The organism is Micrococcus sp. iso_26, assembly GCF_056172975.1.
In genome coordinates, this window is sequence record NZ_CM149652.1 from 2,260,627 (window position 1) to 2,315,441 (window position 54,815).

56 protein-coding genes (2 of these 56 only partly in view) are annotated in these 54,815 nt (G+C 72.6%); 25 read left to right on the forward strand and 31 right to left on the reverse strand.

Annotation, left to right across the window (positions count from 1 at the left end):
- Window positions 1–764: the 3' portion of a cation diffusion facilitator family transporter gene (locus tag AC0VX0_RS10500; protein ID WP_036313825.1), read on the forward strand. 145 nt of this gene lie to the left of the window's left edge; 764 of the gene's 909 nt are visible here — the last part of the coding sequence; its start codon lies off the left edge, out of view; it ends in the stop codon at window positions 762–764.
- Between the two features lie 205 nt (window positions 765–969).
- Here the strand turns inward: AC0VX0_RS10500 and AC0VX0_RS10505 are convergent, their stop codons facing one another.
- From AC0VX0_RS10505 to AC0VX0_RS10530, 6 genes are all read right to left on the reverse strand, one after another.
- Window positions 970–1,587 (reverse strand): recombinase family protein, encoded by a 618-nt coding sequence (locus AC0VX0_RS10505; RefSeq protein WP_036313821.1) that lies wholly within the window; start codon window positions 1,585–1,587, stop codon window positions 970–972.
- 124 nt (window positions 1,588–1,711) lie between these two features.
- On the reverse strand, window positions 1,712–2,878 hold the full coding sequence (locus tag AC0VX0_RS10510) for a TniQ family protein (protein ID WP_083325297.1): 1,167 nt from the start codon (window positions 2,876–2,878) through the stop codon (window positions 1,712–1,714).
- Window positions 2,875–3,219, reverse strand: a complete 345-nt coding sequence (locus AC0VX0_RS10515) for a hypothetical protein (protein WP_458118454.1) — start codon at window positions 3,217–3,219, stop codon at window positions 2,875–2,877. Before AC0VX0_RS10515 ends, AC0VX0_RS10510 begins: the two co-directional genes overlap by 4 nt.
- Before the next feature lie 22 nt (window positions 3,220–3,241).
- Entirely contained in the window at window positions 3,242–4,585 is a 1,344-nt protein-coding gene (locus AC0VX0_RS10520) for an IS256-like element ISMlu11 family transposase (RefSeq protein WP_012750929.1), read from the reverse strand.
- A complete protein-coding gene (locus tag AC0VX0_RS10525; RefSeq protein WP_475451635.1) occupies window positions 4,509–5,234 on the reverse strand; it encodes a TniB family NTP-binding protein in 726 nt (241 codons plus the stop codon). Before AC0VX0_RS10525 ends, AC0VX0_RS10520 begins: the two co-directional genes overlap by 77 nt.
- On the reverse strand, window positions 5,228–6,895 hold the full coding sequence (locus tag AC0VX0_RS10530; RefSeq protein WP_102708790.1) for a Mu transposase C-terminal domain-containing protein: 1,668 nt from the start codon (window positions 6,893–6,895) through the stop codon (window positions 5,228–5,230). The genes AC0VX0_RS10525 and AC0VX0_RS10530 overlap by 7 nt, the downstream gene beginning before the upstream one ends.
- Window positions 6,896–7,143: 248 nt before the next feature.
- On the opposite strand from AC0VX0_RS10530, the gene cmtR reads away from it, so the two are divergent.
- Together cmtR and AC0VX0_RS10540 are read left to right on the forward strand one after the other, a co-directional pair.
- Entirely contained in the window at window positions 7,144–7,503 is a 360-nt protein-coding gene (gene cmtR / locus AC0VX0_RS10535) for a Cd(II)/Pb(II)-sensing metalloregulatory transcriptional regulator CmtR (protein ID WP_475451638.1), read from the forward strand.
- A complete protein-coding gene (locus AC0VX0_RS10540) occupies window positions 7,500–8,102 on the forward strand; it encodes a cadmium resistance transporter (RefSeq protein WP_036318100.1) in 603 nt (200 codons plus the stop codon). Before cmtR ends, AC0VX0_RS10540 begins: the two co-directional genes overlap by 4 nt.
- A gap of 371 nt (window positions 8,103–8,473) precedes the next feature.
- Here AC0VX0_RS10540 and AC0VX0_RS10545 read toward each other — a convergent pair whose 3' ends face one another.
- A complete protein-coding gene (locus AC0VX0_RS10545; RefSeq protein WP_355505377.1) occupies window positions 8,474–9,355 on the reverse strand; it encodes a manganese catalase in 882 nt (293 codons plus the stop codon).
- Window positions 9,356–9,840: 485 nt separating this feature from the next.
- Between AC0VX0_RS10545 and AC0VX0_RS10550 the strand changes: the two genes are divergently transcribed.
- The 3 genes from AC0VX0_RS10550 (at window position 9,841) to AC0VX0_RS10560 (ending at window position 11,535) form a co-directional block, all read left to right on the forward strand.
- Window positions 9,841–10,245 carry a GNAT family N-acetyltransferase gene (locus AC0VX0_RS10550; RefSeq protein ID WP_102708789.1) on the forward strand — a complete coding sequence of 135 codons (405 nt, stop codon included), beginning with the start codon at window positions 9,841–9,843 and terminating at the stop codon, window positions 10,243–10,245.
- Window positions 10,246–10,368: 123 nt separating this feature from the next.
- Window positions 10,369–10,980, forward strand: coding sequence for a class I SAM-dependent methyltransferase (locus AC0VX0_RS10555; protein WP_102708788.1), 612 nt, complete (start codon window positions 10,369–10,371; stop codon window positions 10,978–10,980).
- Between the two features lie 132 nt (window positions 10,981–11,112).
- The gene (locus AC0VX0_RS10560) at window positions 11,113–11,535 is read left to right on the forward strand and encodes an HIT family protein (RefSeq protein WP_070708679.1); all 423 of its coding nucleotides are present in this window, start codon (window positions 11,113–11,115) and stop codon (window positions 11,533–11,535) included.
- A gap of 52 nt (window positions 11,536–11,587) precedes the next feature.
- Here AC0VX0_RS10560 and AC0VX0_RS10565 read toward each other — a convergent pair.
- Window positions 11,588–12,738, reverse strand: a protein-coding gene (locus AC0VX0_RS10565; RefSeq protein WP_098471310.1) for an IS3 family transposase whose coding sequence is annotated in 2 segments (ribosomal slippage) — window positions 11,588–12,468 and window positions 12,468–12,738 — 1,152 coding nt in all. Because the reading frame shifts where the segments join, the coding sequence is not laid out codon by codon here.
- Window positions 12,739–13,212: 474 nt separating this feature from the next.
- On the opposite strand from AC0VX0_RS10565, the gene AC0VX0_RS10570 reads away from it, so the two are divergent.
- On the forward strand, window positions 13,213–14,283 hold the full coding sequence (locus AC0VX0_RS10570) for a GNAT family N-acetyltransferase (RefSeq protein WP_070709019.1): 1,071 nt from the start codon (window positions 13,213–13,215) through the stop codon (window positions 14,281–14,283).
- 23 nt (window positions 14,284–14,306) lie between these two features.
- Here the strand turns inward: AC0VX0_RS10570 and AC0VX0_RS10575 are convergent, their stop codons facing one another.
- Window positions 14,307–15,182 carry an ArgP/LysG family DNA-binding transcriptional regulator gene (locus tag AC0VX0_RS10575; RefSeq protein WP_070709018.1) on the reverse strand — a complete coding sequence of 292 codons (876 nt, stop codon included), beginning with the start codon at window positions 15,180–15,182 and terminating at the stop codon, window positions 14,307–14,309.
- Between the two features lie 71 nt (window positions 15,183–15,253).
- Between AC0VX0_RS10575 and lysE the strand changes: the two genes are divergently transcribed.
- Window positions 15,254–15,868 carry an L-lysine exporter gene (gene lysE, locus AC0VX0_RS10580; RefSeq protein ID WP_070709017.1) on the forward strand — a complete coding sequence of 205 codons (615 nt, stop codon included), beginning with the start codon at window positions 15,254–15,256 and terminating at the stop codon, window positions 15,866–15,868.
- A 37-nt stretch (window positions 15,869–15,905) separates the two neighbouring features.
- Here the strand turns inward: lysE and AC0VX0_RS10585 are convergent, their stop codons facing one another.
- The 6 genes from AC0VX0_RS10585 to AC0VX0_RS10610 form a co-directional block, all read right to left on the reverse strand.
- Window positions 15,906–16,418, reverse strand: a complete 513-nt coding sequence (locus AC0VX0_RS10585) for a helix-turn-helix domain-containing protein (RefSeq protein ID WP_144919322.1) — start codon at window positions 16,416–16,418, stop codon at window positions 15,906–15,908.
- A 75-nt stretch (window positions 16,419–16,493) separates the two neighbouring features.
- Complete coding sequence (locus AC0VX0_RS10590) at window positions 16,494–16,979, reverse strand: luciferase domain-containing protein (protein ID WP_223247478.1); 486 nt, start codon at window positions 16,977–16,979, stop codon at window positions 16,494–16,496.
- 52 nt (window positions 16,980–17,031) lie between these two features.
- On the reverse strand, window positions 17,032–18,063 hold the full coding sequence (locus AC0VX0_RS10595; RefSeq protein WP_127435211.1) for a methionine synthase: 1,032 nt from the start codon (window positions 18,061–18,063) through the stop codon (window positions 17,032–17,034).
- Window positions 18,060–19,106, reverse strand: coding sequence for a putative oxygenase MesX (locus tag AC0VX0_RS10600; RefSeq protein WP_127435210.1), 1,047 nt, complete (start codon window positions 19,104–19,106; stop codon window positions 18,060–18,062). The genes AC0VX0_RS10595 and AC0VX0_RS10600 overlap by 4 nt, the downstream gene beginning before the upstream one ends.
- Window positions 19,103–20,413, reverse strand: coding sequence for a cystathionine gamma-synthase (locus AC0VX0_RS10605; protein WP_475451648.1), 1,311 nt, complete (start codon window positions 20,411–20,413; stop codon window positions 19,103–19,105). Before AC0VX0_RS10605 ends, AC0VX0_RS10600 begins: the two co-directional genes overlap by 4 nt.
- A gap of 1 nt (window position 20,414) precedes the next feature.
- A complete protein-coding gene (locus AC0VX0_RS10610; protein ID WP_010080035.1) occupies window positions 20,415–21,764 on the reverse strand; it encodes an O-acetylhomoserine aminocarboxypropyltransferase/cysteine synthase family protein in 1,350 nt (449 codons plus the stop codon).
- 295 nt (window positions 21,765–22,059) lie between these two features.
- On the opposite strand from AC0VX0_RS10610, the gene AC0VX0_RS10615 reads away from it, so the two are divergent.
- The 6 genes from AC0VX0_RS10615 to AC0VX0_RS10640 all read left to right on the forward strand — a co-directional run bounded on the left by AC0VX0_RS10615 (window position 22,060) and on the right by AC0VX0_RS10640 (window position 26,533).
- Complete coding sequence (locus AC0VX0_RS10615; RefSeq protein WP_095695059.1) at window positions 22,060–22,788, forward strand: class I SAM-dependent methyltransferase; 729 nt, start codon at window positions 22,060–22,062, stop codon at window positions 22,786–22,788.
- Entirely contained in the window at window positions 22,785–24,110 is a 1,326-nt protein-coding gene (locus AC0VX0_RS10620) for an MFS transporter (protein ID WP_475451651.1), read from the forward strand. The genes AC0VX0_RS10615 and AC0VX0_RS10620 overlap by 4 nt, the downstream gene beginning before the upstream one ends.
- Window positions 24,111–24,155: 45 nt before the next feature.
- Window positions 24,156–24,569 (forward strand): VOC family protein, encoded by a 414-nt coding sequence (locus AC0VX0_RS10625; RefSeq protein ID WP_036335066.1) that lies wholly within the window; start codon window positions 24,156–24,158, stop codon window positions 24,567–24,569.
- Window positions 24,570–24,648: 79 nt separating this feature from the next.
- Window positions 24,649–25,161, forward strand: coding sequence for a GNAT family N-acetyltransferase (locus AC0VX0_RS10630; protein ID WP_002857382.1), 513 nt, complete (start codon window positions 24,649–24,651; stop codon window positions 25,159–25,161).
- 342 nt (window positions 25,162–25,503) lie between these two features.
- Window positions 25,504–26,109, forward strand: a complete 606-nt coding sequence (locus AC0VX0_RS10635; protein WP_232502413.1) for a hypothetical protein — start codon at window positions 25,504–25,506, stop codon at window positions 26,107–26,109.
- Window positions 26,110–26,119: 10 nt separating this feature from the next.
- Window positions 26,120–26,533 carry a DUF805 domain-containing protein gene (locus AC0VX0_RS10640; protein WP_475451654.1) on the forward strand — a complete coding sequence of 138 codons (414 nt, stop codon included), beginning with the start codon at window positions 26,120–26,122 and terminating at the stop codon, window positions 26,531–26,533.
- A 24-nt stretch (window positions 26,534–26,557) separates the two neighbouring features.
- On the opposite strand, the gene AC0VX0_RS10645 is transcribed toward AC0VX0_RS10640, so the two are convergent.
- Entirely contained in the window at window positions 26,558–27,994 is a 1,437-nt protein-coding gene (locus AC0VX0_RS10645; protein WP_002857376.1) for a PQQ-binding-like beta-propeller repeat protein, read from the reverse strand.
- A gap of 219 nt (window positions 27,995–28,213) precedes the next feature.
- Between AC0VX0_RS10645 and AC0VX0_RS10650 the strand changes: the two genes are divergently transcribed.
- Together AC0VX0_RS10650 and AC0VX0_RS10655 are read left to right on the forward strand one after the other, a co-directional pair.
- Entirely contained in the window at window positions 28,214–29,581 is a 1,368-nt protein-coding gene (locus AC0VX0_RS10650) for an acyl-CoA dehydrogenase family protein (protein ID WP_002857374.1), read from the forward strand.
- A 1-nt stretch (window position 29,582) separates the two neighbouring features.
- Window positions 29,583–30,878, forward strand: coding sequence for an acyl-CoA dehydrogenase family protein (locus tag AC0VX0_RS10655; RefSeq protein WP_002857372.1), 1,296 nt, complete (start codon window positions 29,583–29,585; stop codon window positions 30,876–30,878).
- Between the two features lie 33 nt (window positions 30,879–30,911).
- On the opposite strand, the gene AC0VX0_RS10660 is transcribed toward AC0VX0_RS10655, so the two are convergent.
- Together AC0VX0_RS10660 and AC0VX0_RS10665 are read right to left on the reverse strand one after the other, a co-directional pair.
- Entirely contained in the window at window positions 30,912–32,183 is a 1,272-nt protein-coding gene (locus AC0VX0_RS10660; RefSeq protein WP_475451657.1) for an aminotransferase class I/II-fold pyridoxal phosphate-dependent enzyme, read from the reverse strand.
- Between the two features lie 156 nt (window positions 32,184–32,339).
- On the reverse strand, window positions 32,340–35,771 hold the full coding sequence (locus tag AC0VX0_RS10665) for a DEAD/DEAH box helicase (protein WP_036340482.1): 3,432 nt from the start codon (window positions 35,769–35,771) through the stop codon (window positions 32,340–32,342).
- A 135-nt stretch (window positions 35,772–35,906) separates the two neighbouring features.
- Between AC0VX0_RS10665 and AC0VX0_RS10670 the strand changes: the two genes are divergently transcribed.
- Window positions 35,907–37,592 (forward strand): SDR family oxidoreductase, encoded by a 1,686-nt coding sequence (locus AC0VX0_RS10670; RefSeq protein ID WP_061866792.1) that lies wholly within the window; start codon window positions 35,907–35,909, stop codon window positions 37,590–37,592.
- On the opposite strand, the gene crtX is transcribed toward AC0VX0_RS10670, so the two are convergent.
- The 9 genes from crtX to AC0VX0_RS10715 all read right to left on the reverse strand — a co-directional run bounded on the left by crtX (window position 37,577) and on the right by AC0VX0_RS10715 (window position 44,892).
- A complete protein-coding gene (gene crtX, locus AC0VX0_RS10675) occupies window positions 37,577–38,368 on the reverse strand; it encodes a C50 carotenoid glucosyltransferase CrtX (protein WP_061866791.1) in 792 nt (263 codons plus the stop codon). The two genes, AC0VX0_RS10670 and crtX, sit on opposite strands and share 16 nt — an antisense overlap.
- Window positions 38,365–38,973 (reverse strand): DUF2238 domain-containing protein, encoded by a 609-nt coding sequence (locus AC0VX0_RS10680; protein WP_144825831.1) that lies wholly within the window; start codon window positions 38,971–38,973, stop codon window positions 38,365–38,367. The genes crtX and AC0VX0_RS10680 overlap by 4 nt, the downstream gene beginning before the upstream one ends.
- Window positions 38,918–39,274 (reverse strand): C50 carotenoid gamma-cyclase subunit beta CrtYh, encoded by a 357-nt coding sequence (gene crtYh, locus AC0VX0_RS10685; RefSeq protein ID WP_144825832.1) that lies wholly within the window; start codon window positions 39,272–39,274, stop codon window positions 38,918–38,920. The genes AC0VX0_RS10680 and crtYh overlap by 56 nt, the downstream gene beginning before the upstream one ends.
- A complete protein-coding gene (gene crtYg, locus AC0VX0_RS10690; protein ID WP_101966186.1) occupies window positions 39,271–39,660 on the reverse strand; it encodes a C50 carotenoid gamma-cyclase subunit alpha CrtYg in 390 nt (129 codons plus the stop codon). Before crtYg ends, crtYh begins: the two co-directional genes overlap by 4 nt.
- Window positions 39,630–40,514, reverse strand: coding sequence for a prenyltransferase (locus tag AC0VX0_RS10695; RefSeq protein WP_101966187.1), 885 nt, complete (start codon window positions 40,512–40,514; stop codon window positions 39,630–39,632). Before AC0VX0_RS10695 ends, crtYg begins: the two co-directional genes overlap by 31 nt.
- The gene (crtI, locus tag AC0VX0_RS10700) at window positions 40,511–42,211 is read right to left on the reverse strand and encodes a phytoene desaturase family protein (protein WP_101966188.1); all 1,701 of its coding nucleotides are present in this window, start codon (window positions 42,209–42,211) and stop codon (window positions 40,511–40,513) included. Before crtI ends, AC0VX0_RS10695 begins: the two co-directional genes overlap by 4 nt.
- Window positions 42,208–43,104 (reverse strand): phytoene/squalene synthase family protein, encoded by an 897-nt coding sequence (locus tag AC0VX0_RS10705; RefSeq protein WP_063189943.1) that lies wholly within the window; start codon window positions 43,102–43,104, stop codon window positions 42,208–42,210. Before AC0VX0_RS10705 ends, crtI begins: the two co-directional genes overlap by 4 nt.
- Window position 43,105: 1 nt before the next feature.
- A complete protein-coding gene (locus AC0VX0_RS10710; protein ID WP_010079993.1) occupies window positions 43,106–44,182 on the reverse strand; it encodes a polyprenyl synthetase family protein in 1,077 nt (358 codons plus the stop codon).
- Window positions 44,183–44,343: 161 nt separating this feature from the next.
- Entirely contained in the window at window positions 44,344–44,892 is a 549-nt protein-coding gene (locus tag AC0VX0_RS10715; protein WP_020626537.1) for a hypothetical protein, read from the reverse strand.
- A gap of 146 nt (window positions 44,893–45,038) precedes the next feature.
- On the opposite strand from AC0VX0_RS10715, the gene idi reads away from it, so the two are divergent.
- Window positions 45,039–45,668 (forward strand): isopentenyl-diphosphate Delta-isomerase, encoded by a 630-nt coding sequence (gene idi, locus AC0VX0_RS10720; protein ID WP_036340461.1) that lies wholly within the window; start codon window positions 45,039–45,041, stop codon window positions 45,666–45,668.
- 30 nt (window positions 45,669–45,698) lie between these two features.
- Here idi and trxA read toward each other — a convergent pair whose 3' ends face one another.
- On the reverse strand, window positions 45,699–46,139 hold the full coding sequence (gene trxA, locus AC0VX0_RS10725; protein WP_052001250.1) for a thioredoxin: 441 nt from the start codon (window positions 46,137–46,139) through the stop codon (window positions 45,699–45,701).
- Between the two features lie 213 nt (window positions 46,140–46,352).
- Here trxA and aroQ point away from each other — a divergent pair, with 213 nt between their 5' ends.
- The gene (gene aroQ, locus AC0VX0_RS10730) at window positions 46,353–46,805 is read left to right on the forward strand and encodes a type II 3-dehydroquinate dehydratase (RefSeq protein ID WP_100058711.1); all 453 of its coding nucleotides are present in this window, start codon (window positions 46,353–46,355) and stop codon (window positions 46,803–46,805) included.
- 96 nt (window positions 46,806–46,901) lie between these two features.
- The gene (locus tag AC0VX0_RS10735) at window positions 46,902–47,384 is read left to right on the forward strand and encodes a pyridoxamine 5'-phosphate oxidase family protein (RefSeq protein WP_377636491.1); all 483 of its coding nucleotides are present in this window, start codon (window positions 46,902–46,904) and stop codon (window positions 47,382–47,384) included.
- A 75-nt stretch (window positions 47,385–47,459) separates the two neighbouring features.
- Here the strand turns inward: AC0VX0_RS10735 and rlmN are convergent, their stop codons facing one another.
- Window positions 47,460–48,632 carry a dual-specificity RNA methyltransferase RlmN gene (rlmN, locus tag AC0VX0_RS10740; protein WP_459536866.1) on the reverse strand — a complete coding sequence of 391 codons (1,173 nt, stop codon included), beginning with the start codon at window positions 48,630–48,632 and terminating at the stop codon, window positions 47,460–47,462.
- A gap of 217 nt (window positions 48,633–48,849) precedes the next feature.
- Window positions 48,850–49,722 carry an oxygenase MpaB family protein gene (locus AC0VX0_RS10745; RefSeq protein WP_355504772.1) on the reverse strand — a complete coding sequence of 291 codons (873 nt, stop codon included), beginning with the start codon at window positions 49,720–49,722 and terminating at the stop codon, window positions 48,850–48,852.
- 345 nt (window positions 49,723–50,067) lie between these two features.
- On the opposite strand from AC0VX0_RS10745, the gene AC0VX0_RS10750 reads away from it, so the two are divergent.
- The gene (locus AC0VX0_RS10750; protein WP_081091283.1) at window positions 50,068–50,340 is read left to right on the forward strand and encodes a three-helix bundle dimerization domain-containing protein; all 273 of its coding nucleotides are present in this window, start codon (window positions 50,068–50,070) and stop codon (window positions 50,338–50,340) included.
- Between the two features lie 339 nt (window positions 50,341–50,679).
- Here AC0VX0_RS10750 and AC0VX0_RS10755 read toward each other — a convergent pair whose 3' ends face one another.
- Window positions 50,680–51,924: an isochorismate synthase gene (locus AC0VX0_RS10755; protein ID WP_129867022.1), complete on the reverse strand. Its 1,245-nt coding sequence runs from the start codon at window positions 51,922–51,924 to the stop codon at window positions 50,680–50,682.
- A 198-nt stretch (window positions 51,925–52,122) separates the two neighbouring features.
- On the opposite strand from AC0VX0_RS10755, the gene AC0VX0_RS10760 reads away from it, so the two are divergent.
- The 4 genes in view from AC0VX0_RS10760 to AC0VX0_RS10775 are tightly spaced (at most 41 nt apart) and all read left to right on the forward strand, a layout consistent with a single transcriptional unit that may run on beyond the window.
- Window positions 52,123–52,917 carry an arsenate-mycothiol transferase ArsC gene (locus AC0VX0_RS10760; protein WP_036316741.1) on the forward strand — a complete coding sequence of 265 codons (795 nt, stop codon included), beginning with the start codon at window positions 52,123–52,125 and terminating at the stop codon, window positions 52,915–52,917.
- A 10-nt stretch (window positions 52,918–52,927) separates the two neighbouring features.
- Complete coding sequence (locus AC0VX0_RS10765; RefSeq protein WP_002856860.1) at window positions 52,928–53,308, forward strand: metal-sensitive transcriptional regulator; 381 nt, start codon at window positions 52,928–52,930, stop codon at window positions 53,306–53,308.
- Between the two features lie 41 nt (window positions 53,309–53,349).
- Window positions 53,350–53,568, forward strand: coding sequence for a heavy-metal-associated domain-containing protein (locus tag AC0VX0_RS10770; RefSeq protein ID WP_069941384.1), 219 nt, complete (start codon window positions 53,350–53,352; stop codon window positions 53,566–53,568).
- Between the two features lie 3 nt (window positions 53,569–53,571).
- Window positions 53,572–54,815, forward strand: the 5' portion of a protein-coding gene (locus AC0VX0_RS10775) for a heavy metal translocating P-type ATPase (RefSeq protein ID WP_069941383.1). Its footprint extends 1,234 nt past the window's final position; only the first 1,244 of its 2,478 coding nucleotides appear in the window; its start codon is at window positions 53,572–53,574; the stop codon falls past the right edge of the window.

The window sequence follows — 54,815 nt, forward strand, 5'->3', positions numbered from 1 at the left end:
TCACCGACGCTGGCGGGTTGCTGATGGCCCTGCTGGCCTCCACCCTGATGGCCCGGCCGCCCACGGCCCGGCGCACCTGGGGGTTCCTGCGCGCCGAGGTGTTGGCCGCCCTGGCCCAGGCCGCCATCCTGCTGGCCGTGGGTCTCTACGCCTTCATCGAGGGCCTGCAGCGACTGTTCGCCCCGCCCGAGGTAGCCTCCGGCCCTCTGCTGCTGTTCGGGATCCTCGGCTTGGCCGGTAACCTCGCCTCGCTGGCCGTCCTCGGCTCCGGCCGCGGGGCCAACCTGAACATGCGCGCCGCGTTCCTGGAGGTCCTCAACGATGCGCTGGGCTCGGTGGCCGTGATCGCCAGCGCCCTGGTCATCGCCACCACCGGCTGGGCGCAGGCCGACGCCGTGGCCGGGATGCTCATCGCCGTGTTGATTGTGCCCCGCACCCTGAAGATCCTGGCCGAGGCCGCGCACATCCTGCTCGAATCCACCCCCCGGGACCTGGACCTCGCCGAGGTTCGGGACCACCTTGAAGCGGTGCCGCACGTGGTGTCCGTGCACGACCTGCACGCCTCCCAGATCGCCACCGGGGTCCCCGTGCTCAGCGCCCACGTCGTCGTCGAGGACCACTGCTTCCACGACGGGCACGCCCCCCAGATCCTGGACCAGCTCCAACACTGCGTCGCCGAGCACTTCGACGTGGCGATCGACCACTCCACCTTCCAACTCGAACCCGCCGCCCACGCCCACCACGAACACCCCACCCACCACTGACCCAGTGGGGCTGGTTGAGCAATAGACGCGTCCGCAGGAGGAACCCCCCACCGGACACACCCGCAGCCGACATGGATGAACAGTGGCACGCCACTAGGGACATCCCGCATGACCCGTCCGGTGGTCCGTCCCGCGACGGCACGTCATACGACACGCCCCCGGGTGGGTCACCATCGGCGGCACACAGCTCCGCAGCCCGCGGTGGTCATCGGCGTTGGGCCAGCACCTTCTGTCCGGCTTCGCGCAGTTCCCCGGTGGGTGAGACGTGGCGGTAGAGGGTCTGGCGGGTGATGCCCAGTTCCTTACACAGGGCACCGACGTTGGTGTCCTTGTTCCCCATCGAGGCCATCGCCAGGCGGATCTTGGCCGGGGTCATCTTGTAGGGCCGGCCGCCCTTGCGGCCTCGGGCCCGGGCCGAGGCCAGGCCGGCCTTGGTGCGTTCGGAGATCAGCTCGCGTTCGAACTCGGCCAGGGCGGCGAAGATCCCGAACACCAGCTTGCCGGAGGCGGTCGTGGTGTCAATCGCCGCCCCCTGGCCGGTGAGCACCTTCAGGCCCACGCCCCGCTCGGTGAGCTCGTGCACGATGTTGACCAGGTGGCGCAGGTCCCGGCCGAGTCGGTCCAGCTTCCACACCAGCAGGGTATCCCCGGCCCGCAGCGCTTTCAGGCACGCGGCCAGATGGGGACGGTCATCGCTCTTGCCGGAGGCCTTGTCCTCGTACAGAGCCTCCGGTTCCACGCCGGCTTCGAGCAGGGCGTCGCGTTGCAGGTCGGTGGCCTGGGAGCCGTCAGCCTTAGACACCCGCATGTACCCCACGAGCACCGCCCACCACCCCTGTCATTTATTCGATCGTTTATGTGACACGAGGCCCGCAGAGCGAGATGTTGAGAAATATTGTCACGTAACCGGTCATTTATTCTACGTCTCGCAGACGGTCACGGCGCAGCTATGGTGACAGGTAGTCCGAAGGGATGCCGAGCTCGGTGAAATTGCTCCGGACGCCTTGGATCACTTCGTCGTTGTCGCGGCGGTACATCGTGCAGAAGTTGAAGAGTTGGCGGGCGGTCTCGGGGGTGGTCCGGGCTTCCTCGACGACGGCCTGAAAGTTCTTTTTGATCTCCTGCCAACGGATGGCGGTGGGGTCCGTGGTTTGTTCGGTGCTGCCGGGGTCGCGGGAAATGTCCGGTTGGGGCAGGAACACCTCGGCTTCGCGTCCGGGGCAGGTCATGGCCCGGGTTTCGAACAGGTGTATCGCGGTGGCGGCGGCTTCCAGGGACTGGAGTTGGCGCTGATCGGAGAGTTCCTCGTAGGGGCGCCACGGGCCCTGTCCGGCGCGGACCGGGTGGCCGGTGCGGTCCCACACCTGTCGTGTCAGCCGGCCGGGTGCGCCGCATTCGATGATGGTCGCGCCGAGCTCGTCGAGCAGCGTCCTGAGTAGTCGGAACCAGAGGCCTGCGTGCACCCGGTGTCGGGGAAGGGCGACGGATCCTGTGGTCAGGGCCTGCCAGGTCCGCTGGCCCATGCTCCGGATCGCCGCCCCGACCGGTCGCGGCTCGGGCCTACCCGGCGAGACGTGCCAGAAGTCGTGGTAGCCCACCGGGCCGTTGTGGCGTTCGAGTCGGCAGTGGTGGACGGGGCAGGAGAGCATTAGGGGCACCAGCCACGCCAGTTGGTAGGGGCAGGGAGGGGTGGATTCCATGGTGCAGCGCGGACAGGCCCGGTGTTGCCAGCCGGCATCCGTGGGCAACCAGGCCCGCCAGTCCTCCACGGTACGGTCGCGTCTCCTTCCCCGGGGCAGCAGTACCGCCAGCTGGCGGGTATAGGTGGTGTAGGCCTCCGCCGCTGGCTCGAGTTGGTCCAGCAGCCAGGGGGTCTGCCCGCCGAGAGTCATGGCCCGTATGGTGTCGGTTCCGGTTCTGGTGCGGCCGGCTAGCTGGTTGATGAATTCCTCCGGGGCGGCCACGTCCAGGTCCCCGGGGCGGGAGATGCAGAACCCGGTATCGAGAACGAGGTCCTCGACCTCGGCCCCGTAGCGGTGGGCTATCCGGCGCAGCCAGGAGGTGAGTGCCTCACCGGTGACCGGGGCCGGGTGCACCGGCCACCGAGTGCTCACAGCAGCTCGCGTTCGAAGACCCGGCGGCGTTCGGTCGGCCCGGTGTAGTTAGCCATCGTCAGGGTCCGGTGGTCGATGGCCTCGAGGCCGGACTCGACGGCGGCCACCGCGGCCGCGGTCAGCAGGTGGGCCAGCTCCCCGATGGTGCCCTCGCTGCGGGCCAGCAGGTAGCGGGCCATGTCCTCGGTGTCGATCACCGATGGTTTCCGGAGGGGGAAGGAGGCGGCGAAGCTGGCCAGCAGGGATCTCGCCTGGTCGTCGGCCTCCCAGAGCGGGAGCACGAAGGGTTCGAAGCGGTTCTCCAACTGGTCATCGGAGCGCACCGCCAGGGGGCGTGTCAACTTGTCTGTGTAAGCGGGGTGGTCACAGGTAGGGGTTGATCCGGTCGGGGTAGGCCGCGGCGAGCTGGGCGAGGGCCTGCTTCCAGTTCGTGACGGCCTGGCCTTCGACGAGCCGGCCCTGGGCTTTGCGCTGGCCGGCGGGTTTGCCCCGGTCCCGAGCGCGTTCGGCGGCGCGTTTGTCTTCGATGTTGCAGATCGCCAGCCAGAGCAGCTTCACCGCCGCCTCGGTCGAGGGGAAGTGGCCGCGGTTCTTGGTCACCTTCCGTAGCTGGAAGTTCAGCGACTCGATGCTGTTGGTCGTGTAGATGACCTTGCGGAGCATGGGTGGGAACTGCAGGAACGGGATGAACCGCTCCCAGGAGTTCGCCCAGGTCGCGGCTGCAGACGGGTACTTCGTGCCGAGCTCGGAGGCCTCGAACTCGGCCAGCGCCTTCCTCGCGGTCTCTTCGTTGGGGGCGGTGTAGATCGGCTTCAGCGCGGCGGCGACCTTCTTGCGGTCCTGGTAGGCCACGAACCGCATCGCGGCCCGGATCAGGTGAACCACGCAGGTCTGGACCATCGAGTCCGGCCACGTCGCCTCGATCGCCTCCGGCAGGCCCTTGAGCCCGTCGCAGCACACGATCAGCACGTCCTGCACGCCCCGGTTGGCGAGATCGGCGCAGACGTGGGCCCAGAACGCCGAGCCCTCGGTGTCCTGGACCCAGATCCCCAGCACGTGCTTGATGCCCTCGAGGTCCACGCCGACGGCGATGTAGGCGGCACGGTTGAGGACCTGGCTGTTCTCTCGGATCTTGATCCGGATTGCGTCGAGATAGATCACCGGATAGAACTCCTCCAGCGGCCGCGACTGCCACGCCAGGACCTCTTCGCTCACGGCGTCGGTGATGTTGGAGATCGTCTCGTGCGACAGGTCCGTGCCGATCGTGGAGGCCAGGTGGTGCTGGATGTCCCGGATCGTCATTCCGCCGGCATAGAGGCTGATGATCATGTCATCCAGGCCCCCGAGGCGCCGCTGGCCCTTGGGCACCAGGCGCGGGGTGAACGACCCGCCCCGGTCTCGCGGGACGTCCAGCTCGATCGGCCCGACCTCGGACTCCACGGTCTTCGGGGTGGTCCCGTTGCGGGAGTTGGCGTGCTTCGGCGCCTCGCTCGAGCCCTTCTCGTAGCCCAGATGGCTGGTCAGCTCGGCCTGCAGGCCCCGCTCGAGCGCGGCCTTGACCAGCGCGGGCACGAACCCGCCGTCACCGGTGAGCTCGACGCCGCCCGCGTCGATCTGCGCGAACAGGGCATCAAGCTGCCCTGAGGCTTTCAGCTGCTCGACCAGGTCCTGGCCCGAGGGCTCGCCTGGGTTCTTCTCGTCGATCATGGTCATGATTCTTACCGTTCCTCTCGGTACGGCTTACACAGACCATCTGACACGCCCCCGCCAGGTAGGCCTCGCGGGTGCCGACCCCGACCAGCGGGATGCGCAGTTCGTTGCCCAGAAACCGCAGTAGGTTCAGGAACTCCCGACGGGTGTCCCCGCGACCGGCCAGCACGTTGTGCAGCTCATCAACGACCAGCATCCGCGCCCCGACCTCGCGCAGCAGGGACAAGGCGAGGCGTTCGAGCTCCACCAGACGAGGCCGGGGCCGCAGGGGTGCGCCCAGGACGGACAGGATCGCGGTGTAGAACCGCAAGGGTGATGGTTCCGAGGGCATCTGCACGCACACCACCGGGACCTGCTCCCGGTCCGGTTCGGAGCTGGGCGGGTGCTGCCGGCGGAAGCGCTCGATGATCATCGACTTGCCGTTGTTTGTCGGGCCCACCAGTAGCAGGTTGGGCATGCGCTGCTTCGCCGGCCAGCCGAGCATGGTCTCCAGACGCTCGACGGCCTCGACCGCCTTCGGGTAGCCGATCCAGCGGTCCGCGCGGATCCGCTGGACCCGCTCGGCCGCCGGCAATCGCGCCACCGGCTGCGCGGCCGGGTGCAAGTGGGACAGCTCCAGCGGCTCGTACTCGTTGGCATTCACCATTGCTCGATCTCCCCGAACCGGGCCACCACATCCAAGTCCGTTGGTACGACCGGTGGTTCCGGCACCGGGGGCGTCGGCCTCGTAGTGGTCGTCCCGGTCTGGGTGCGGCGTTGCCTCTCGCGGCGGGTGCGCTTGGTGGTCTTCTGGGCGGTCTCGGAGATGGTGCGCATCTGCTCGATCATCCGGAACAGGCCCGACTCGTCGACTTCGGTGGCCCCACGCTCGCGCAGCCGGGCCAGAGCCTGCCGGTGCTCCCACACGCTGACCGCCGGGTTCGACAACGCCCGATACGGGACCTCGATGTACGCGGTGCCCTCGGGGTCCAGCACCCAGATGCGGCTGATATCGCGCGGATCCCGCCGGATGAGGAACCGCTCCAGGGCCTCGCGGCGTGCGATCCACGGCTTGAGCGCATTGGCGAAATAGTGGACATGGTCCAGAACAAACCCGGTGCGCGTGAGCTTGCGGCGGAACACGGGCAGAAAGTCCACTAAGAACGCCGTTGGGTTGGCCGTCGTCATCGGGGTACTGGTCGCTGCGACCGACTCGACCCACCGTCCGGCCGGGGTCTGGCCCAGCGTGGAGTGCACCGTGTCGTGGTAGGTCGCCACAGCCAACACCAGCCACCGCTCCAACTCGGCAATCGTCAGTGCGGCCATCTTCTCGGCGTCGTACGCTCCACGCTCGACTGGGTTCGAAAACGTGGTCCCCGGCAGCTCGTGGATCTGTCGCATGGCCGTGCCGATGACCCGCTCGACGATCCCGCCGTAATGCGGCCGGCCCAGCGGGCGGTAGTCGAGGCTGATACCGTGCTGGTCGCACCCGCGGGTGAGCGCTTCGCTCTTGAACTCCCGAGCATTGTCCACATACAGGGCCTTCGGCTTGCCACTCATCGGCCAGGCCGCGTCGATTCCGAGCCGCTCCAGCCAGGGCCGCTTGTCACCGGCCGCATGGGCCAGGCACAACCCCACCGACACCGCCGAGGGCGGCTCCAAGGTCACCACCATTCCAACCAGACACCGACTGCACACGTCGATGGCCACCGTCAGATACGGCCGTCCGATCGGCTGACGGTCACGGTCATCGACCACGATCAGATCCATGACCGTGTGATCGATCTGCACCTGGTCCAGGATCGACTCGACTACCGGAACCTCGTCCCCGGCCGATTGCAACGGCCGGACGCTCTCGGCCCCCTCGCGCCGCCGGCCCACCTCGACCGGATTCATCCGAGCGATCCGCGCGGCCACCGTGTTCCGTGCCGGAGCCGGCAGCCCCTGCACGGCGCAGGCCCGCGTGATCTCCCGATGCAGGGAGGCAATGCTGCGCTTCTGCCGGGTCAAGTACCGCTGGCACACCAGCTCACGGATGATCTGCTCCACTGGCTCCGTCAGCCGGCCCCCACCCTTGCCACCATCCGATCGCCGGGGGACAAGATCAGTGACCAGGCCCGAGCCCCGCCGGTACCGCTCCAGCAGCACGTACACCCGGCGCCGGGAGATCCCCAGCTCCATCGCGGCTTCGTCGACGGCAGCCAGTCCCACTGGATCGTGCTCGGCCAGGCGACCGATCACCCCGGCCCGCAACCGGGCCTGCTCCCACTCACGCTCGGGCACCGCAAGCACGCCCGGTCCAGCCATCTCATCCTGGTCGCCGTCCACGCCCGCCTCCTCATAGAGAACAGGACTACTGAGCAGATGCGACGCTAGTGCACAGGACTACTGAACGACCAGGGCTCGGGAGTCGACGACACCACCCCCGAGAGGACGGGCCCGAGAGCGCAGTCGACTTCTGAAAATGACACGAGGACTGAGCTCGCTCGACGTACGGTGAAGGATCCCCTTACGGGCATGCGATCTGGGCTGACGCCTGTGACCGAGTGTTCAGTTCGCGCTGTATAGTTCAATCCATGATGACTATTGCTTCGCGTCTCGACGTGATGAACCGCCTGGGTCGTGCACTGGCCGACCCCACTCGATCCCGGATCATCTTGACCCTGCTCAACCATCCCGCTTACCCGGCGGAACTGGCCCGAGATCTGGACCTGACACGCCCGAACGTGTCCAACCACCTGGCATGCCTGCGCGATTGCGGGATCGTCGTCTCCGAGCCCGAGGGTCGTCGGACACGATATGAGATCGCCGATTCGCACCTGGCGCAGGCGCTGACGGCACTGGTCGATGCCACCCTGGCAGTGGACGAAGACGCCCCGTGCATCGATCCCGCCTGCTCGCTTCCCGGATGCGACGCAGCTGGGGAGGGCGCATGAGCCTCACCTCGGTCTTGCAGGCGATGGGCCTGTTCGCAGCGACCAACATCGACGACATCATCGTGCTCTCCCTCTTCTTCGCGCGAGGGGCAGGCCAGCGCGGCACTACCGCCCGCATTCTGGCCGGCCAGTACCTCGGATTCGCCGGCATCCTCGGTGCCGCGGTCCTGGTGACCATCGGCGCCGGAGCATTCCTGCCCTCGGCAGCCATCCCGTACTTCGGCCTCATCCCTCTGGGCCTCGGCCTCTGGGCCGCATGGCAGGCCTGGCGCGGAGACGATGACGACGATGACGACGAGGCCAAGGTTGCCGGCAAGAAGGTCGGCGTGTGGACAGTCGCAGGCGTCACCCTTGCCAACGGCGGCGACAACATCGGCGTCTACACCCCTGTCTTCCTCAGCGTGGAACCTCTCGCAGTAGTCGCCTACTGCATCGTCTTCCTCGCGCTCGTCGCGGTCCTGGTGGCCCTGGCAAAGTTCGTCGCCACCCGCCCCCCGATCGCCGAAGTGCTCGAACGCTGGGAGAACATCCTCTTCCCCATCGTTCTCATCGGCCTCGGCATCGTGATCCTCGTCAGCGGCGGAGCCTTCGGACTCTGACGTAGCGGCAGCGATCCAAACGGCCCCGACCGGGCGCACCCCTCTCGGTTCAGACCGCGACACCTACCTGCAGCCAGTCCTGCGTGATCGCGGCAACAAGACCGCCACGGAGCGCTGCAAAAACCCCGCCACCAAGCGAACGAAGCCACAGGGCAGGGCGTGTAAAGGGGTATACCCGCGTGGACGTGGGTCAAGAACACTCCGTGCGACCACGCAGCCCTGTCCGAAGCGCCCGCATCCCCTCAAGAATGGCGAGGCACATTCTCGCCACAATCCGTGCCAGGGAGATGCGGCCTCTTACATGGACAGACGACACGGGCCCGCCTGCCGGAGCAGACGGGCCCGTGCACTGCCTCATCGGGAAGGTCGGGTCACTCGCGGTGCAGCTTGTCCTGCACCGTGCCCGCCAGCTTCTCGAGGCGGTTGGGCACCTCCGTGGTCCCGTAGAAACGGGAGTCCGGGTGGGTGGGCGGGGGCATGGGGACCCCCGCCGGCGGCTCGGACGAGTAGGAGAACTCGCCCTTGCCGTCCGGGGTGGGGCCTGCAGCCCACGAACCCTGCGCAGTGGCCTGACCGTCAGAGAATTCGTAGTGCGTGTACGAGTGCTCCGTGGCCTCCTTCTTCTGCGAGAAGTTGCTCGGCACCGGCATCTCCTCCAGGCCGTCCTCCTGCAGCTCCTTCACAGCCGCCGCCCACTGGTTCTGGTGCATCGTGTCCCGGGCCAGAAGGAAGGACAGCAGCTCCCGGATGCCCGGGTCATCGGTCATGTGGTAGAGCCGGGCCACCTGGGTGCGGCCCTGCATCTCGGCGTTGAGGTTGGCGGTCATGTCCGCCAACAGGTTGCCGCTGGCGGTGACGTAGGCCGCCGTCCACGGATTCCCCATGCTGTCCACGGGGCGAGCACCGGCACCGGCCACGATGGCCTGCTGCAGGTCGGTACCCCCGATGACGGCGGCCACGGCCGGGTCATCCTGGATGGCGTCGGTGGTGATCCCCACCGGGGCCTTCTCCAGCAGCTGGGCCACCATGGTGGCGAGCATCTCGACGTGACCGAACTCCTCGGCCGCCGTGCTGAAGAGCAGGTCCCGGTACTTGCCCGGAATGTGGGCGTTCCAGGCCTGGAAGCTGTACTGCATGGCCACGGTGATCTCACCGTACTGCCCGCCGATCACCTCCTGCAGCTTGCGGGCGTAGACCGCGTCGGGCTTCTCAGGACTGGAGACGTGCTGAAGCTTCTGCTTGTGGATATACAAGAGAGGACTCCCCTCGATCATGTCGGATGCGTGGAAGCCCGAGGGGCTCCACGCCGGACATCATCGACGCTACGCGGGTCTGACCGACCCGCGTTAGTGCTGGCCCACGCCAGAACTGCATCGCTCACCACCTGGGTCATGGACGCCAGCACCACTCGGGGGGTGAGCGCTTTCGCCATCCTCCGCCTGCGGATGCGGCGGGTAGGTGACTCCCAGCGGCACGCAGTACAACCGGTCGTTTGTGGCTGCGCTTCCACGAGCACGAGAGCAGCCCCTCACACTCCGAGCGTCTCGCCCTCTCTCCACTGCGCCTCTGCACTGCTATCTTCCGAGCCATGTTCACTCTCTGACGGCATCGCGCTGAACACCCCACCATCACGAGAGGAACAACTGTGCCCACTGACCTTCTGACTCTTCACTTGCCGCAGCTCTATCCTGCTGGCCAGCTCCCTGGAGGACTCGACTTTCGAGGATTGGACGCTGGGATGGCCGACGATCTGGCCCAGTGCTATCTCATGAGCTACCCACCCGACGTCGCTGCCTCCGATCTAGACGAGGCGTGCGAGGAGATGAACGCGACCTTCCGCGGTGACTACGGAAAGCTGCGCGCCGATGCGAGCACTACAGCGTGGGTGGGTGGCCGTCTCGCCGGAGCCATCATGGTGGTCACCCACTCGATCTGGGACGAACACCTCACTGGTCCGTTCATCATCGACCTCTTCATTGATCCCCACGCACGCGGGAAGGGGATCGGGCGGGCTCTGGTCCAACACGCCATCGCAACCTGCTGCGACGCCGGTGACCACACTCTGAGTCTGCGCTTCGGACAGGGCACCTCCGATGCGGCCATGAGGATTTACCAGCGGCTCGGATTCCGCCCCGTGGGATAGGCAGATTCGGTCGTTTGCGGCGGGCCCGATCCTCGCCGCAACTCTCGCCATGGGGAAGCCGCGACACACCATCGCTCGTCGCATCCTCTTCCCCCTACGTGCCCAGATCGAGATACTCAGGCCATGCCAGCCACTCCCACAAGTTCCAGCGATTGGGCCTCCTACAACGCCGCGCGGGCAGGCACCTCGGCCGTACGCCCTCTCACCGACCGGGCGCTCACAGCACTGCGGGCCACCCACCAGAACCTCGCAGGTCTGCGCGCTGTCGAGCTGGGAAGCGGCGCCGGCATTGAGACCCGGCGCCTTCTCCAGGAGGGTTTGAGCGTCCACACCATCGACGTCGACTCGAGCGTCGAAAAGCACATGAATGAACTCACCTCGCTCGGCATCCTCGAACACCGGACGGGCCTCATCGAGGAGTGGGATCCCCTCCCGCACGCCGACCTGATCCTGGCCAATGCCTCTCTGCCATTCATCCCTCGCGCACGCTTCACCTCGGTGTGGGACCGGATCAAGCACGCCCTGCTGCCAGACGGGATCCTGGCGGTCGATCTCTTCGGCTCCGATGACACCTGGGCCTCGGACCTGGGCACCTACCTCACCGGGAAAGAGGTGGACGAACTCCTCGACACTTTGGAGGTGATCGAACTGAACGAACGCAACGAAGAAGGGCGTGCGTTCGACGGCATCAAGCATTGGCACACCTTCACCGTTATCGCCCGCCGCCCAGCCTGACCCCTCCGCGCCCGACACCTGGCGAGCGAAACCGCACAAATGGTCGTTTGGGGCGGGCGAGGTCCACGCCAGTTGGCTCGCCAGCTCACGCATCTCTCCTCCCGGCGGTGCAGGCCCTCCTATAGTCGGACGATGGGAATCTCCTGCCCCTTCTGCGAAGTCGCCGAGCGGCGCACCCCCGCCCATGTGGTCACCGAAGGTGCGCTTTCGCTCGTCTTCCTCGACCTCCATCCGGTCGCAGACGGTCACTGCCTCATCATCCCTCGGCGCCATGTCCCCACACTCTCCGACCTCCTGCCCGAGGAGGGCGCCGAGATGTTCGCCCTCGCTACGCGAGTGGCCGGCGTCATCCGTAGGACCCTGGCTCCCGCGGTGAACCTGCACCTATCAGACGGCGTTGAAGCCGAACAGGACGTGCCCCATATTCACCTGCACGTGATCCCTCGTCACCGCGACGATCAGGTGTCAATCCACCTGCCCCCGTCTTCGACCTCGACAAGCCCGGAAGCAACCGTGACGGCGCTACGGATTGGGATGCACCTCCAGAGCAGCTAGGCAGATGCGGCACAACCGGTCGTTTGTGGCGAGGGGTCCTGAGCCGCCCCCTTCATTCGGTCCGGACGTTCTGTGAGTCGTCGGTTTCCATTTGATGGGTGCACTGCCGAGCGTACTCGGCTGGGGTTAGGTAGCCGAGCGAGGAGTGCCGGCGGTGGTGGTTGTACTCGTCCTTCCAGTCGCCGATGATGACCTGTGCGTGCAGCAGCGAGTAGAAGCTGTTGATGTTGAGGCACTCGTCGCGGATCCGGCTGTTGAACGACTCGACGTACCCGTTGCGCCACGGCGAGCCCGGAGGGATGTAGGACAGGCCGGTGCGGGTGCCGGCCCAGTCGGCCATCGCCTCGCTGATGAACTCCGGCCCGTTGTCCGACCTGAGCACCGCCGGGGCGCCCCGGGCGGCGACGAGGTCCTCGAGGTGGGCGGTGAGTCGGTCGGCGGTAATCGAGCGCTCCACGAGCCCGCCGATGCACTCCCGGGTGTGTTCGTCGACGATCGAGCAGATCTTGATCGGCCGTCCGTGCTCGTCGGCGTCGAACTGGAAGTCCACCGCCCACACCACGTTCGGCGCGTCCGCCGTCGGCGCGTCGACGGTCGAGGACCCGACGCGCTTGCGTCGACGCCGCTGCGGGACCCGGAGCCCTTCGTCACGCCACAGGCGTTGGATCTTCTTGTGGTTCACCACCCACCCCTCGGCGCGGGCGTCGTGATACGCCCGCCGATACCCGTAGCGGGGATGGTCCTTCGCCCAGGCGCGCAGCCACTCCCTGAGCGCCCGATCCGGGTCCGCGACCGTGTCGCCCTTGAGCGGTCGCCGGTACGCGGAGCGGCTCAGCCCGACCAGACGGCACGCCATCCGTTCGCTCACCCGCAACTTGCGCTTGAGGTGATCGACGGCGGCGCGGCGCCTGTCCGGGCTTAGAAGTTTCCCTCAGCCAGCTCCTTGAGCGCGGCCTTCTCCAGCTCCGCTTCCGCGAGCAGACGCTTCAGGGTCGCGTTCTGCTTCTCCAGCTCCTTCAGGCGCTTTGCGTCGTCGGCCTTGAGGCCGCCGTACTGGTTCCGCCACCGGTAGTACGTCTGCTCGGACACCCCGAGCTCCCGGCACACCGCCGCGACGTCCTGACCATCGGCGAGCATCCTGTCGGCCTGCCCGAGCTTACGGACGACCTGCTCGGGGGTGTGACGCTTCCTGCTGTTCGTCATGATCTGACCAGTCTCCCTGCCCGCGACCGCGGGCAACAGGACGACTCTCATAACGACTGGACCTACGAAACGGGGTCAGCCCAGTCCCGCCATGCGCCGTGTGCGCCACCTCCGGCCCTGCCCGCCCGCCGCACGGCTCGCCACAACCAACCCGCTAGAGCGGCAGCCGCCCGTACGTTTCGGGCGATCCCTGGGGCCCGCGGGGGCGCCCACCTGGACACCCAGTTTTCACGCCGACCGGATCCCGCCCGATATGCGAAGAGTTCCCCGCGCGTCAGGTGGCATCTGCGCTGCATCTCGACGACAAAGGCCCTTGCCCCCCGATCCGCGTCGTGACACAGTTCACCCCATGATGCAGCAGCAGTGACCCCGTGGGTCCGACGACCCACCACCGGCCCTCCCCGCGCGCCCGTCTCGAGCACGGCTCGACGGGTGCCTCTGCGCCCACCCCTTTCTGCAGAAAGCAGTCACCGCATGCCTGACATCATCGAATTCCCCCTGCCCGCCTCGCCGGACGACCCCCGCTGGCGGGCCTACTGCCAGCTCGGCGACGAGTACAACCACGAGCTGATCGGCACGACCGAGTGGGATGAGACCCCCACGGATGCGCTCATCCAGGCCGCCGCCGAGACCGACCACACGCAGCGCCGCTACCTGGCGTACGTCGACGGCGATGCGGTCGGCTACGCCCGCGTCCTGATCAACCACGTCGACGACCCTGACGCGGCCGCCCTCAACGTCTACGTCCACCCGCGGCACCGCGGACGCGGCCACGGCCGCGCACTGGCCGAGCGGCTCGTCCAGGACACCGCCGGCCTCACCCGTTTCGAGACCTGGCCGCTGACGCCGCGGCCGGTGGCCGGGCAACGGACGCTCACCCCGCCCAACGGCGCCGGCGCGGTGCCCGCCGAACATCCGGGTGTGCGTCTCGCCCAGTCCTACGGCTTCGCGCTCGCCCAGATCGAGCGGGTGAGCCGGTATGACTTCGCCGATCCGGGGATCGACCCCGCCGCCGCCCTGGCCGAGGCCGAACGCGTCTCGTCGGACTACGAGCTCCACGCCTGGGAGGGCGCGGCCGACGCGTCCCTGCAGGACGACCTCGCCGTCCTCAAGGCCCGCATGGCCACGGACGTCCCGTCCGGGGAACGCACCGTGGTGGAGCAGGTCTGGGATGCGGCCCGCGTGCGTCGCATGGACGAGCAGATCCTGACGACCGGGCGGCTCTTCCGCGCGGTGGCGCGGCACCGCGCCACCGGTCGGGTCGTCGCCCTGAGCGAGCTGGTGGCGCCCCGTTCGCGCCCGGACGGGCTGATCGACCAGTGGGACACCATCGTGCTGCCCGAGCACCGCGGCCACCGCCTCGGCATGCGTGTGAAGGCGGCGAACCTCATCGCCGTGCGCGACGAGCTGCCCGAGGCCCGCGCGATCATCACGTGGAACGCCGAGGAGAACCGGCACATGCTCGACGTCAACGAGGCGTTGGGCTTCCGGCCTGTGTTGGCCGAGGCATCCATGGAGGCGCCGGCACCGCTGCGACGTCGCTGACGGTCCGCGACCTCGGTGCCGCCTCACCCCCGCTCGAGCGTCCGCTGGGCCGCCTCCCGCACCGCCCGCGTGAGCCGCACCAGGCGCGTCACGGGCAGCGTGGCTGCCTGCCAATACAGGGGCACGAGGACGTCGTCGAGCCCGGGCACGCGGGCCAGCCGGCCGGCGCGCACGTCCTCGACGGCCTGGGCGTCCACGAGCATGCCCCACCCCAGGCCGGCCCGGACGGACCGGTGGAACCCGTCGAACGACGGCGCCAGGTGCGTGGGCGGGGCGACGTCCAGCCCGGCGCCGCTCAGCGCGAGGCGCTGCAGGTCGTCCTTCGCGTTGTAGCGCATCATGGGCATCGCGCCGAGGTCGACGACGTCGCCCGCCGCGTGCCGCGCGAGCAGGGCGGGCGAGGCGAGCGGGACGTAGCGCATGCTCCCCAGCGGCTCCGCCGCGCACCCCTGCACAGGCTGCGGCTCCGTGGTGACGGCGGCCAGCACCTCGCCCCGGCGCAGCAGCCGGGCGCTGTGGTCCTGGTCCTCGACGTGCAGGTCGAGGACCGTGTCGTCCCAGTCGGCGGCCTCCGCCAGGACGGGCCCGAACCACGTGCCCAGCACGTCGGCGGGCACGGCCAGGGAGGTGACGCTGCGCCCGGCCGCCGTGCGGCCCAGCCCGGCCCACGCCTCCTGTTCGAGCACCCGCATGTGCCGGGCCACGCGCACCAGGCCGACGCCGGCCTCGGTCGGCTCGCAAGGTGTGCCGCGCCGGAGCAGCACCTGGCCCACCTCCCGCTCCAGGGCGCGGATGCGCTGGCTGACCGCCGAGGCGCTGACGCCGAGCTCGTACGCGGCCGCCTCGAACGAGCCCTCGTCCGCGATCGCACGCAGCGCCTGCAGCTGATCAAGGTTCATGAAGCAGAGCTTAGGCACCTGCAGTTCTCTTCGTTTGGCTCAGGCCCGGCCGGGCCCTAGCGTCCTCACCCATGTGGACCCTCGCCGGCACCGGCCTGCTCACCGGACTCGCCCTCATCGTCGCCATCGGCGCCCAGAACGCCTTCGTGCTCCGCCAGGGCGTGCGCCGGGAGCATGTGGGCGCCGTCGTGCTGGTGTGCATGGCCTCGGACGCCGTGCTGATCCTGGCCGGGACCGCCGGGGTGGGTGCGCTCGTGCAGGCCGTGCCGTGGCTGCTCGAGGTGCTGCGCTGGGGCGGCGCCCTGTACCTGCTCTGGTTCGCGGTCTCCTCCCTGCGTGTCGCGCTGCGCCCGCAGGGGCTCGTGGCCGAGCAGGCGCCGCGGACCGCGGGATCGGTCATCGCCACCACGCTCGCGCTGACCTGGCTCAACCCGCACGTCTACCTGGACACCGTGGTGCTGCTGGGCAGCCTCGCCAACCAGCACGGTCCCGACGCGCGGTGGGTCTTCGCCGCCGGCGCCGTCGCCGCCTCGGTGCTGTGGTTCACCGGGCTGGGCTACGGTGCGCGCCTGTTGGCCCGGGTGCTCGCCGACCCGAAGGCGTGGCGCGTGGTGGACGTGGTGATCGCGGTGGTCATGGCGGTGCTCGCGGTCCGGCTCATCGCCGGTTCCGGCGTGTGGGGGTGAGCAGGCAGACGCCCGAGCGCGCCTCCGGCACGAGCCACTACCCGCGCTCACCCCGGAGGCCGGCGCGAGCCTGACGCAACGCCTCGCGGTAGGACTCCGCATTCTGGTCGTAGAGCCCCGCAGACGAGGCCTCCCCGACGAGGTCGCTCAGCGAGGCGCGCCGCTCCCCGCGTTTCCGCTGCTGATAGGACACGACGTCTTGGAGCCGGATGCGTCGGTGCCGACCACCGGTCGTCCTCTCGTACGGCAACGCGCCCTCCTCGAGCAGCCTCACCAGCGTGGGACGACTGATGCCGAGGAAGTTCGCCGCCTCCTGTGTCGTGAGCAGCTGGTCGACGGGTGCCACCGTGATGGCCTTGCCCACCCGCATCGCCTCGACGACGTCCCGCAGGACGTTGAAAGCCTCTGGCGGCAGGGGGACCTTCTGCCCATCAGGGCCGACCAGGGCGGCCGGCTGCGTCAGGCCGTCGAGGAACCTGCCGACGTCGAGCATCTCCTCGAGGTCCGTCGGCGGCAGCACCGTGTGCTTGTCATTCACCGTCGCAGTCATGGAACAAGACTACCCGCGAAAACGAAAAATTCGCAGTTTCCTCTCGCGTCCGCTTCCCCGCTCCGGGGCGCTGCGTCAACCGCGCGCGTAGGCGAGCGACTCCTCGATGATCCCGACGACGACTGCCAGCTCTGCCTCGTCCCGCGGACCGTAGAGCATCCACTCCGTGCCGAAGTCCGCGTAGCCATGCGGTTCGAGCCATCCGAGCTCGGCCAGACGGACGCCGCGCTCGGGCGCCAGGACGAGGTGCACTGACGTGTCGTCCACCCCATGCAGGTGCACCGGCTCCCAGCGCCGGCCTGGTGAGAGGTTGACCTCCGGGGTGCGCTCCTCCGGCCGGCCTGTCAGGTGGAGGGCGCGCGACGTTGCTGGCGAGACGGTGCTGTGGCCCTCCTCGACGCCGTCGAGGGCGAACACCGCAGCGACCAGACGGCCCCACAGCTCCGGCGATGATCGCTGATCAAGCTGTCGGTGGGGCCCCTCGGTCGACGTCGCGGGACGACTGCCCGGCCGGGGATCGTCAGCGGTGAGCCGGACACGGGGGCTCGCATCAGGATCCATGCAGACGATCCTGACGGGGCCCCGCCGGCCAGGCAAGGCCATCAGGCCCCCCTCACTCCCCGCCCAGCTCCTCCCGGAGGATCCGCGCGCCGGCCACGAGCGCGGCGGTCTTGTCCCGCGCCACGGAGCGAGCCAGCGGCGCCATGCCGCAGTTGGTGCTCGCGATCAGCTTGTCCGCGTCCACGAACTCGAGGGTCTCCCGGAGGGTCGCCGCGACTTCCTCGGGCGTCTCGATCTCGTCGCTCGCCACGTCGATCGCGCCGACCATCACCTTCTTGCCGCGCAGCAGGCCGATGAGCTCCGCCGGCACCCGGGAGTGGTGCCGCTCCAGGGCGATCGTGTCGATCGTGGACTCGCGCAACAGCGGGAACGACGTCTCGTACTGGCGCCACTCCTCCCCGAGCGTGGCCTTCCAGTCGTTGTTCGCCTTGATCCCGTAGCCGTAACAGATGTGCACGGCCGTCTCACACGTCAGGCCCTCGGCCGCACGTTCGAGCGTCGCCACGCCCCAGTCGCGGACGTCGTCGAAGAACACGTTGAACGCGGGCTCGTCGAACTGCACGACGTCGACGCCCACCGCCGCCAGCTCCCGCGCCTCCTCGTTGAGGATGCGCGCGAACTCCCACGCGAGCTTCTCGCGGCTGCCGTAGTGGCGGTCGGCGAGGGTGTCGATCATGGTCATCGGCCCGGGCAGGGTCCACTTGATGGGCCGGTCCGTCCGCGCGCGCAGGGCCTTCGCGTCGTCCACGAACACCGGCGCCGGCCGGCCCACCTCCCCGACGACGGTCGGCACGCTCGCGTCGTACCGGTCGCGGATCCGCACCGTCTCGCGCCGGTCGAAGTCCACACCGCCGAGGTGCTCGATGAACGTGGTGACGAAGTGCTGGCGGGTCTGCTCGCCGTCGCAGACGATGTCGATGCCCGCACGCTCCTGATCGGCCACGGCGAGGGCGAGCGCGTCGAGCTTGCCCTCGCGCAGCTGCTCCCCCTCGAGCTTCCAGGGCGACCAGAGCGTCTCCTCCTCGGCGAGCCAGCCGGGCTTCGGCAGGCTGCCGACGAGGGTGGTGGGGATCAGGGTGGTCATCGGGTCTCCTCGGTGTCTCGTGCGGCGTGGGCGGCGGCCCAGCGCTCCAGCAGGTCGCGGTGCGGGCCCACGAAGTGCGCCTGCGTGTACTCCCCCTGCTCCCGGCCGAGGCGGGCCCGCTCCTCGCGGTCGTAGGCGATCCGGGTCTGCGAGAAGTCGCCGTGGTCCAGACGCGGCCGGTAGACCTCGCCGGCCCCGGCGTTCGCGTTGTAGATCTCCGGCCGGTAGATCCGCTGGAAGGTCTCCATGGTGGCGATCAGCCCGGCCAGGGAGAGGTTCGCGTGGTCGTTGAGCAGGTCTCCCCGCGAGTAGAACGCCAGCGGCGCCACGGCCCCGCGCGGCAGGAAGCACCGGATCCCCAGGCCCATCCGGCCGAAGTAGCGGTCCGTGCGGGAGGGCTCGTCCTGGCGGTACTCGACCCCGAGCACCGGGTGCTCGTTCGTCAGCCGCCGGTAGGTGCGGCTCGTGGACACGCTGATGCAGATCACGGGCGGCTGCGGGAACCGCTCCCGGTACGCCTGCGAGTCGAGCAGGTGCTGGAACAGCCGCCCGTGCAGGTCGCCGAAGCCGTCGGGCTCCTCGGTCCCCGGCGACGTCGCCGCGTGCGCGGGCAGCACCACGGAGAAGTCGTGGTCGCGGACGTAGGAGGAGAAGTTGTTCCCCACACTGCGGCCGAGCACAGCGCCCGTCGCACGCTCGACCACCCGCACGTCGAGCATCTCCATGAGCGGGAAGTCGACATCCGCGCCGTCGTCGGCGGTGAAGTGCACGTCGATCGAGACGATCTCGATCCGTGCCGTGTAGCGGTCCCGCTCCGGGTTGTCCCAGGGGGCGAGGTCGTTGAGGCGCCCGTCGATCATGGCCAGGGCGGCGCGCAGGTTCTCCCGCCGGTCCGCACCGCGGGCGAGGTTCGCGAAGTTCGTGGTGGCGCGCGTGCTGGCGGCGGGCGTGTAGTCCTCGTCGAACGGCGTGGTGTGGATGCTGAACGTCAGGTCGTCCACGCGGGTGGGCGCGGTGCTCGGGACAAGGGTGGCGTGGCTCATCGGGTCCTCTCCGGGGTGCGGGCGCGGGTGGTGCGGTGGTGGGCGGGGGCGGGACGGGGCACCGCGGACGACGACGGCGCCCCGCGGCCGGCGGCGACGCGTGCGGCGCACTCGAGGCCCGCCTCGAGGTCCGCCTGCAGGTCGGCCACGTCCTCGATGCCGACGGAGAGCCGGACCAGGTCCGTGGGGACGGCCAGGGGCGTGCCCCGCACGGAGGCGTGGGTCATCTCGGAGGAGTAGCAGAGCAGCGATTCGACCCCGCCGAGGCTGACCGAGAGCGCGAACAGCTCGGTGGCCTCGGCGAACGCGCGGGCCGCGGCCTCTCCCCCGGCCAACCGGACGGAGACGATGCCGCCGAAGCCGTCCATCTGCCGCGCGGCGAGCTCGTGGCCCGGGTGGTCGGGCAGCCCGGGGTAGAAGACCTGGGCGACCTCGGGGTGGCCCTGCAGCCAGCCCGCGAGCGCGGCGGCGTTGGCGCCGTGCCGGTCCATGCGCAGGCCGAGCGTCTTGAGGCCGCGGGCGGCGAGGTAGGAGTCCTGCGGGCCGGCGACCGCGCCGGCGGCGAACTGCTGGTAGGCCACCGCCTCGGCCAGCGCCCGGCCGCGGAACTCGCGGTCGGCCACCACCACGGCGCCGCCGAGCACGTCCGAGTGCCCGCCGATGTACTTGGTGGTGGAGTGCACCACGACGTCCGCGCCGAGGTCGAGGGGCCGCTGGAGGTAGGGCGAGGCGAACGTGTTGTCCACGACCAGCAGCGCGCCGGCGTCGTGGGCGATCTGCGCCCAGGCGGCCAGGTCCGCGATGCCCAGCAGCGGGTTGGACGGCGTCTCCACCCACAGCAGCGCGGTGCGGCCGGGGCGGACGGCCGCGGCGACCGCCGTCGGGTCGGTGATGTCCACGGGGGTGTTGGACACGCCCCACGGCTCGAGGACGGTGGTGATGAGGCGGTGGGTGCCGCCGTAGCCGTCGCCGCCCAGCACGATGTGGTCGCCGGGGCGCAGCACGGCCCGCAGGAGGGCGTCCTCGGCGGCGAGCCCGGAGGCGAACGCGAACGCCCGGTCGCCGTGCTCGAGGGCGGCGAGCTGGGTCTCGAAGCCGTTCCGCGTCGGGTTGGAGCCGCGGCTGTACTCATGCCCGGCGCGCAGCACGTTGATGCCGTCCTGCACGAAGGTGCTGGTCTGGTAGATCGGCGGCACCACGGCGCCGGTCAGCGGGTCGGGCTCCTGGCCGGCGTGCACGGCGGTGGTGGTGAAGCCGCGGACGGCGGGACGGGAGACGGAGCGGGTGGTGTGGTGGACGGCGGTCATCTCAGCGCACCTCCTGGGTGACGGCGGCGGTCTCGGGGACGGCGGGCGTGGCGGCGGGGACGGCCGGCCCGGCGGCGGACACCACGGCCAGGGCACGGTCCAGGTCCGCGATCAGGTCGTCGGGACACTCCAGCCCGATGGAGAGCCGGACGGTGGTCTCGGCGATCCCGGCGGCCTCGCGCTGCTGCCGCGTCAGGCGGCAGTGCGTCATGGTCGCCGGGTGGGAGACGAGGGACCGGGCGTCGCCGACGTTGACCACCAGCTGGAACAGCTCGAGCGCGTCGAGGAACGGGGCCACGGCCTCGGGGCCGCAGGCCAGGTCGAAGGAGAACACCGAGCCGACGCCGTCCGGGAAGTCACGGGCGGCCAGCGCCGCGCTGGGATGCCCGGCCACGCCGGGGTGGTGCACCCGCGCGACGGCGGGGTGCCCGGCCAGGTGTTCGGCCACGGCCAGCGCGGTGGCGGTGTGGCGGGCCACGCGCAGGTCGAGCGTCTCGAGCCCCTGGATGAACTGCGCCGCGCTCGCGGGGGCGAGGGTGGGGCCGAGGTCGTGCAGGAACTTGCTGCGGGCCAGCGTCAGGTAGGCGCCGCGGCCGTGCCGCTCGACCAGCGTCTGCCCGCCGTAGCGGGCCTTAGGCCGGGCCAGCTGCGGCCACCGGTCGGGCACCGCGCCGTAGTCGAACGTGCCGCCGTCCACGATCGCGCCGCCGAGCACCGCGCCGTGCCCGCCGAGGAACTTGGTGGCCGAGTGCACGACGACGTCGGCGCCGTGCTCCAGCGGCCGGTAGAGGGCCGGCGTCGCGAGGGTGCTGTCCACCACCACCGGCACACCGGCCGCGTGGGCGAGGTCCGCGAGCGCGGGCAGGTCCGGGAGGGTGGCGAGCGGGTTGGTGATGGCCTCGAGGAAGAACGCGCGCGTGTCGGGCCGGACCGCGGCGGCCCACGCGGGCGGGTCCGCCGGGTCCGCGAAGGTGACCTCGATGCCGAAGTCCGCGAACGTGTCCGTCAGCAGGTCCACGGTGCCCCCGTAGAGCTGGCTGGAGGCGACCAGGTGCTTGCCGCCCTGCAGCAGCGCCAGCAGGGACAGCGCGACGGCGGCCTGGCCGGTGGCCGTGGCGATCGCGCCGATGCCGCCCTCCAGTGCGGCGAGGCGGTTCTCGAACACGGCGACGGTCGGGTTGCCCGTGCGGCTGTAGGTGAAGCCGGGGGTCTCGAGCCGGAACATCGATGCCGCCGTGGCGTGGTCCGGGAAACGGAACGCCGTGGTCTGGTGGATGGGCGGGACGACCGGCCGGTGGGGCGCGGCGGGCTCGTAGCCGGCGTGGACTTGCTGTGTGGCGTGACGGGGCATCTGCTCTCCTCCATCGGTCCTGGCGGTAGCACCGGGCCTGCCGTTCCCGGGGGTCCGGGTCCGGCGGGCGGGTTGCTGCGGCGTCGTCGAGCCAGATCTCTCGGCCGCTCTGGATGGGTGGTGAGCCCATCCCACGCGGTGGGCCGCCGCGAGTCCAGCGGGCGGCCGGCTCGCGCGTCACATGAGCCGCCACCGCGCCATCCAGGACCGGCCGGAGCCTCTCCGGGGCGCGGCGGGCCGTGGCAGACCCGTGTGACGGACCGGCGTGGAGGGGGGGTGTGTCAGACTCCCGGGCATGACGCAGAGCACACCGGGCGGACCGGCCACGGGCCTGCCCGACTTCCGTCCCTCGGGCAACCAGGGCGTGGACCCGGCGCTGTACGAGATAGAGAACGCGGCCATGGACCGTGAGGGCGCCCTCTGGGCGGCGCTGCAGGAGGCGGCGCCTTGGGCCGGGCGGACGCTGCTCGACCTCGGTGCGGGCACCGGCTTCTGGCTGCCCCGCTACGCCGACGCGGCCGAGACGATCGCCGTCGAGCCGGACGTGCGCCTGCTGGGGGCCGCCCGCGCCCGCCCCGGCGGGGCGCGCGTGCTGTACGGCTCGGCCGAGCAGATCCCGCTGCCGGAGGCGAGCGTCGACGTCGTGCACGCCCGGTTCGCGTACTTCTTCCCGCACCCGCGCTGGGACGTCTGGCCCGGCCTGGACGAGGTCACCCGGGTGCTGCGGCCCGGCGGCGCGCTCGTGGTGATCGACAACGACACCGAGCGCGGCCAGTTCGCCGAGCTGCTGCGGGCGAGCACGAACGCGGCGGCGCAGGGCCAGGACACGTACGCGCGCGAGTGGTGGGCCGGCGTCGGGGCCGAGACCCGTGAGGTCATGAGCTCGTGGACCTTCGACTCCCGCGCCGACCTCGAGGCCGTCCTGCGGCTGGAGTTCGAGCGAGGGGTCGCCGACGCGTGGCTCGCCGAGCACCCCGCAGCGACGTCGCTGAGCTACGGCTACCTGCTCCACGTGTGGCGGTGAGCACGGACCCGCGTCGTCAGACGCCTACCCCCCGCACCCGTGACGCTGAGACGCCCCCGCCGCCGGAAGGACGGGCGCGGTGGCTGGTCGCCTCCAACGCCCTCGACGCGGGTGGCCGGTCCGCCACGGACGTCGCCCTGGACGTCCTGGCGGTGCTCCTGCTCGGCGTGGGCGCCGACGGCATGGGCGTGCTGATGACGCTCTCCGGGTTGGGATTCCTCCTGCTCGGCGTGCCCATCGGCATCGTGGTGGACCGACACCTCAGCCCGCGGCTGCTCGCGGCCACCGGCCTCGCCAAGGCGGCGGTGCTCGGCTCGCTCGTCGTGGCGTGGGCGCTCGACGCGCTCACGTTCGGCCACCTCGCCGCCGTCATGGCCCTGCTGGGCGTGCTCACGGTGCTGGCCGAGACCACCCAGACCGCGCTCGTGCCGCGCGTCGTGCCGGCCACCGCCGTCGCCCGCCTGACGGCGCGGCTCGAGTCCGCCGACGCCGCCCTCGTGTTGATCGTGCCCGCCGCGGCGGGCGTCCTCGTCGGGTCGCTGGGCGCAGGGCCCGTGCTCGGCATCGCGACGGCGTTCCTCTTCGCGGCGGCGATCGTCGCGCTCCGGGTGCGGTTGCGGCCCTCCGCCGCGGCGGACGTCCCGGACGACGACGGGGACCCCGGCGTCGCGGACGTCCTCTCCCGCTGGGCCCGGTTCGGGAAGGACGCCGCGGAGGGGTGGACGGTCCTGCGGCGCACCCCGGTCCTGTGGCTGCTGACGATGGGGTCGGTGGCCGCCAATGTGGGCATGGCCCTCTTCGCCCCGGTCGAGGCGGTCTGGATCCTGACCGACCTGCGGCTCGGGCCGGAGTTCCTGGGCGTCCAGATCACCGCGGGCGCGGTCGGGGCACTGGCGGCCTCGTCCCTGGCGGGCCGGGCCATCGACCGCCTGGGCGAGCGCCGGTGCATCCTCCTCGGCTCGGTCGGCTGCGCCGTGGCCGTGGGGCTGCACCTGCTGGCCTACGTCGACCGCGCTCATGCCGGGCCGTGGCTGCTGGCCGGCGCGGCCCTCTGGGGGTTCATGGTCCTGCTCGGGAACATCACCCAGGCCGCCGTGACCGCCCGCGCCTGCCCCGAGGGCACGCTCGGGCGGGTCACCGCGATGCGCCGCACCCTCACCCGGGGCTCCGTGCCGCTGGCGACCCTCGCGGGAGGTGCGCTCGGGGCGACGCTCGGGGTCGGCTGGGCGCTCGCGGGGTGGCAGGTCCTGGCGGTGGTCTCGCTGGCCGCCGTCGTGCCGGCCGCGCGGTGGGTGGATGCGGGGCGCGACGACGTCGACTGAGGCCGAGACGCTGACGCGGACGCCGAGGTCGCTTAATGTGTGGCCATGGTCACCCGTCCCGTGCTCCAGCAGCCGGTGATCGACGCCGTCGACATCCGTTCCGTCGCGGAGTTCTACCGCGAGCTCCTCGGCCTCCACTACCGCGCGGGCGACGAGCTCGCGGACGGTCGCGAGCCGGACAGCGCGGACTGGCTCGTGCTGCTGGACGATGACGGCCGCCGCGTCCTGACATTCCAGCGCACCGAGGAACTGCAGCCCAGCACGTGGCCGTCACCCGAGGTGCCGATGCAGCTGCACCTGGATTTCACCGTGCCGGACCGCGATTCCCTCGACGCGGCCCACGACCACGCCCTGCGCCTGGGCGGGCGCCTCGTCCTGGACCGCTCCGACGACGAGGACGAGCCCCTGTACGTGTTCGCGGACCCGGCGGGCCACCCCTTCTGCGTCTTCGTGGGGTGAGCGCGGCAGGCCGCGGGGGCGGTTTCACGCACATGTCGAGGACAAGAAGCCGGTTCAGTGCCGACGGTAAGGTCGTCGGGTGATCCCGCAACCCACAGATCGACTCACGTTCCGGTGCATGACCGACGCTGACCTCGACGACATGTGCAGGCTCCTCGGAGACGCGGAGGTCATGCGCTACTACCCGCGTGCCAAGTCGCGCAACGAGGTTCGGCGCTGGATCAACTGGTCGAAGGACAACTACGCCAAGCATGGGTTCGGTCTGTGGGTCATCGAACACCGGTCCACCGGCGACTTCATCGGTGACTGCGGCCTGACCTGGCAGAACGTCGACGGCCAGGAGGTCCTCGAGGTCGGCTACCACGTCCTGCCAGAACGCCAGGGACAGGGACTGGCAACCGAGGGGGCCTCTGCCTGCCTGCGATACGGGTTCGAGACCCTGGACGCAACGATGGTCACCGCGATCATCAACCCCGACAACATGGCTTCCCGTCGCGTGGCCGAACGAATCGGCATGACCGTGTGGAAGAGCACGTGTGATCCCCGTGGGGCGCCGATCGTGGTCTACAGCAGCCACGGTCAAGAGGCATGACGAACTGAACTGCCGCCATGGGTGCGCGCCCATGGAGGAGACATGCCCTGCGCCCAGCCGGCCAGGTGCTTCTGCGTCTTCGTGGTGTGGGCGGCCGGACCGCGGCACGGCTCAGCGGTGACGGCGGCGGGGCACCGCGGAGCTGATCGAGCCGGCGTCGGCGGAGCTGGTGATCATGAGCGGGAACGTGGCGATGCACCTGATCGGCCAGGACTGGCACGGCCGCCCATTCGATGCGGCGGAGCACCCGTTGATGATCGTCGAGGCCTGTCCACAGGGGGCCTGACCCGTCCACCCGTCATGGGAGGATGACGCATGTCACACGTGATGCGAGGGGGAACCATGACGGACACGACCACGGCCCGCCCCATGCGGCCGACCCACCACGACGACGACCCGCCCGTCCGCGGGATCGGCCACCTCCGGCACCCGGTGGTGTCGGGCGGGCTGATCGGGGTGATCGGCGGCGGCGCCTTCCTGTTCGGCGGGATCGCAGGGCTGCCGGCCGAGCACCAGGGCACGCTGCGGGGCGGCGCGATCGCGCTGATCGGCTTCACGTTGGTGGTCGTGCTGCTGCGCCGGCGGGTGCTGCCCGCCGTGCAGGCGCCCGCCCGCGGCGCGCTGCGCGTCTACGGGATCGCCGTCGTCGCGATGCTGGCGCTGTTCCCCGTGACGCGCCTGGTCGCGCTCGCGCTCGACGCCCCGACGGCGCAGATCGCCCTGGTGGCCGCCGTGGTGGGCGGGCACTTCCTCCCGTTCGCCCGGGCGTTCCGGGCCCCGGTGTTCTGGTGGATCGGCGGGGCGATGGCGGTGCTGGGGCTCGCCGGTGCCGCGTTCGCGGCTCTCGGCATGCCCGCGGCCGGACCGGCCGGGGCCGCCGCGGCGGGGGCTGCGATGCTCGTGATCGTGGCGGCGCAGGCGCTGCTGGGGTCCCCTCGGCAGGACTGAGGGCCGGACCATGACCATGCTTCAGGCCATCCGCCGCTACTACGCCGGCTACGCGCAGTTCAGCGGGCGCGCCTCCCGCGCCGACTTCTGGCTCGCGGCGCTCTACGTATGGCTCCTGCAGACCGCCGTTCGCTTCGTGTCCACCGCCCTGGACGTGTTCATCCTCGGCTCCCCGGACCTGTCCCTCCGCGACGCGGCCGTCCTCCTCGTGGGGATCGCGCACGCACTCCCCTCGCTCGCCCTGCTCGCCCGGCGCCTCCACGACGCCGGCTTCAGCCGCGCGTGGCTGTTCCTCGGGCTGGTGCCGTTCGTCGGCCCGCTCACGATCCTCGTGTTCGCGCTCCAGCCGTCCGCCCCGCGCCTCGGACACCCCGCCGATGCGTCGGACCCGGTTCCGGCGGGGGCCACGGCCGCGCGGCGCTGACCCCCGCCGCCCTGTCCGGACCGATCAGTGATCGTGGCCGGCGTGCTCGTCGTGGCCGGACTCGGCGTCCGCGGCCGCCTCGGGCTTCGCGGACTCCGGCTGGCCGGTGACCACGGCCATCTCGACCGGGGCGAACTCCAGGTCCTTCTCCAGGACGGTCTCACCGGTCTCCAGGTCGACGGCCACGAGCTTCTGGGCTTCCGCGTCGGTGACGTAGGCGGTGTTCCCGGCCACCTTCAGGATCGGGCCGGGCTCCTGCCACTCGTCCTTCTCCTTCCACGGCTCGATCACCGGGTGCTCGGCGGTGACCTCACCGGTCTCCTCGTCGATCACGTTGACCTCGCCGTCGTAGGTCAGCACGACCGCGGAGCCGTCCTCGGCGCGGCCGAGCGAGCGGAACCAGTAGGACGAGCCGAGGTCCACGGTGGTGAGCGCATCGGTGCGGGTGTCGATGAGGGCGATCGCCGTGGGCCGCTCGACGGCCTCCTTCGGCTCCTCCTCGACCTTGTAGTCCCCCAGGACGATGGGCGAGTCGTGCAGCCCGAACAGATTCCCGGAGCGCTGGTACTCGGTCTCGACGTCCACCTTGTGGAACTCGCCGTCCCGGTACACGACGGGCCCGTTCTCGCAGCCCATCACGACGACGTCGCCCGCCTCCGTCGGCTGGGCCGCGGCCTCGCCGTGGCTGCCGGGGCAGTCGTCGGTCTCGGCCGTGACCTCGCCGGTCGTCGGGTCGATCACCTGGAGCGTGTTCCGGGAGTCCTCGGTGCCCTGCGTGGTGAAGAGGGTGCCGTCGGAGAGCTCGAGCGCCACGCCATGGTGCGGGTCCTCGGTCTCCGCCTCGGTCATGACGGGCAGGAGGTCCGGGGTCGCCTTGTCCAGGTGGGCCGAGTCGAAGGTCCGGATCGCGCCCGTGCCGTCCGCGAAGAGGGTGGTCCTGCCGTTGTGGGTGACGACGTGGCCGGGGTGCTCACCCGGGAACGTCACGCCGGTCATGCCGGGCGCGGACTCGTAGTTGTGGACGTGATCGCCGTGGGCCTTGGCCTGGATGCCGGTGGAGAACACCTCCCAGCCGTTCCCGGTGGTCACCAGGACGTCCTTGCCGTTGCCGGCGTTGCTCAGCCGCGTGAAGCCCGGGACGTCCTGCTCCTTCACCACCTCGCCGGACTCGGCGTCGAGCAGCGTGAGCCCGCCCTCGTGCGAGAGCAGGATGCGCGGGGTCACCGCGGAGACCTCGGTGGTCTGGGTCGGGTCGACGCGGTCCTCCTCGGAGACGGAGGAGGCCGCCCTCGCCTCACCCGCCGGTGACTCGGAGCCGCCCGAGGCGGAGGCGGGTGCCGACGTCGGGCCGGACGGGGCGGCGTCCGCGCCGCACGCCGTGAGTGCGATGGCCGCGGCGGCGAGGGTGGCGGAGCAGGCGGCGGTGCGCGTGGAACGGCGCTGCGGGGTGGAGTGGGACACGGGGAGCCTTTCACGAGAGCGAGAAGATGCGACTGATTCACAATAAAGACTGTTGCAGATGGTTCGCAATACGGCGGTGGGCGTCTGCCCGTCATCCCGGCACCGCCGACGGCGCGCCCCCGTCGCGGGAACCGGCACGTGACGCCACCCGTCCGCGGGCTGGGCCGGGCGCGGCGCGGATGCCTACGGTCGGCCCACCTGCCCACGGAAGGACCGCCCATGACCACTCCCGTCCTCGACCGTCCCGCACCGACCTCCGCCGCCGACACCCCCGACACCGCAGAACTCCGAGCCCGCTTCGCCCCCGTCTTCGCCCGGATCGCCGCGAACGAGGCCAGGCGGCGGGACACGGCCGTCGCGCCCCATGCGGCCGTGCGCCTGCTCGCCGAGACCGGCTTCACCGCCCTCCGGCTGCCGCGGGAGCGCGGCGGCTCCGGCGCGACCCTCACGCAGCTCCTCGACCTGCTCGTGGACCTCGCCGCGGCCGACGCGAACCTCCCCCAGGCCCTCCACGGGCACTTCATGTTCACGGAGCAGGTCGCCCGCGACGTCCACCCACGTCTGACCGACTGGTGGTTGGACGAGGTGGCCGCCGGGAAGGTCTTCGCCAACGCACTCGTGGACCCGCCGGCCGCGACCGGCCTGCCGGGCGTCACGGCCCGCCGGGACCCGCGCGACCCGGAGGCGTTCCTGCTGACCGGCACGAAGCAGTACTCCACCGGCACCCTGCTGGCGGACTGGACCCTGGTCGCCGCCCACGACGACGCCGGGGCCCTGCAGCCCCTCGTCGTCGAGGTGACCGGGCCGGGCGTCGAGGCCCGCGACGACTGGGACGGCATCGGCCAGCGCGGCACGGCCTCCGGCACCACCGTCTACACCGACGCGCCCGCCCCCGCCTGGCGCCGCGTCGACCTGGAGCGCCCCGCCGCCGCCCCCGGCTACCCGTTCCTGTGGCTCATCCTCGCGGCCACCCAGGCGGGCATCGCCCAGCGCGCGCTCGACGACTTCACCGAGATCCTCCGCCGCCGTTCCCGCTCCTACCAGCACGCCGCGAGCGCCAGCCCCGCCCACGACCCGGTCCTGCAGCACCAGCTCGGGGCCGCCGCGGCGCAGGTCCGCGCGCTGCGCTCCGTGGTCCTCGGCGCGGTCCCCGCCCTCGAGGCGGCGTACACCGCCGCGGCCGGTGCGGCGCCCGTGCTCGGCGCGGCCGCGACCGAGTCCCCGGACGACGGCGCCGCGGAGGCCTTCGAGGCCGCCCACACGGAGGCCTGGGTCGCCGCAGCCTCGGCGTCCTCCGTGGCGGCCGACCTGACGCTGCGGCTGACCTCCGACCTGTTCGAGACGGCCGGGGCGTCGGCCGTCGTCGCGGGTCCGGGACTCGACCGCCACTGGCGCAACGCCCGCGTGCTGGCCAGTCACACGCCCCTGCCGCACCGCCGCCGCCAGATCGGGGAGTGCCTGCTGCACGGCACCCCCGCCCCGCACAGCGCGGACGCGGTCGAGACCGCATCGTCCGCCGGCGCCGATCCGTCCCGCGACAGCGCCTCCCCGTCCCCCTCGACCCCCGCCGCCCCGAAGGAGCAGTGAGATGACGACGACCACCGACCGCACCGACACGATCTCCCGTCCCGCCGACGTCGGGACCACCGACTCGGGGGCGCCGACCACCGCGCACCCGGCCGACCGGCCCCAGTTCCTCGCCGCCCGCGCACGGCTGGCCCCCGTGTTAGCCTGGCTCGCCGAGACCGCCGCCGAGCGGGACCGTGAACGCGTGACCGATCGCGAGGCCACGGACCGCCTCGCCGCCGCCGGCTTCCCAGGGCTGCGCGTGCCCGAGGAAGCGGGCGGGGCCGGACTGACGTTCCCGGAGGCCACGCGCCTGTACGTGGAGCTCGCCGAGGCCGACTCGAACGTGCTGCAGGCCCTGCGGGTGCACGTCGTGAACGTGGAGACGGTGCTCGGCTCGCCGGACGGACCGCGCCGCGAGCGGTGGCTGCACCGCTTCGCCACGGGTGAGACGGTCGCGAACGCGACCACGGAGATCGGCAACCGCACCGGCCACTACGAGACCCGCCTGACGACGCGTCCGGACGGCTCGGCGGTGATCAACGGTCGCAAGGCCTATTCCACCGGGACGCTGTACGCGGACTGGACGATCGTCGTCGTCGAGGACGAGGACGGTGCCGAGCGCGCGGCGACCGTGCGCTCGGACGCCCCCGGGGTGACCCTGCACGACGACTGGGACGGATTCGGTCAGCGGCTGTCTGCCTCGGGGACCACGGAGTTCACGGACGTGGTGGTGGATCCGGAGGAGCTCACGCCGGTGGGCCAGTCCCTGGACGACGGCTCGTCGATCTTCGCCTCGCAGGCGATCTTCCAGTTCGTCCACCTGGTGGGCCTGACGGGCATCGCCCGCGCCGTTGTTCGCGACGCGGCGGCCTACGTGGCCGGACGCACGCGCGGCTTCTCCCACGGTGCGGCCCCGCGGCCCGGTGACGATCCGCAGGTGCTGCAGGTGGTGGGCGAGCTGGAGGCCGCCGCGTTCGGGGCGCAGGCGGCGCTCGACGCCGTCGTCGGGCCCCTGGATCGGGCGCTGCGGGCCGAGGCGGCGGGCGCACCCCTGGCCGAGGCCGAGGTGGACGCGGTGTACACCGCCGTCTACGCCGCCCAGCAGGTGATCGCCCGGGCCGCCCTCGACGCGGCGACCCGCCTGTTCGAAGTGGGCGGGGCCTCCGCGACGCTGCGCACGCGCGGGCTGGACCGGCACTGGCGCAACGCGCGGGTGCTCGCCAGCCACAACCCGCTGATCTACCGCGCCCGACTGCTCGGCGACCGGGCCGTCAAGGGCACGCCGCTCGGACGCCACTACCGGCTGGGCGGCTGAGCCACCGGCCGGTGCGGCGCGCGGCGGAGCCCCTCAGGCCAGGCCGCGCGCCGCATGCCAGGCGGCGATCCGCTCGAGCGCCTCGTGGACGGCGTCCGGGCCGGCGGCGAAGGAGAGGCGGACGAACTCGGGCCCGTGGACGGCGTCGAAGTCGTCGCCGGGGGTCAGCGCGACGCCGGCCTCCTCCAGCAGGGCGGCGCAGTAGCCGACGGCGCTGCCGAACTCCGCCAGCATGCCCGGAGCGAGGCGGGCCCACAGGTAGAAGGCGCCGTCGGCGGGGGCGGCGTCGGCCCAGCCGATCCGGGGCAGGGCGGCCAGCACGACGCCGCGCGTCGCCGTGAAGGCGGCCGCCTGCTCGGCACAGAACGCGTAGGACTCCTCGGTGAACGCGTGGACGGCCGCCTCCTGGGCGGCAGCGGGCGGGCAGAGGGCGACCGAGCCGGCGAGGCCGTCGACCGCGGTGGCGAGGTCGTCCGGCATGAGCATCCAGCCCAGCCGCCAGCCGGGCATGCCCCAGTACTTGGAGAACGAGCTGACCACGAGCGCGGTGCGGGAGGTGCGCCAGGCGCAGGCGCCGGGCCCCTGCCCGTCCGTGTGCACGATGCCGTGGTAGATCTCGTCCGAGACGAGCCGCACACCGCGTTCCTCGCACCAGCGGGCGAGTTCGGCGAGCTCGGCCGCGCTGACCATCGTGCCCGTGGGATTGGCCGGGGAGGCGAGCACGAGCCCCGCGACCGGGCCCTCCGCGAGCGCCGCCTCCAGGTGGGCGACCGTGGGCTGGTAGCGGGTGCCGGCGTCGACGTCCACGTCCACCACCTCCACCCCGAGCGCCGTGAGGATGTTGCGGTACGCGGGATAGCCGGGGCGCGGCAGGAGCACGCGGTCCCCCGGGGAGAACGCCGCGAGGAAGCCGAGCATGAACGCCCCCGAGGAGCCCGTGGTGATCGCGACCTGCTCGGGGCGCACGTCGAGCCCGTACCAGCGGCGGTAGTGGCCGGCGACGGCGGCCCGCAGCTCCGGCAGGCCCAGCGCCGGGGTGTAGGTGAGGGCACGGCCGGAGGCGTGGACGGCGGCGGCCGCGGCGTCGACGGCGGGAGGGGCGCCCCCGCCCGGCTCCCCCGCGCACAGGCTGACGACGTCGTGGCCGGCAGCACGCAGTGCGGCGACCCGGCCGAGGATGCTCATCACCGTGAACGGCGGCACCTGCGACCGGACGGACGGCGCGAAGGCGGGGGCGGCGGTGGGGGCAGGGGCGGACGGCGCGAAGGCGGGGGCGGCGGTGCTGGACCGGGACGGGCGATGCATGGCCCGAGGCTACCCCCCGCTTTCGTTCGGGAAACGGCGCCTCGGGGGCGACTTTCGTTGACGAAACGGGCGGGCGGGCCGCCGTTTCCCGAACGAAAACGTCGCGACACGCCGCCGTTTCCCGAACGAAAACGTCCGGCGCGCCTCGCGCAGCGCTCACTCCTCGGCGCCGAGCATCTCCCGGATGTCCTCGGCGGTGAGGGAGTCGGTGAAGGCGCCGGCTCCGGAGTCGTCGGACTCGTCCATGAGCGCGCCGAACAGCTCGGCCTTGCGCCGCTGCAGCTCGAGCACCTTCTCCTCGATCGTCCCCTCGGACACGAGCCGGTAGACCATCACGGTCCGCTCCTGCCCGATCCGGTGCGCCCGGTCCACGGCCTGCGCCTCCGCAGCGGGGTTCCACCACGGATCCATGAGGAACACGTAGTCCGCCTCGGTCAGGGTCAGGCCGAAGCCGCCCGCCTTCAGGGAGATCAGGAACACCGGCGCCTCGCCCTCGCGGAAGCCGCGGATCACGTCGGCGCGCCCGCGCGTGGAGCCGTCGAGGTACGCGTGCTCGATCTCCAGGTGGTCCAGCTCCTCGGCGATCACCCGCAGGAAACTCGTGAACTGGCTGAACACGATCACGCGGTGCCCCTCGCCGATCACCTCGGTGAGGTCGTCGAGAAACCGCTCGAGCTTCGAGCTGGGCACGGAGGCGTACTGGTCGTCGACGATCTGCGGCGCCAGCGCGAGCATCCGCAGCAGCGTGAGCGACGTGAAGATGGTGAACCGGTTGCCGTCCATGTCCCCGAGCAGGCCCAACACCTTGCGGCGCTCGCGCTGGAGCACGCGGTCGTAGAGCTTGCGGTGGGCCGGCTCGAGCTCCACCTGGAGGATCTGCTCCTGCTTGGACGGCAGGTCCTTCGCCACGAGCTCCTTGGAGCGGCGCAGCATGAACGGGCGCACGCGGCGGCGCAGGGCCGCCATCCGCTCGGGGTCCCCCCCGGTCTCGATGGGGGTCACGTAGGTCTCGCGGAACCGGCGGTGGCTCGGGAACAGGCCCGGCACGACGACGCCCAGCAGCGCCCACAGGTCGCTGAGGGAGTTCTCCATCGGCGTGCCGGTGATGGCCAGCCGGAAGGGGGCGCGCAGGTCGCGGGCCACCGTGTGCACCTTCGCGGCGCGGTTCTTCAGGAACTGTGCCTCGTCGAAGACCACCCCGCCCCAGTCGAGTCCGCCGTACTGGCCGGCGTCGATCCTCAGGAGCGTGTAGCTGGTGACCACCACGTCCGCCCCCGCCACCTCGTCCGCCACGGCGGTGCCGCGCTTGCGGGTGGTGGTGTCCAGGACGCGCACGTCGAGGTCCGGGGTGAACTTCTCGGCCTCGGCCGCCCACACGGACACCACGGAGCTCGGCGCGACCACGAGGAACGGCGGCCGCTCGGGCCGGGCCTGGCGCGCGTGGGCGAAGAGCGCGAGGGTCTGGACGGTCTTGCCCAGGCCCATGTCGTCGGCCAGGATCCCGCCGAGGTCCTGCTCCCACAGGAACGCGAGCCAGCGCAGGCCCTCCTCCTGGTAGGGGCGCAGGTCGGCCTTCAGGCCGGCGGGGCGCGGGGCCTCGGGGAGGCGCTCGACGGCGGCCAGACGCCCGACGGCGGCGGTCCACTCCGGGTCCTCGTCCACCTCGTCCGCGAGCTCCTTGAGGTCCTCCCAGAAGCCGACCTGGTGCCGTGAGACGGGGGTGTGCTCCGGGGTCCACTCCTGCAGGGTGGCGGCCTCGGAGAGCAGGGCGCGCAGCCGGTCGAAGGCGGGGTGGTCGAGGCCCAGGTAGGAGCCGTCCGCGAGGATCAGCGTGGTCCTGCCCTGCACGAGCGCGGTGAACAGCTCCACGAACGGCAGCACGTGCCCGTCCACGGAGACCTGCACGCCGAGGTCGAACCAGTCGTTCTGCGTGGCCTTCGTGCCGACCTCGATGCGCGGGGCGGCCTTCAGCTCGCGGTAGTCGGGGCGGTCGCCGGTGACGTCCACGCGCACGTGGTCCGCGCGCTGCAGCAGCGGCAGCACCTGCTCGGAGAACCGGGCGGCGCCCACGCCCTCGAGGACCTGCTCCTCCGCACGGCCGGCGCGCGGCCAGAGCTCGGCCACGGCGCGCAGCACCGCGTCCTCGTGCCGGGTGTCCCGCAGGGGGTCGCCGCCGGCGTCGAGGCCGAGTTCGCGGGGCGGGTCGAAGTAGAGCCAGGACCAGCGCAGCACGAGCTCGTGGCCGGGTCGGAAGTCGGCGCGCAGCCGCAGCACGGGCGGCTCGAACTCGGGCAGCTCCACGGAGGCGTCGCCGCTGGTCACGGGCAGGGCGCCACGCAGCCGCGGGTAGATCCGGCCGAGGAACTCCTCGCGGTCCGCGGCGGGCACGCGCACGGGCCCGCCGGCGAGCACGAGCTGCTGCACGGCCTCGGGGACGGGGCGTGCGGCGGGGATCAGGTGGAGCACGGCCTCCTCGTCCGTGAGCTCCACGCGGTAGAAGCCGATGCCTCCCACGGCGTGCACACCGCTCAGCCCGGGGCCGGGCGGGGCCGGGTCCAGGGACGGGGCCACGTCCAGACCGCCGTCGGGGGCGCGGGTGACGTCCAGCCCGACGGCGACGGGCGCCTCCAGCACCACGTCCGTCAGCAGCCCCAGCGGCACGAGCTCCACCCCGACCTCGCGGGCCTCCGCGAGCAGCTGCCAGATCCGCGGGGAGTCGAAGACGTGCAGACCGAACCAGGCGTCGCCCGGGTAGGAGTCCTCGGCCTGGACCTGACGCCAGATCAGGCGCATCGCCCGCTCCTGGGCGGGGGCGAACTCGGCGCGCGGGAACTGGAACGCCTTCCACGTCAGCCCGCCCTTGATCCACGTCCCCTTGGCCCCGCGCTTGAGCGGGCGCACGGTCACGTACAGCGGGCGGCCCTCGCGCACCTGCTCCTCCCCGGCGGTCGCCGGGCCCCACTGCTGGAACGCGTTGCGGGAGGACTCGGCCACGAGCTCCACGCCGATCGCCAGCGCGGGCGGCGTGCCCACCCGGCGCGGGCCGTGGAGTCCGGCCAGCGGCTCCATGACCCGTCGCCAGTCCAGGCCGGCAGGGGGTGGGGGTGCCGCCCCGTCCGCGGCCGGGGCGTCGAGGCCGGCCGGGCCGCCGCCGTCGTGGCCCCGGCCGGCGGGCGCGGGCAGCGCGTCCGCCGTGGTGACCATCTCGGCGAGCTTGCGGCGGGCGTCGTCGAGGGCCTGGTCGGCGTCGAGGCGGACCACCTGGTAGAGCGCGGCGGCCACGTGCTTGCAGTCCGTCCCGACCGGGCACGTGCAGCGCCCGCCCACCGGCTCCATGAGGGCGCCGGCGCCGTCCTCGGCGGCGTCGTCGTAGGCCTCCTGCAGCTGCACCTGCACCCGGTAGGGGCTGGGCGCGGTGCCCTGGACGGAGGCGCTCAGACGGCCGGTGGCGGCGTCATAGCGCAGGCGCCCCACGGCACCCGACGCGGCCACGGCGAAGCCGCGGTCCGCACTGGTGGGCCCGACGACGGCGCGGATGGCCTCGGTGCGCAGGTGCGGCAGGACGTCTCCGGAATCTGCAGTGGCCATAGCGAGCAGTCTTTCACGGACCGTGCCGGGCCCGCTCCGACCGACACCGGCCCGGCGGCGTGCCGACCACCCCGTTCCCGGGCCCGCACACCTGAGACCTTCAGCCCGACCCGCCCCGGACCCTAGAGTGCGCCCATGGCGTCCACACAGCCCTCCCCCGTCCCCGCCGGTGCCACGCCGGCGTCCCACACCTCCCCCCTCGGCCTGTCCCTGCCGGACGGCCGGGGCCGTCGCGTCCTCGTCACCGGTGCCACCGGGTACGTGGGCGGGCGCCTCATCCCCGAGCTGCTCGCCGCCGGCTTCGACGTCCGGGCCGGCGCCCGGAACCCCTCCGTCCTCGCGGACCGACCGTGGTCGGACAGCATCGAGGCGGTGGAGCTCGACCTCACCGAGGCGGACCTCGTCGAAGCCGCCATGCAGGACGTGCACACCGTGCTCTACCTCGTGCACTCCATGGGCGGGGGCGGCGACTTCGTGGCCCAGGAGCAGCGGATCGCGGACATCGTGGGCACCGCCGCGGACACGGCCGGCGTGGCCCAGCTCGTCTATCTCTCCGGCCTGCACCCGGACACGGTCCCCGTCGCGGAGCTGTCCGACCACATGCGCTCCCGCGCCCTCGTGGCCGAGCGTCTCGAGCGGGCGGCGACCCCGGCGCTGACGTTCGAGGCCGGGGTGATCATCGGCTCGGGCTCCACCTCGTTCGAGATGATCCGCCATCTCGCCGAGCGGCTGCCCGTGATGCCCGGCCCGTCCTGGCTGAGGAACCGGGTGGAGCCGCTGGCCATCCGCGACGTCCTGTACTACCTCCTGCAGGCCTGCGCCCTCCCGGAGCCCGTGCAGCTGAGGGCCCAGATCGGCAACGGACACCCCCAGTCGTTCGCGAGCGTGCTGGTGGACTACGCCAAGGCCGCCGGCCTGTCCCGACGCATCGTGATCCCCACCCCGTTGCCCTTGAAGACCCTGGCGGGCTTCTGGATCGGCATGGTGACCCCCATCCCGGTCGCGGTGGCCCTGCCCCTGGCCGCATCCCTCGCCGAGGAGGCGGTCGTGGAGGACCGCTCGGTCCGCGACCTCATCCCGGACCCGCCGGGCGGGCTGACCTCCTACATGGACGCCGTGCGGCTGGCGCTGAAGCGGGAGAAGGAGGGTCCCCTGGACGTCACCTTCGACGCGGACCTCCAGAGCTCCGCGGACCCGGCCGCCCCCCTGCCCTCGGATCCCGAGTGGGCCGGCACCACGGTCTACACGGACGAGCGCGAGCGCGAGTCCGACCTGCCCGCGCAGGAGGTGTGGCCGGTGATCGAGTCGGTGGGCGGCGCCAACGGTTGGTATTCCACCCCGCTGCTGTGGAAGATCCGCGGGCTGATGGACAAGTTGGCCGGCGGGCCCGGCCTGACCCGCGGCCGGCGGGACCCGGACCACCTGCGACGCGGCGACGCCGTGGACTGGTGGCGGGTGGAGGACGTGGAGCCGGGGCGGCGGCTGACCCTGCGGGCGGAGATGAAGGCCGGCGGGCGGGCCTGGCTGCAGCTGAGCACCGAGCCGCGGGAGGGCGGAGGCTCCGTCTACCGCCAGCGGGCGGTCTTCATGCCGGACGGCCTGCTCGGACGCGCCTACTGGACCGCCATCCTGCCCTTCCACGCCGTGGTGTTCCCGGAGATGGCCGCGAACATCCTGGCCGAGGCCCAGCGCCGGCACGACGGCGGCGAGCGTCCCCGCACCCGCGGCCTGCTGCGGCCGCTGGTGGACCGGCTGCCCCTGCGTCGCAACCCGTTGGACAGGCGAGCCCGCGGCGCCGGCGGTGCTCAGTCGCGGGACTGACCGTCGGGGCCACGCCCCCAGCGGGGCCGGGGGCGTGCCCGGGCCGCCCGGCGCAGCCACCGCCGCCCGGGGGACAGCCGAGCCCAGTTGACCTGCAGGGTGGTGACGGCCATCCGGCCCTGCCGCACCCGCTGGCGCAGGGAGTGGAAGATGCGCCCGGCGACCTCCACCCGCAGGTCCGGATCGAACCGGATCCGGCGGCCGGCCAAGGCCAGCTGGAAGGACAGGTCCAGGTCATCGTGCACGTCCCCGCGCTCGCGGTGGACGCGGGTCCGCACAGCCTGCCACGCCTCGGCGCGCAGGGCGCAGTTGGAGCCCCAGACGGGGGTGGCCGCCACCGCGGCGCCCGCCCCCCAGCGGTACGCGCCGGTGTAGAGCGCCGCCCGCACCTGTCCCCGGAGGCCGGGCTGGTCGTGGAAGGTCCCCGGCCCGGTGAGGGCGTCGAGCCCGGGGTCGGCGTCGAACCGGGCCACGATCCGTTCGAGCCAGTCCGCGGGCATCCGCGTGTCGGCGTCGCAGCGCACCAGCAGCTCCCCGACCGCGGCGTCCAGGCCGGCGGCCGCCGCGGCCGGGACCCCGCGGCGCGGCTCGTGCACCACCCGCGCGCCGGCGGCGCGGGCGAGCATCGCCGAGTCGTCCACGCAGCCGTTGTCCACCACCACCACCTCCAGCGCCGGCCGGCTCTGGGCGGCCAGCAGGGCGAGGCACACGCGCAGGTGCTCGGCGTCATCGAGCACCGGGACGACCACGGAGACCGTGGGGCGGGCCGGGGTCACCGGGTGCGCTCCCGGCGCACGGCGAGGGCGGCGCCGACCCCGGCGCCGACGAGGTCGGCGGCGAGGTCGCCGATGGTGTCCGTGTAGCCCACACCGATCTCGGGGGTCACCGCCGTGTGCCCCCACCATTCGGCCAGCTCCCACACCACGCCCAGGGCCACGGCGGCGGCCGCGATCCCCAGCCCGGCCAGGCCCGGGCCGAGCAGCGCCACGGCCTGCCCGGCCTCGGTCCCCCGACGCCGGAGCCATGCCCCCACCACCAGTGCCGTCAGACAGGCGACCACGGCGGAGGCGGCGGCGTGCACGAGCAGGTCCAGCGACGGCACCCGCGGGTAGAGGCCGATGACGCTCAGCCACCCGGCCAGCAGCAGGACCGCCTGCGCGGCCCAGTCCAGGACTCCGCCCGGGGCGAGCCAGCGGGTGAGCCACTGGGAGCCGAACACGAGCAGCATCGCCGCCGCGGACGGCCATCCGGCGTGCACAGCCGCGACCGGGACGAGGATCAGGCCGAGCGCGCGCAACAGGTCTGCGGGGATCAGCGGCAGCATGTCAGCGATCGCCCGGGTGGGGGCGGCGTCCCGGCCGACGGCCGCGCCGACCGGCACGAGGACGGCTCGTCAGCAGCAGCCAGAGCGCCGGCAGCAGCAGAGCGGAGCCGAGCGGGTAGGCGAAGTCCTCCACGGGCGCCTGGCCCACGTAGACACCCAGCAGCAGCTCATGGCCGTAGTCGAAGAGCCCCGCGGCGATCATCACGTTGTCGAAGACCGCCGTGAGCACCCACAGGGCCACCAGGGTGGCCGCCACGGCCCGCAGGTGCCCGCCGCGCACGCGGCCGACGAGGGCGGCGCCCACGAGCACGGCCAGGGCGAAGCCCACGAAGACGAGGACGAGGTCGAGGAAGGTCACCGGCTCCCCCCGTCGGTCGGATCGGCCGGCGTCGCGGCACGTCCGTCACGTCCCCGGCCGCGCAGCAGGCGCAGCGCCCCGGTGAACAGCACCATCGTGATCTGGCTGAGGAAGAGCAGGAAGAACCCCTCCTCCAGGGGCAGCTGGGGAGCGAGCATCACCCCGGTCATGTAGGGCGACTGCCGGTGCAGGAACACGCCTTCGGCGATCCCCCACAGGTCCCAGGCGACGAAGTAGGCCACCCCGGCGGCCAGCACCAGCAGCGCCGGGAGCGGGCGATGCCACAGGAACAGCTCGAAGCGCCGGTCCACCAGCAGCATGCAGCCGATGACACCCAGCAGGGCCAGCAGGTAGATCATGCCGCCGCCCCCCGGGTCAGCGCCCACCCGATCAGCAGCAGGGTCACGAGGAAGCCGGTCACGTAGTTCAGGGGGAGGAACAGCTGCCAGCCGCGGTGGGCCGCGCCCGAGGTGGTGTCCGTGATGCGGCGGAAGCGCAGGGTGTTCACCACGTAGGGCACGGCCAGCAGCGCCGCAAGGGGGCCCGGCGGGTCGGTGGCCAGCAGCAGCAGGCCCGCCGCCGCGTACAGGCCGGCGGCGAGCAGGACGGTGCGCCGAGCGCCCAGCACGGTGGCCACCGAGGCCAGGCCCCCCTCCCGGTCCGGCACCACGTCCTGCACCGCCCCGAACATCTGCGAGGCCATGCCCCACAGGAAGAAGGCCCCCAGCAGCGCCGCCAGGGCGGGCGTGGGGGTCGCCCCGGCCAGCACGAGGCCGTAGACCGCGGGGGAGACGAAGTGGGTGGCGGAGGTCGCGGCGTCCAGGAAGGGCCGCTCCTTGAACCGCAGCCCCGCCCAGGAGTACGCCACCACCGCGAACAGGCTCACCGCCAGCACCAGCACGGCGGCCCACTCGCCCCGCACGGCGGACCAGCCCGCGAGCACGGCCACGAACGGGACGGGCAGCAGCACCGACCACACCAGCACCCGGCGGCGCACCGCGGGGTCGCCCAGCACGGAGCCCTCCACGCCCCCCTTGCGGGGGTTGCGCAGGTCCGAGGCGAAGTCGAACACGTCATTGATGCCGTACATGGCCAGGTTGTAGGGCACGAGGAAGAACACGACGCCCAGGACCACCAGCCACGCGGGCAGCCCCCCGGTCAGGATCGCGGCGGCGGCGAACGGGTACGCCGTGTTCACCCAGCTGACCGGCCGGGACGCCCAGAAGAGGGTGCGGATCATGCGCCGCTCCCCCCGGGGCCCGCGGGCCGGGCCCTGCGCGCGTCGTGGCGCAGTTCGTCCCGGACCACTTCGGCGGAGATCAGACACATGGGCACCCCGATGCCCGGGCGCACCGAGGAGCCCGCGTACATCAGGCCGGCCACGTCCGCGTCCCGCACCGAGGGACGGAACATGGCCGACTGCGCCAGCGTGTGCCCGGGGCCCAGCAGCGAACCCCGCCAGGCGTGCACGTCCGCGGCGAAGTCACCGGGCCCGTAGGTGCGCCGCACCACGATGCGCTCGGCCAGGTCCGGGATCCCGGCCCAGCGGGCCAGCTGGTCGAGGGCCCGGTCCGCCACGGCCTCCACCTGGGCGTCCCCGGCGCGGTCCACCCGCCAGCCCTCGCCGTCACGGACCCGGATGCCGCCGCGCCCCCACCCCGGCTCGGCGGGGGCCGGGACGAGGATGAAGAGGTTCTCGTCGCCCTCCGGGGCCACGCCCGGGTCCGTGGCGGAGGTGCGCGAGACGTAGATCGACGTGTCCGCGGCGAGGTCCTCTCCCCGCTCGATGCGCCCGAAGTTGTCCTCCCAGTCCGCCGTGAACAGCAGGGTGTGATGGGCCAGCTGGGGCAGGGATCCGCGCACCCCCACGCACACGAGCACGCCGGAGGGGCCGGGGTCGCGCCGGTCCCACGTGGACTCCGCGACGCGCCGGCCGGGAGGCAGCAGACGGGTCTGCACGTGGTGCAGGTCCGCGGCGGCCACCACCACATCGGCGTCGAGGCGTCCCGCGGCGCCGTCGTCGGACCGCCAGGCGACGCCGGTCACCTGGCCCGGGCGGCGACGTCGACCCTCGTCCCCGCGGGCTGCTCCCGGCCTGGGCAGGCGGGCGGCCAGGCGTCCGAGGCGGCCGGCGGGGGCGGGACGGTCCACCACCTCGACGGCGGTCGCCTCGACCCCGGTGCGGATCTCCACGCCGGCCTCGCGCACGACCTCCGCCATGGCGTCCACGAGGGCCGCGAACCCGCCGAGGGGGTACTGCACGCCGTCGGCGAGGTCCAGATGGGACATCAGGTGGTACATGGCGGGGGCACGGTCGGGGGACGTGCCGAGGAAGACCGCCGGGTAGCCCAGGATCTGGCGCAGCCGGGGATCCTGGAAGCGGGCCGCCACGTGGGAGCGCAGGCCCCCCAGCAGCTGGGGCCCGAGGGCCGGCAGGGCGCGCAGGACGTCCGGGTGGGCCAGGGCGGCCGGCCGGCGGAAGTCCGTGTAGAGGAAGTGCTCCTTGGCGAGCCCGTAGATCCGGGACGCGGAGTCGAGGTAGGCCCGCAGCCGGCGCCCGGCGCCGGGCTCGAGGGACTCGAACAGCGTCTCCGCGTGGCCGGTGCGCACGTCCACGGGGGGCTCGTGGAGGTGCCCCTCGAAGTACACCCGGTAGCCGGGGTCCAGACGGCGCAGGTCCAGCCGTTCGGCGGCGGAGGTCCCCATGAGGCGGAACCAGCGGTCGATCACCTCGGGCATCAGGTACCAGGAGGGCCCGGTATCGAAGGTGAACCCCGCCTCAGACCAGCGTCCGGCACGGCCGCCCAAGACGGCGCCGCGCTCCAGCAGCGTCACCCGGTGCCCGTCGCGGGCCAACAGGCCCGCCGTGGCCAGTCCGGCGAACCCGCCGCCCACCACCACGGTGCGCGGGCCGAGAGCGGTGTCCCGGGCGCTCATCGGCGGCCTCCCCGGCGGCCCCGTGCCAGGACGCGGGCGGCGATCCGGGCCTTCTGATGGTCCGGCACCCGGACACGGCGGTGGGCCAGCTCGGCCGCCGGGGTCGCCTCGATCCGGTCCACCAGGGCCGCGAACAGTCCGTGCGCCAGGGCCACGGCGCGCCCGGCCCCGGGGTCCAGGACACGGATGCCGGGCAGGGCGGCGTCGAGGTCGGCGCGGACCTCGGCCACGAGCTCGGCCTTGCGGGCCTCGGTGAGCACGCCCGGTGCGGCACCGGGCAGGTAGGTGCGGCCCAGCTCGTGGTGGTCCGCGGCCAGGTCCCTGAGGAAGTTGACCTTCTGGAACGCCGCCCCCAGCCGGGAGGCCTGCGCGCGCAGCTCCTGCCGCTGGCCCGGGGTCCGGGCCCGCGTGCCGGGGAGGGAGAGGAAGACCTGCAGGCACATCAGCCCCACCACCTCGGCCGAGCCGTGGATGTAGGCGTCCAGCGACTCGGCGCCGTGCTCGCGGATCCCCAGGTCCGCGCGCATGGAGGCGAAGAAGGGACGGGTCAGCTCCGGGGTGATGCCGTGGCGACGGGCCACGTCGGCGAAGGCGTGCAGGACCGGGTCGGTGGCGAAGCCCGACGCCATCGCGGCCTCACACGCCCGCTCGTAGTCGTCCAGGGCGGCGCGGACCCCGGCCTCGTCGAGCCCGGCGGCCACCGCGACGCCGTCGACCACCTCGTCGGCGACGCGGACCATGGCGTAGATCGTGGCCACGTCCTGGCGTGCCTGCCGGGGCAGGGTGCGGCAGGCCCAGGAGAAGGACGTGGAGTAGCGGCGGATCACCTGGGCCGCTGCGGCGTGGGCCGTCCGCGTGTACAGCGCGGCAGGGCTCGGGGTGGGCGCGGCCATCTCAGGACCTCCGGGTCAGCACGGCGTGGCAGGCGTCGGCGAACTCCGCCCGGACCGTCTCGTCCAGGGGCAGGGCCGCGATGCGCTCGCGGGCGCGGACGGTGAGCTCGGCGGCGACGTCGAGGGCGTGCTCCCGGGCACCGGCCGCCTCGAGGGCGCGGCGGGCGGCCTCGATGTCCGCGGGGGTGGCCGGGCCCGCGTCGAGCAGGGCGCGGACGGCGGGGATGCGGCGGCCGTGGGCGGTGAGCACGGTGGCCTTGCCCTCGCGCAGGTCGCCGTCGGCGGACTTGCCGGTCTCCCCGGGATCGCCGAACACGCCGAGGACGTCGTCGATCACCTGGTAGGCGGCGCCGAGGTCGGCGCCGGCCTCGCCCATCGCCCGGGCGAGGTCGGGATCCGCCCCGGCCAGGAGGGCGCCGGCGCGCAGGGGCGCGCCGACCGTGTAGTGCGCCGTCTTGAGCCGTTGCATGGCGAGGATGCGGTCGGGATCGGGCTCCTCACCGGTGTGGCGGGACAGCCCCAGGAGCACGTCTTCGAGCTCGCCGGCCGCGGTCACGGCGGCGGCGTCGAAGACGACGGCGGCGGCCTCGGCGGCCCGGGCGGTGTCGGCGGCACAGGTGGCGGCGAGCCGGAACGCCTGGGTGAGCAGGACGTCCCCCGCGATGAGGGCGACGGCGACCCCGGCGTGGGCGGCGTCCGCGGCGGGCACCCCGCGGGCCTCGAGGCGGTGCCGGGCGGAGGCGTGCACGGCGGGCTGGCCGCGCCGCAGCACGTCCCGATCGATGACGTCGTCGTGGACGAGCAGCGCGGTGTGCAGCAGTTCGAAGGCGGCCCCGAGTCGGTCGACGGCAGCGCGGCCGGACGGAGGGACCGGGTCGGCGGTCGCCAGGCGCCAGCCGAGCTCGACGAGACGGGGGCGGATGAGCTTGCCGGCGCCCACATGGACGTGGAGCGAGTCGAGCAGCTCGGCGAAGGCGGCGGATCCGGGTGCCTGGGCCGCGGCATGTCGGAGCGCGGCGTCCAGCTCGGCGGTCACCCCGGAGAGCGCGGCCTCGCCGCCCGTCCTCGCTTCACCCATGGCGCCTCCTCGGTGGCGGACACGACGCGGCACCGACCGCCGCATCTGTTCGACCGTCTAACTTCTGGACGCAGAAGACACTACGGGCCGCGCCGGTCCCGCGTCCATGCGCGGCGGTCCCGGGCGGCGCGATCTCACGACGCACGGGGCCGCCGTCGGGATCAGGCGTCGGCGGACGCCGTCTCCAGGGTGATCTCCGGGTCCACGATCTGACCCTCCCACTCACCGGAGACCCCGTACACGACGCAGTGCTTCTCGTCGGTGCCGTAGTTGCCCAGCTCGGAGGAGGTCAGGACGGCCCCGTTCAGCTGGTCCTCCTTCTCCTCGCTCAGGCGCTGGGCCTGGGCGGTGCAGGTCTGGGCGGCGGCCGGGTCGGCCTCCTCGCCCTCGGCCACGGCCGGCACGGCCCACAGGTACTCCGCGGTGTGGGCGCCCTCGCAGTCGGTGGTCTCGAAGGAGGACAGGTCACGGGCGCCGAGCGGGGCGGTGAAGCACGTGCCGGCCTCGTAGTCGGCCGGGGCCGCGGACAGCGACGACGCCGAGGCGGACGACGACTCCGCACCCTGCGCGGACGCGGAGGCGGGCGCCGTCGTCGAGGCGGACGCGTCGGCGTCGGACGAGTCCTGACCGCCGCACGCGGTGAGGGCCAGCAGCGCGGCAGCGGACAGGCCGGCAAGACGGGCGGAACGGGACAGGGCGGCGAAGGCCATGGGGGTGCTCTCCTCGAGTGACGTGGGACGCGCCGGGGTGTGGCGCCGACCTCAGCACTCTAGCCACGCCCGGCCGTCGGGATCGGGCGGAGGTGACGTGGCCCACATCTGATGGGCGGCCCGGCTCGCCTGCCACACTGAGAGGCATGCAGACCCCGGCCACGCCCTCCCCGCACGACCGCCCCTCCCCCCTCGCCCGACCGTGGATGGCGGTCGCGGACGTCCCGGTCGCAGGACCCGACGACGTCGAGCGCGTGGTCCTGCTGTCCCCGGCGGGCGAGGCCGTGGGCACGGAGGCCAAGGCCACGGTCCACCGCCGCACCGAGGACGGCGGCACGCCCCTGCACCTGGCCTTCTCCTGTCACGTGTACGACGAGGCCGGCCGGTTCCTGCTCACCCGCCGGGCGCTGGGCAAGGCGGCGTTCCCCGGGGTGTGGACCAACGGGTTCTGCGGGCACCCCGGCCCCGGCGAGTCCCCCGCGGAGGCCGTGCTGCGCCGCGCCCCGCAGGAGCTGGGCGTGGAGGTGTCCGACGTCGTCGAGGTGCTCCCCGACTTCCGCTACCGGGCCGCAGACGCCTCCGGCATGGAGGAGCACGAGATCTGCCCGGTGTTCCGGGCCCGGATGCACGGCGACCCCGCCCCGGAGCGGGACGAGGTCGCGGAGTGGTGCTGGGTGGAGCCGGCCGATCTGGCCGCCGCCCTGGCCGCCGTCCCCCGGGCGTTCAGCCCGTGGCTCGTGGAGCAGTGGCAGCAGGGGGCGTTCGACCCGCGGTGAGCGGCCGGCGCGGCGACGCCGTGCGGGCCGTCAGCGGCCGTTGACGTCGTCGAGGTGGGCGGCGGTGGACTGCACGGCCTCGTCCTGCGCCGGCTCGGCGTCGCCCTGCTGGCCCTGCTGCTCCTCGGCCAGGCGGCGGACCTCTGCGATGTCGAGGCCCTTGACCTGGTCGAGCAGCTGCTCGAGCGCGGTGCCCGGCAGGGCGCCGGCCTGGGAGAACACGAGCACACCGCCGCGGAAGGCCATGAGCGTGGGGATGGAGGTGATGCCGGCCATCGCCGCCAGCTGCTGCTGGTCCTCCGTGTCGACCTTGGCGAACACGACGTCGTCGTGCTTCTCCGAGGCGGCCTCGAACACGGGGGCGAACTGGCGGCACGGGCCGCACCAGCCGGCCCAGAAGTCCACGAGCACGGTGTCGTTCTCGGCGACGGTGGAGCCGAACTCCTCGAGGGTCAGGTCCTTGGTGGCCACGGTGGGTCCTTTCGTCAGCGGGGCCGACGCGCTCACGCCGGCGATCGTCCTGCCGACCACAACGGACACCCCGCCGCACCTATTCCGCCTCACCCCGCTTTCGTTCGGGAAACGGCGGCGTGTCCCGGCACTTTCGTTCGGGAAACGGGCGCCTCCCCGCACACCTTCGGGGCCGAGACGGGAGCCGTCGTCGTCGCTTCCTAGACTGACCGCATGACCGCCACTCCCGCCCTGCCCCTGCTCGTGCTCAACGGCCCCAACCTGAACCTGCTCGGCACCCGCGAGCCCGAGGTCTACGGCACGGCCACCCTCGACGACGTCCGTGCGCTCACCGAGGCCCGCGCGGCCGAGCACGGGCTGACCGTGGACTTCCGACAGTCCAACCACGAGGGCGAGCTCATCGACTGGATCCAGGAGGCCCGCACCTCCCACGCGGGCGTCCTCATCAACCCCGCCGCGTACTCGCACACCTCCATCGCCATCCGGGACGCCCTCGCCGCCGTCGACCGGCCGATCGCCGAGGTGCACATCTCCAACGTCCACCGGCGCGAGGCGTTCCGGCACCACTCGCACGTCTCCGCCGTCGCCGACGTCGTGATCGCCGGGGCGGGAGTCCAGGGCTACGCCCTCGCCGTCGACTGGCTCGCCGCGGCTGTGCGCGGCTGAGCGCTGGTCAGGACCCGCCTGGCCGTGCCTAGGGTCGGTGGTACGAGCCGGTGGCCACATCAGGGCGCCGGCACCCGACGACGAAGGAGTCACGCCATGGGCACCCAGGATCCCCGCGCCCGTCTGCTCGAGAAGCTCGCGAAGGTGAACGTCTGCATGCTGACCACCGCTGAGCGGGACGGCACGCTCGTCACCCGCCCGATGGGCCTGCAACAGGCCGAGGACGGCGGCACGCTCTGGTTCCTCACGCGCGCCACCTCCGACGTCGCCGCGGACGCTCCGCAGCGCCCGGTCAACGTCGCCGTGCGGGACAAGGACTTCTGGGCCTCCCTCGCGGGCCACGGTCAGCTCGTCCGCGACGACGCGCGCAAGAAGGAGTTCTGGAACCCGGCCACCGAGGCCTTCTTCGGTGAGGGCTCGAGCCCCGAGGATCCGCAGATCGTGCTCGTGCGCGTGGACGTGCAGACCGCCCAGTTCTGGGAGTCCCCGGGCGCGGTGGCCACCGCCGTCGAGCTGGTCAAGGCCAAGGTCACCGGCGGGACCGCCGAGCCGGGCGACAGCGAGACCGTCCGCTTCTGACGGCGCTCCCCGACGCCGGCCCCGCGGCTTGCCCGAGGACGGGCCGGTGGGCGCCGCGCGCGGGGCCTCGGCAGGTCAGTCGACGTCCTCGGCCGCCAGCTGGCCGCATGCGCCGTCGATCTCCTTGCCACGGGTGTCGCGCAGGGTGGTGGGGATGCCGGCGGCGTTGAGCCGGTCCACGAACTCGCGCGTCACGTCCTTCTCCGAGGCGGTCCAGATGGAGCCCGGCGTCGGGTTCAGCGGGATCGGGTTCACGTGCACCCAGCCCTTGCCCCGGGCGTTGAGCTTCTTGGCCAGCAGGTCGGCGCGCCACGCGTGGTCATTCATGTCCTTGATGAGCGCGTACTCGATGGACACCCTGCGCCCGGTGGCCACGAAGTAGTCGTACGCGGCGTCGATCGCCTCGTCCGCCTTCCAGCGTGAGTTCACGGGGATCAGCTCGTCGCGCAGCTCGTCGTCCGGCGCATGCAGGGACAGCGCGAACGTCAGCGGCACGCCCTCCTCGGCCAGCTTCCGGATGGCCGGCACCAGGCCGACGGTGGACAGCGTGATGTTCCGCGCGGACATGCCCAGGCCCTCAGGCGAGGGGTCCACCATGCGGTGCACGGCGGCCATCACGCGCTTGTAGTTGGCCAGGGGCTCACCCATGCCCATGAACACGACGTTGGTGACGCGGTCGGCGTCGTGCCCGCCATCCTTGCGCTTGCCGCCCAGTCCGCCCTGGGCGATCACCTGGTTGGCCAGCACGATCTGCTCCACGATCTCCGCCGTGGACATGTTGCGGGTCAGCCCGGCCTGGCCCGTGGCGCAGAACGGGCAGTTCATCCCGCAGCCGGCCTGGCTGGACACGCACAGCGTCACGCGGCCGGGATACCGCATCAGCACGGACTCCACGAGCGCGCCGTCGAACAGCCGCCACAGGAACTTGATGGTGTCCCCGCGGTCGGTCTCCATGCGCCGGACCTCGGTGAGCAGCGGCGGGAAGAACGCCTCCGCGATCGCCTCCCGCTTGTCCTTGGGCAGGTCCGTCATCTGCTCCGGATCGGTGGTGTAGTGCTCGAAGTAGTGCACCGAGAGCTGCTTGGCGCGGAACGCCGGCAGCCCGATCTCCTTGGCCTTCTCCTGCCGCTCCTTCAGCGTGAGGTCGGCCAGGTGCGTGGGCGGCTGGGAGACGCGCGGCTGCTTGAACTGCAGCTGCGGTCGGCCGTCCGGGCCCATCGGCTGGGTCCAGCCCTCGGTCTTCGGCATCACCTGGGGGCGCTCGGCGGTGGCGGCCTCGCGGCGCTTGGGCGCGGAGAGCTGGTGGCCGACGCCGGCGCGGCGCATGCGCTCCCGGTCCTCGGCGAGCTGGCGCGCCTCGGACTCGTCGATCAGGCCGCGCTCGGGGCGGCCGAGGGCCGGCTTGCCGGCGCGGTCCCTCTGGCGGTTCGGGGTGGGCTTCGATCCGGGGCGGCGGGGCTGGTAGTCAGACATCGGCACCATTCTCCCAGACGGGGCGGACATCGCGGCGGGTCGCCTCCGCGACGACGGCGCCGCGCGGCTCCGGCATCCGGGACAGCCCGCGCAGGGCCCAGCCCACGACGACGCCGCGCACCGTCGCCGGCAGCGGCCGGTACACGGTGCGCGCCAGCCCCCAGAGGCGTGCCTCCCGGACGGAGTCCCGCCCGCTCCAGGACCAGCCGAGGCCGGCGCGCACGCGCCCCGGGAGGAGACCGGCGGTGACGAACCGGGCCAGGGGCATAGCCGCTCGCAGCGGCGCGGGGACGCCATGGCCGGAGAACAGGTCGGCGGCGACCCGCCGCGCGTCGTCCGTGACCTCGAGCCGGGCCACCCGGTCGTCCCAGTAGTCCGCGAACGCCGCGCGGTCGACCGGCCAGGCGGAGGCGGGGACCCCGAGGCTCGTGGCGAGCGGGGCGTACCCGCGGTAGAGGCGGTCGGCGTCCTCGGCGTCGAGGGCGCCCCACATCCGGCGGCGCACCTGCTCCCCCATCGCGTAGAGGGTGGCGGCCACCCAGAGCTGGGCGTCCGGGTCGGCGGCGTCGTAGGGCTGGCCTTCGGCGTCGACCCCGCGGACCGGGCGGTGCGCCGCCCGCACCCGGTCGACGACCGCGTCGCGCGCCGGCGCGGCCTCGGGGAGGGTGACCGCGTAGATGTAGGCGAGCGTGTGGCGGAGCCGGCGCATCGGGTCCTCGGTGAACCGGGAGTGGACGGCGACGCCGGCCCCCACCGGCCGGTGCGCCACCTGGAGCAGGATCGCCGCACCGGCACCGGCGAGGATCACGGCCTCGCGGGCGAGGGCGGCCGCGGAGGTCGGGGCGGAGTGGCAGTCGGGGCGCATGGTCCCAGCCTCGCACCGGGCCGGGCGGAGGGGCAGGGGGCCGAGATGAACGGTGCCGTTCACCTTCTGTTCATCTTGCTGTTCGCCTGCCGCTCGTGGCGCCTCGACACGAAAGTAGCGTGATGGCGCCGATTTCGCGGCATACAGGCGGGCGCAACAGGGTGTCACAGGTCACGTTGGTGAACACGGAGTTGCACTCCGGGAGGAAATCTGTAAACTTGTTCACAAGCAGTTCACCTAGCGTTTACGGAACGCGAGGTTGGGACTCCACCGAACCCATCACCCGCGGCCCCGCCGCGACGATCCGCCGGACTCATGGTCCGGCAACCGAAGGAGGTGCTCACCGTGAGCATCAACACGACCAGCCACCACCTGCCCGCCACCCCGAGCCCCCTCATGCAGCGCCACGTGCTCCAGCGCGTCGAGGAGACCCTCCTCCGCCGCTTCGAGGGCACCGTCACCGCCGAGACCGTCCGCTCGGTCGTCCGCGAGGTCGTCGCCGACCTCAAGCGCGGCGCCCGCATCACCACCTTCCTGCCGGCCCTCGCCGAGCGCGAGGCCACCCGCCGCCTCCAGGCCGCGACGCCGGCCCACGAGGCCATGGCCGTCGCCGCCTGATCCCCCATACCGACGCGACGACCCGTCGGCCCGCCCCGCGAGGGGCCGTGGCCGGCGGGTCTTCTCGCCTCCCCGGACGCTTTCGTTCGGGAAACGGCGGGCCCCAGGACGCTTTCGTTCGGGAAACGGCGGGCCCCAGGACGCTTTCGTTCGGGAAACGGCGTTACTGCTCCTTGCTGATGAGGCCATCCGGCACCTCCGCTCCTGGGCGCCGTTCCATCGCCGCCCACGCGAATCCGGCGTGCGGCGCCGTTTCCCGAACGAAAGCACCGCGACACGCCGGCATTTCCCGAACGAAAGCGCGGGTGGCGGGGCCGGCACGGCGCGGCACGGGAGGCCTCAGTCCTCGGCGACGCCCAGCGCTCGGCGCATCGGCAGGAACTTGGCCCGGATCTCCGTGACCTCCTCCTCGGGCACCGCTCCCGGGACCATCCCGCCCCCGGCCTGCAGCCGCACCCCGCCGGGCACCTGCTGGCCGCAGCGCAGCGCCAGGGCGATCTCGCCGTCGCCGTCCTGGTCGAGCCACCCGACCGGGCCCGCATAGCGGCCGCGGTCCACGGGCTCGACCTCCGCGATCACCCTCACCGCGTCCGGCGTGGGGGTCCCGCCGACGGCCGCCGTCGGATGCAGCGCGGCCACCACGTCCAGCACGGTCCCCCGCCCATCCCGCAGCCGGCCGCGCACGGACGTGGCCAGGTGGTGCACGTTCGGCAGGGTCAGGACGGTGGGCGCGGGGTCGTCATCGGCGAGGTCGACGACGGGCGCCAGCGCGTCCAGCACCGACCGCGCCGCCCAGCGATGCTCCTCCGCCAACCGCGGATCAGAGGCCAGCCGCTCCCGCAGCGCGGCGTCCTCCTCCTCGTCCGCGCCGCGCGGCATGGACCCCGCCAGCACCCGCGAGCCCACGAGCCCCGCGTGCCGCGTGGCGAGGACCTCGGGCGTAGCGCCCAGCAGCCCGCCGACGGCGAACACCCAGGTCTGTGGGTACTCGCGGCGCAGCGCCCCGATCGCCCGCCACAGGTCGGCGTCGTCCGCGGGGACGGTCATCGTGCGGCTGATCACGACCTTCGCCAGCTCCCCGCCCGAGTCGGCCATCCGCGTCAGCAGCTCGCGCACCCCGGCCGCGTAGCCGGCGTCGTCCCAGGCACGGTCGGCGACGTCGGCGGGCAGGGGCGCCGCGCCGTCGGCCAGCAACCGGGCTGCACCGTCCGCGGCGACGGCGGCTGCGAGCGCGTCCGCGTCCACGTGCTGGGCCACGTCTCGCACGCCGGACGGCGTGGCGCGGCGCAGATCCGCGGGGATCCGCAGGACCGCGGGCTCGGGCGAGTCATCGGCGAAGGTCGAGGAGATCCAGCCCCGCAGCGGGGCCGTCGGGTCCGGTCGTCCGGCGACGGCGGCCTGCCACAGCGCGGAGAGCCGGTGGAGCCGGTCGGTGCCGTCCAGGAGCACGGTCCAGCCGCCCTCGCCCCGCCACGCGTCGTCCCCGTGCGCCCACAGCACCGCCCGGGCGAACGGGGGGACGGCGGCCTCGGGGGCCCCGGTCGCGGGGGCGCCGAGGTCCGGGAGCAGGGAGCGGACAGACATGGCCCCCATTCTCTCCCACCTCGGCGGACCCCCGCTCCGGGCCCGGGCCTCGGCCGCCGCCCCGACGACGGCGGCGAGCGGCGTCGTCGGGCGCGGTGGGATCCCGTCAAGGCTTGCGCCGGCACACCCGACGTCGCAGGGTGGGGGCACCCGTTCACCTCGCGTTCAGCCGACCGCCTTCCCCGGAGGACTCGCATCATGGCACCCATCCCCCCGGACCCCCACGCCGATCACGCACCGGCGGTGGACGACATGCCGCTGGACACGACGGCCGCGCCGGACATCCCCGCCGCGGTGGACCCCGTGCCGCACGGGATGGCCGCGCACGTGCTCGAGCGCGAGGTCGGGCCGCTGATGGCGCGCTTCCCCGGCGTGGCCGACGAGGCGACGGTGCGTCAGCTCCTGTTCGACTCCTACGCCGAGCTCGCCGAGACGAGCCGCCACCCGGAGATGCTGCCGACCATCTCGGTGCAGCATGCCGCCTCGCGCCTGCGCGCCAGGGCGATCAACCAGGGCAGCATCGAGTCCCGCCACCCGCGTGTGCTGTTCGTCTGCCACGGCAACGCCGGCCGCTCGCAGATGGCCGCGGCCCTGCTCGAGAACCGCACCCACGGCGAGGTCAGGGCCCGCTCGGCCGGCACGGAGCCCGCCGGCGAGGTCATCTCCACCGCGTTCGAGGCGATGAACGAGATCGGCATCCCGCTGCACCACACGTACACCAAGGGCCTGGACCCGGACGTGCTCCGGGCCGCCGAGATCGTGGTGCTCTTCGACGGCGCGGATCCGTTCGAGATCCCCGAGGGCGCGCAGGTGCAGAAGTGGTCCGTGCCGTCGATCCGCGGCATGAGCCTCGAGCAGGTGCGCGGCGTGCGCGACGCCCTGGACCTGGAGGTCCGCGGCCTGATCGCCGATCTGGGCGAAGCCGCCACCCCGCTGCCGGAGGAGGGCACCCGCGTCGGCCGACCCCTTGACCTATACCCCCCTGGGGTATAGAACAGGGGGTATGAGCACGGACAGCACGACGACGGCGCCCGCCGCCGCCTCGCCCCTTCCGTCCGCCGCGGCGGACGCCTGCGACGGCCACCGGCCCCCGCACGAGGTGCACCGGGACAAGGCGAAGCACCTCGCTCGACTGCGCCGCATCGAGGGGCAGGTGCGCGGCCTCCACCGCATGGTGGACGAGGACGTGTACTGCATCGACGTCCTCACGCAGGTCGCCGCCGTCACGAAGGCGCTGCAGTCCCTCAGCCTGAACCTCACCTCGGAGCACCTGCGTCACTGCGTGGCGGAGGCCGCGGTGCAGGCCGAGGCGGAAGGCCGCACCGAGCTCATCGACGAGAAGGTCGCCGAGGCGACGGCCGCCCTCGGCCGCCTGCTGCGCTGACCGGCGCCGTCGCCCACCCACCACCGCACGAGGAGCACGAGATGACCACCACCGACCTGAAGATCACCGGCATGACCTGCGGCCACTGCGTCGCCTCCGTCCAGGAGGAGCTCGGCGAGATCGCCGGCGTCTCCGCCGTGGACGTGGACCTGAACGCCGGGGGCGTCTCCACCGCCACCGTCACCTCCGAGGGCCCCCTCGACCCCGCCGCCGCGCGCGCCGCCGTCGAGGAGGCCGGCTACACGCTGGTGGGGGCCTGACCCATGACCCACCCCGCCTCCTCCACCCCGGCCGGCCCGCAAACCGAGACCACCCGCCGCGTCGACCTGGACGTCACCGGCATGACCTGCGCCTCGTGCGTGGGTCGCGTCGAGCGCAAGCTGGGCAAGCTCGAGGGCGTCACGGCGTCCGTGAACCTGCCGCTCGAACAGGCCACCGTCACCGCGCCCGCCGGCGTGTCGGACGAGGAGCTCGTGGCCGCCGTCGAGAAGGCCGGGTACGGCGCCACGGTGCGCCGTCCCGCCCCGCCGGCCGGCCAGGCCGGGCACGCGGGACACGCGGGACACGCCGGGCACGCGCACACCTCCGACCACGGCGAGGGCCACGCCGCGGACCATGACGGCGTGGACCACCACGACCACATGGCCCACGGTCCGGGCGAGGACGTGCTGAAGCCGCGCCTGATCGGCGCGGCGGTGCTGACGGTGCCGCTCGTGTTGATCTCCATGGTCCCGGCGCTGCAGTTCCCGCACTGGGGCTGGGTCGCGTTCGCCCTGGCGGCGCCCGTGGCGCTGTGGGCGGCGTGGCCGTTCCACTCGGCGGCGTTCCGCGCGGCCCGGCACGGCTCGTCCACGATGGACACCCTCGTGTCCGTGGGCGTGCTCGTCTCCTTCGTGTACTCGGCCGTGGAGCTGATCCTGGCGCCGGACATGACCGCCCACGTGGGCGGGACCATGGCGGAGATGGCCCACCACAGCCTGTACTTCGAGACGGCCGCGGTCATCACCACGTTCCTGCTGCTGGGCCGCTGGCTCGAGGCCCGCGCCAAGCGTGAGGCCGGCGCCGCGCTGCGCGCCCTCCTGGACCTGGGCGCGGCCCAGGCCACCCTCTACGACCCCGAGACCCACGCCGAGCGCACGGTGCCCGCCGAGTCCCTCGCGCCGGGCGACGTCGTGCTGATCCGCCCCGGCGAGAAGGTGCCCACGGACGCCGAGGTGCTCGAGGGCACCTCGGCCGTGGACGCTTCCCTGCTCACCGGCGAGTCCGTGCCCGTGGAGGTCGGCCCCGGGGACGCCCTCACCGGCGCCACCCTGAACACCTCGGGCCGGCTCGTGGCCCGCGCGACGCGCGTCGGCTCGGACACGACGCTCGCCCAGATGGGGCGGCTCGTCTCCGAGGCGCAGACCGGCAAGGCGCGCGTGGCCCGGTTGGCCGACCGCATCTCCGCCGTGTTCGTGCCGATCGTGCTCGGGATCGCCGTGCTGACCTTCGCGGTGTGGTTGATCGT

Coding starts and splice junctions, on each gene's coding strand:
- AC0VX0_RS10520 (WP_012750929.1), bottom strand. CDS start 4,585: ATGATCGACGAGAAGAACCCAGGCGAGCCCTCGGGCCAGGACCTGGTC.
- AC0VX0_RS10525 (WP_475451635.1), bottom strand. CDS start 5,234: ATGGTGAATGCCAACGAGTACGAGCCGCTGGAGCTGTCCCACTTGCAC.
- cmtR (WP_475451638.1), top strand. CDS start 7,144: ATGATGACTATTGCTTCGCGTCTCGACGTGATGAACCGCCTGGGTCGT.
- AC0VX0_RS10540 (WP_036318100.1), top strand. CDS start 7,500: ATGAGCCTCACCTCGGTCTTGCAGGCGATGGGCCTGTTCGCAGCGACC.
- AC0VX0_RS10550 (WP_102708789.1), top strand. CDS start 9,841: ATGGCCGACGATCTGGCCCAGTGCTATCTCATGAGCTACCCACCCGAC.
- AC0VX0_RS10555 (WP_102708788.1), top strand. CDS start 10,369: ATGCCAGCCACTCCCACAAGTTCCAGCGATTGGGCCTCCTACAACGCC.
- AC0VX0_RS10560 (WP_070708679.1), top strand. CDS start 11,113: ATGGGAATCTCCTGCCCCTTCTGCGAAGTCGCCGAGCGGCGCACCCCC.
- AC0VX0_RS10570 (WP_070709019.1), top strand. CDS start 13,213: ATGCCTGACATCATCGAATTCCCCCTGCCCGCCTCGCCGGACGACCCC.
- AC0VX0_RS10575 (WP_070709018.1), bottom strand. CDS start 15,182: ATGAACCTTGATCAGCTGCAGGCGCTGCGTGCGATCGCGGACGAGGGC.
- lysE (WP_070709017.1), top strand. CDS start 15,254: ATGTGGACCCTCGCCGGCACCGGCCTGCTCACCGGACTCGCCCTCATC.
- AC0VX0_RS10585 (WP_144919322.1), bottom strand. CDS start 16,418: ATGACTGCGACGGTGAATGACAAGCACACGGTGCTGCCGCCGACGGAC.
- AC0VX0_RS10590 (WP_223247478.1), bottom strand. CDS start 16,979: ATGGATCCTGATGCGAGCCCCCGTGTCCGGCTCACCGCTGACGATCCC.
- AC0VX0_RS10595 (WP_127435211.1), bottom strand. CDS start 18,063: ATGACCACCCTGATCCCCACCACCCTCGTCGGCAGCCTGCCGAAGCCC.
- AC0VX0_RS10600 (WP_127435210.1), bottom strand. CDS start 19,106: ATGAGCCACGCCACCCTTGTCCCGAGCACCGCGCCCACCCGCGTGGAC.
- AC0VX0_RS10605 (WP_475451648.1), bottom strand. CDS start 20,413: ATGACCGCCGTCCACCACACCACCCGCTCCGTCTCCCGTCCCGCCGTC.
- AC0VX0_RS10610 (WP_010080035.1), bottom strand. CDS start 21,764: ATGCCCCGTCACGCCACACAGCAAGTCCACGCCGGCTACGAGCCCGCC.
- AC0VX0_RS10615 (WP_095695059.1), top strand. CDS start 22,060: ATGACGCAGAGCACACCGGGCGGACCGGCCACGGGCCTGCCCGACTTC.
- AC0VX0_RS10625 (WP_036335066.1), top strand. CDS start 24,156: ATGGTCACCCGTCCCGTGCTCCAGCAGCCGGTGATCGACGCCGTCGAC.
- AC0VX0_RS10635 (WP_232502413.1), top strand. CDS start 25,504: ATGACGGACACGACCACGGCCCGCCCCATGCGGCCGACCCACCACGAC.
- AC0VX0_RS10640 (WP_475451654.1), top strand. CDS start 26,120: ATGACCATGCTTCAGGCCATCCGCCGCTACTACGCCGGCTACGCGCAG.
- AC0VX0_RS10650 (WP_002857374.1), top strand. CDS start 28,214: ATGACCACTCCCGTCCTCGACCGTCCCGCACCGACCTCCGCCGCCGAC.
- AC0VX0_RS10655 (WP_002857372.1), top strand. CDS start 29,583: ATGACGACGACCACCGACCGCACCGACACGATCTCCCGTCCCGCCGAC.
- AC0VX0_RS10660 (WP_475451657.1), bottom strand. CDS start 32,183: ATGCATCGCCCGTCCCGGTCCAGCACCGCCGCCCCCGCCTTCGCGCCG.
- AC0VX0_RS10665 (WP_036340482.1), bottom strand. CDS start 35,771: ATGGCCACTGCAGATTCCGGAGACGTCCTGCCGCACCTGCGCACCGAG.
- AC0VX0_RS10670 (WP_061866792.1), top strand. CDS start 35,907: ATGGCGTCCACACAGCCCTCCCCCGTCCCCGCCGGTGCCACGCCGGCG.
- AC0VX0_RS10695 (WP_101966187.1), bottom strand. CDS start 40,514: ATGATCCGCACCCTCTTCTGGGCGTCCCGGCCGGTCAGCTGGGTGAAC.
- crtI (WP_101966188.1), bottom strand. CDS start 42,211: ATGAGCGCCCGGGACACCGCTCTCGGCCCGCGCACCGTGGTGGTGGGC.
- AC0VX0_RS10705 (WP_063189943.1), bottom strand. CDS start 43,104: ATGGCCGCGCCCACCCCGAGCCCTGCCGCGCTGTACACGCGGACGGCC.
- AC0VX0_RS10710 (WP_010079993.1), bottom strand. CDS start 44,182: ATGGGTGAAGCGAGGACGGGCGGCGAGGCCGCGCTCTCCGGGGTGACC.
- AC0VX0_RS10715 (WP_020626537.1), bottom strand. CDS start 44,892: ATGGCCTTCGCCGCCCTGTCCCGTTCCGCCCGTCTTGCCGGCCTGTCC.
- idi (WP_036340461.1), top strand. CDS start 45,039: ATGCAGACCCCGGCCACGCCCTCCCCGCACGACCGCCCCTCCCCCCTC.
- aroQ (WP_100058711.1), top strand. CDS start 46,353: ATGACCGCCACTCCCGCCCTGCCCCTGCTCGTGCTCAACGGCCCCAAC.
- AC0VX0_RS10735 (WP_377636491.1), top strand. CDS start 46,902: ATGGGCACCCAGGATCCCCGCGCCCGTCTGCTCGAGAAGCTCGCGAAG.
- rlmN (WP_459536866.1), bottom strand. CDS start 48,632: ATGCCGAAGACCGAGGGCTGGACCCAGCCGATGGGCCCGGACGGCCGA.
- AC0VX0_RS10745 (WP_355504772.1), bottom strand. CDS start 49,722: ATGCGCCCCGACTGCCACTCCGCCCCGACCTCCGCGGCCGCCCTCGCC.
- AC0VX0_RS10755 (WP_129867022.1), bottom strand. CDS start 51,924: ATGTCTGTCCGCTCCCTGCTCCCGGACCTCGGCGCCCCCGCGACCGGG.
- AC0VX0_RS10760 (WP_036316741.1), top strand. CDS start 52,123: ATGGCACCCATCCCCCCGGACCCCCACGCCGATCACGCACCGGCGGTG.
- AC0VX0_RS10765 (WP_002856860.1), top strand. CDS start 52,928: ATGAGCACGGACAGCACGACGACGGCGCCCGCCGCCGCCTCGCCCCTT.
- AC0VX0_RS10770 (WP_069941384.1), top strand. CDS start 53,350: ATGACCACCACCGACCTGAAGATCACCGGCATGACCTGCGGCCACTGC.